A 46,097-nucleotide genomic window follows, 5' to 3' on the forward strand; every position below is an offset into this window, starting at 1 on the left:
ATATTCGGTCCGGTAATCCTAGGCCGGGTCTATGCTAGAGAGGCAAAGAACGGGTACGTGTCGATAAAAGTGTTACCTATGTAAAGGTACTTTTTTGTAACCCATGTGGTTGTCCCGTACATACCCCCACCACTCGGTGCCTCGCTTAGGCTCGGCATGCCCGTACTCCGACATTGATTTGGGGGGCCGCCGCAATGGGCCGTCCCTGGCCCAGTGCGGCTAAACCGGCGTCCTGCCGGTTTACCCCCCAAATCAATATCGGACTCCGGCCAGCGTGGTTAACGGGGCGCCCCAGGATCAAAAACAAAGCGAGGCGGCCTGAAAGCCGACCTGATCGCTAGGGCATGCGCGGTGTAGCTTCTACTTCGTAAGACGCTGACGAAGTCAGCCATCTTTTGATCTGGCTCTGGCTTTTGCTTTGGTTCTGGCTTTTGATCCTGGGCGCCCCGTTAACCACGCTGGCCGAACGCAGGCTTGAAGCCGTGGGTAACCCGGCAGGACGCCGGGTTAGCCGCCCCGCGCCATGGATGGCGCGTGGCGGCGGCCCACGGATTCAAGCCGGAGTGAGGGCACACCGAGCCCAAGCGAGGTGCCAAGTGGTGGGGAAAGAGCGTTTTGCTTACTTTTGCGCTTCTCAAAAGTGAGCCGCCGTCAGGCGGAACCATAGGAAGCCGTTACCGCAGAAATGGATATGTACTCTGCCTAATCCAATACCCCAGAGGCCGCCACGGTAGCAAGCCCGCTCCCACAGGAGAAATTCGGACACCAGCAAAGATAGCGCAGTGCCAGGCTGCACTGGTGTTCGCTGTGCGGGCCCTATCGCGAGCAGGCTCGCGCCCACACATCAGGCGGGATACCCGGTGATCTGCCGAATACTCTGGTACAGCGGTTTGAGCTGACGGTACATGCGCAGGTAAACCTCCTTGTACAACCGCTCATACATCTGCTGCGCCTCGGGCTGTGGATAGAACACCGTACCAACCCGGGTCATGGACGCGATTGCCGAGGGGAAATCGGCATGCAGGCCAAGCCCCACCGCACAGCAAATGGCCGCCCCCAGCCCAGAAGCTTCATAGACATGCGGGCGCTCCGCCGGCAGGCCGAAAATGTCCGCCGTGAGCTGCATCGCCGCATCGCTCTGCGACCCGCCACCGGCCACCCGCAAACGCTGGATCGGCTGTTTGGAACGCCGCTCGAGATTCTCCTTGCCCTGGCGCAAGGCATAGGCCAGGCCTTCGAGGATCGCCCGGTAGATATGCGCCCGGGTGTGCACGTCGCCAAAGCCGATCATCGCGCCCTTGGCCTCCACCCCCGGCTCGCGGATGCCCGGCGACCAGTAGGGTTGCAGCATCAGCCCCATGGAGCCAGGCGGCACCGCGTTGACCAAGGCGTCGAACAGTTGCTCCGGCTCCAGCCCCTGCTCCTTGGCCTGCTGCATTTCCCGCAGGCCGAACTCATTCTTGAACCAGCTGACCATCCAGTAGCCACGGTAGATCATCACCTCGCAGTTGTACTGGTCCGGCACCGCGGCGGGGTACGGCGGAATCAACGGGACGATTTCCAGGTAGCGCGAGCGGGTCGTGGTGATGGTGGCCGTGGTCCCGTAGGACAGGCACACCGTGGCGGGGTCGACCACGCCGGCGCCCAGCACTTCACAGGCTTTGTCGGCTCCGGCGGCGATCAGCGGCACGCCCTCGGGAATACCGGTGTGCCGGCTGGCCTCGGCACTGATGTGGCCCAGGGTTTCCCCAGGCTTGAGCAGGCTCGGCAACTGCTCCGGACGGACCGCCAGCGCCTGCCATTTCCAGTCGGCAGGCGCGGCCCAACGCAGGCGCTTGAAGTCAAACGGCAGGTAACCGACGCAGCAGCCCACCGAGTCGACGAACCGCCCGCACAGGCGATGGGTGAGAAACCCCGAGAGCAGCAGGAACTTGTCGGTCGCCGCCCACACCTGGGGTTGATGCCGGGCGATCCAGTTGGCTTCGGCCTGGGCGCGAAAGTAGTCCACGGTGGCCTGGGCGCCGACCAGTTTGAACAGCCAGCCCCAGGGCCCCTTGATCCCGCCTTCGACTTCGGTCTGGCGCTGGTCGAGCCACAGGATCGCCGGGCGCAGGGCCTGGCCCTGGGCATCGACGTTGATCAGGGTGCCACGCTGGGTGGTCAGCGACACCCCGGCAATCTGCGAGCGGTCGACGCCGGTCTGCTGCCACAACAACTGGCAGGCCTCGCCCAGTTTGGCCCAGTAGTAGTCCGGATCCTGCTCGGCCCAGCCGGGCTGGCTGGAGTAGTAGGCCTGCAGCTCGACCTTGCCCTTGCCCAACAGATTGCCCTGCAGGTCGAACAGCAACGCGCGCACGCTCTGGGTGCCATTGTCGATTGCCAGCAGGTAGCGCTTATTCTTGTCGTTATCCATGGAGCTCTCTTGAATGGGCACTGATATCTACACATCGTTGGCAACTGACGCCCCGTAACAGCCTTGACGGGAGATTCATGGCAAACCGTGATGGCGTTGCCACAAGTCCCGATAACGCTGCTCTTCCGCCTGCCAACGGGCATCGTCCCAGCCCAGGCGGGGCTGGCACAGACGGCGAATGGCTGGCAGATAATCTGCCGCCCCTTGGGCCAGCAACAGGCCAATCCGGGTGCGGCGCAGCAGCAGGTCGTCCAAGTGCAGGATCAGTTCGGCGTCGCAGGCGAATGCCAGTTCCGCCCACAGGGTGTCGCTCGCGCCGACGCTGGCGCAGCCCAGTTGCTCGAGCAACCGCGCCAGGCGCGGCAAGTCGCGGCCATGGCGTCCGGCCAGGCGCCGCCACTGGCTGGCGCTGAGTCCGGGGATGGACAATGTCGGCACGCTGGCAAACACCGGCGCGCCGTCATCGCTGACCTCGCGCCCGAGCATCTGCCCACAGGCCTTTAGCACTTCCAGGGCCTGCGGGCGGAACGTGGTCAGCTTGCCGCCAGCCAGGGTCACGCAGCCGGGTTCGAGCCACAACACGTGCTCGCGGGTTTCATTGGACGGCTTGCCCGCTTGCTCGCCACGGGCGCTGCCCACCACCGGACGCACCCCCGACCAGGTCGACAGCACATCGTCTGCCACCACCTCGGCCTGGGGAAACTGCTGGGCACAGGCGGCCAGCAGGTACTCGAGTTCTTCGCTGCTGATGCTCGCGCTCTGGTCCAGATCATCCTGGTGATCGAGGTCCGTGGTGCCCACCACCGTGGCGCCCTCCCACGGAAATACAAACACCGGCCGCCGATCCCGCGCATGCAGGAAGGTCAAGGCCTGGGCCACCGGCAGGCGCCAGCCCGGCAGCAACAGATGACTGCCGCGCAGTGGGCGCAACTGCGCCGGGGCATCATTGGGCCGCAGGCGCTCGGCCCAGGCCCCGGTGGCCACCGCCAACGTGCGACAGCGCAACTGCAACGGCTCGCCGCCCTCGCTGTCCGCGACCTGCACCCCGCAGACCCGACCGTCTTCGCGCAGCAATTGCTCGACCCGCACGCCATTGAGCGCCAGAGCGCCATCCGCCCGCGCTTCCGCCAGCACCCGCATCACCAGGCGCGCATCGTCAGTCAGCGCATCGACAAAACAGGTGCCGCCCAGTAACTGGTCCTCCTTGAGCCCAGGGGCCAGGTAGCGCAGTTGCTGGGCGTCATGAAAGCGATGGTTACGCCGCCCGGCCAGGGCGTCGTACACCGTCAACAGCCCGCCGAACAGCCGCGGCCCGGGAAACCCGCCACGGTAGTGCGGCATCATGAAACTCATGGGCTCCACCAACCCCGGCGCTTCGTCGAGCAGGCGCTGGCGCTCGTGGACCGAGTCGCGGGTCAGGCGCCACTGGCCCTTGGCGATGTAGCGCAAGCCGCCATGGACCATCTTCGAGGAGCGGCTGGAAGTGCCCCAGGCAAAGTCGCGCTGCTCCAGCAACAGGCAGCGCCAACCGCGACGGGCCGCTTCGCGCAGGATCCCGGCGCCGCTGATGCCACCGCCGATGACGATCAGGTCCCAGCTCTGCTGCGCCAGGGTCGGCAAGACCTGCTGGCGCCACGCGGCATTCCAGTCCTGGCTCATGCCCTCACTCCTGCAGCAGGGTGCCGGGGTTCAGACGCCCGGCCGGATCGAAGTGTTGGCTCAGCGCCTGCAGGGTGTCCATGGCCAGCGCGCCCTTCTCGCGCAACAGGTAGGGGGCGTGATCCTTGCCCACGCCGTGCTGGTGGCTGATGGTGCCGTGGTGTTCGACAATGGTCTGGCTGGCCGCGTGCTTGAGCGCCTGCCAGCGCGCCAGGGTGGCTGGGTAAGTCGCCGCCGGGCGGAACACGTAGGTGGTGTAGATGCTCGAGCCTTCGCCATAGACATGGGACAGGTGGGTAAACACATGCACCTGCTCGCCTTCGGCCGCCAGACCGTCGCGCAGGCTGGTTTCGATGCGATTGAGCAGGTTGTCGACATTGCTCCAGTCAGTGGCGGTTTCCAGGGTGTCCACCACGTAGCCGGCGTTCCACAGGTTCTCGCGCAAGTAGGGAAAACGGAAACGGTTCTGGGCCCACTTCTTGCCCAGCAAGGTCCCGGTGAACACCCCGCCAAAGGCTTTCAAGTGCTGGCGGGCCTGGCTCAGGGACAGGGCATTCTGCCGCCGATTGCCGGTCACGCCGAAGGTCAGCAGGCATTTGCCGGCACCCGCCCCGCGCAGGGAAAGGTACTTCTCCAGCCAGGCGATCTGTTGCGGATGGCCAGCCAGGGCCAACTGGGTTTCGGTTTCCACGGCATTGGACAGGCGCAGCATCGACAGGGGCACGCGGGCCTGGGTCAACTGGCGGATGGCTTGCAGGGCCTGGCTCCAGTTCGGCAGGAACACTCCATAAAAACGTTCGTCGGCCGGCAGCGGGCTGATCCGCACCTTGACCTCGGAAATGATTCCGAACCGCCCTTCACACCCCAACACCACCTCACGCAGGTCGGGGCCCGCGGCCGAGGCCGGAAAGGTCGCGATCTGCAGCGGCCCGGCGAAGGTTTCCAGGGTGCCGCCGGCGAACAATTGCTCGATCCGCCCATAACGCAGCGACTGCTGCCCGCTGGACCGACTCGCCACCCAGCCGCCGAGGGTCGACAGCTCCCACGACTGCGGGAAATGCCCAAGCGTGTAACCCCGGGCACGCAACTGGCTTTCCACTTGTGGCCCGCTGGCGCCGGGGCCGAAGGTGGCCAGCAGGCTCTGCTCGTCGAGGTCGAGCAAACGGTTCATGTGGGCCAGGGACACCGTCAGCACCGGGCGGGTGGAGGCCGGGGGATTGATGTGCCCGGCCACCGAAGTCCCGCCACCGTAGGGAATCAGGCACAGGTCGCGCTCCTGGGCCAGCGCCAGCAACTCGCGGATCTGCTCGGCACTCTGCGGGAAGGCCACCCCGTCGGGGTAGACACCCAGCGCGCCCTCACGCAGTGCCAGCCAGTCCGGCAGGCTCTGGCCACGGGCATGCATCAGCCGGTCATGGGCCTGCACGCTATACAGCGGGTGCTCCGCCAGGCGCGAAGCCGGAACCCGGGCCAGGGCTGTTTCCAGTGTGGCGTCGGGCAATGCCCGTCCGGTGCCCACCCGTGCGGCGAGAAACCCCGCGCCCTGGGCCGGCAATTCGACCACCGTGGTTGCATCCCCCCAGCCGTTCCAGCGTCGCATGCGTGTGTCCTTTTGCGGTTCTTATAATTGACATTTCAGGCGCCTATACTAGCCAGCCCCCCGCGCCTGTCACGGTCGCATCCGGCCAGCGCGAGTAGCCAATTGAGCCAACACGCGAACCCGGCTCCAGGCATTTACTTTAGCTGTGCTTTCAAACTACCTTTCAGGGTCTTGACCCGCGCCAGTCTGCCTCGATCAAAGGACCCCGATCATGCAATCCCTCGGCTACACCTCGCTCCCCCCGCTGCTCAAGTACGTGCGCCATGCCGAACAGCTGGGTCTGGCCATCGAACCGGCGCTGGCGGCGGCCGGGTTGCAGGTCGAGCAATTGAGCGACAACAGCCTGCGCTTGCCGGGCGAGGCCCATGAACGCCTGCTGGATTATTTCTGCGAACACTCCGGCGACCCGTTGTTCGGCCTCAATTCCGCGCGCTTCGTGTTGCCCAACTCCTGGAGCGTGCTGGGCTACATCACCATGAACTGCGCGACCCTGGGCGACGCCATGAATCGCATCATGCCGTTCGAGAAACTGGTAGGCGACATGGGCGTCAGCCGCGCCGAGCTGCAGGGCGAGCACGTGCACCTGATCTGGAACTGCCGCCACCAGCGCCCGCGCATCCGCCGCCACCTGGTGGAAAACGTGCTGGGTTCGTGGCTGCAATATGCACGCTGGATCGCCGACACCCACCTCTCGCCCGCCGCGGTGTGGTTCGAACATGCGCTGCCGAGCGACACCGATCCGGCGTCCTACCAGCAATTCTTCGACTGCCCGGTACTGTTCGGCCAGCCCTATTCAGCACTGGTCGTGCCCCTGCCGTACCTGCAACTGCCACTGCGCCAGGCCGACGCACAATTACTGCGCACCCTGGAAGAACACGCCCTGGGCCTGATGGCCACACTGGAAGACGCCTCGCTGGAACAACGGGTGAAAAACATCCTGCGCCAACTGCTCAAGGAAGGCCTGCCGCGCAAGGAACAGGTGGCGGAACAGTTCGCCATCTCGGTACGAACCCTGCAGCGCCAACTGCACCAGGCCGGCACCTCGTACCAGCAGATCCTCGATGACCTGCGCCAGGAACTGGCCGAGCACTACCTGCTGCACAGCACCCTGCCGATCCAGGACATCGCCCAGTACCTGGGCTTCACCGAACCACGCTCCTTCCACCGCACCTTCAAAAGCCGCCGCGGCATGCCCCCCGGCGAATTCCGCCAGATGCACCGCGAGGCCGATGGAGACTGAGTCGAAGGCGGCGAGGACTGCGTCCTCGCGGGCTCGGCAGCTGCTACAGGGGATTGGGGTATTGCCGAGATATGCGGTGTGGCGCAGATCGTCATCGCGGGCAAGCCCGCTCCCACAAGGGAACGCGACACCAGGGCAAACAGGTCGGCCGGCAGGCCGCCTCGCCCGCTCTTACCACTCAGGCCGACTGCCAGGTCGCCGTGCTCTTGCTTTTGATCTTGATCCACCCGCCCCTTCGGCAGGCTGAGCGAAGGTGTCCATCAGGGGGCAGGCGCGTAGCGCCGTGCGGCGAAGCCGCATGCATCGAGAGGAGGTGCAGCGAAGCAAACCGTAGGCGATGCCCCCTGATGGATACCGTAGCGAAGGTACCCCGAGCCTTAGCGAGGGGCCGAACGCTGGGGCAAGACTTTTTGGGTACTTTTGTGTCGTCTGACAAAAGTGCCTCGCCGTAAGGGCGAAACCCTAAGCCGCCATTACCGCAGCAACGGATATGCCCCAAAAAACCCTAACTCACCGACACCCCAAACCCACCCCGCAAATCCCCCTCACGCGCCAGAAACCGCCCCTCCCGCCGCCCATTCGCCCGCCCATCCACATAACTGCGAACCCCATTGACCCACACCCCATCAATCCCCACCGCCGACCGCTGCGGATCACTGAAATCCGCCACATCGCGCACCAACAACGGATCAAACAACACCAGGTCAGCCCAATATCCCTGGCGAATCTCCCCCCGCGCCTGCAAGCCAAAGCGCGCCGCCGACAACCCCGTCATCTTGTGCACCGCAGTGTGCAATGGAAACAACCCGACATCCCGGCTGAAATGCCCCAGCACCCGAGGAAACGCCCCCCACAACCGCGGATGCGGAAACGGATCCTCAGGCAAACCATCGGAACCGATCATCGACAACGGATGAGCCAGGATCCGCCGCACATCCGCCTCATCCATGCCGTAGTAAACCGCGCCCGCCGGTTGCAGGCGGCGCGCCGCCTCCAGCAGCGGCACGTGCCACTCGCCAGCAATATCCAGCAGATCACGCCCACTGACCTGCGGGTGCGGCGTCGACCAGGTGATAGTGATGCGATGGGCATCAGTGACCTGCTTGAGATCCAGGGTCGAGGAACTGGCCGCATAGGGATAACAATCACACCCCACCGGATGGGTTTTCGCCGCCTGCTCCAACGCCGCCAGCAGTTGCGGACTGCGCCCCCAATTGCCAGCCCCGGCGCACTTGAGGTGGGAAATGATCACCGGGCTGCGTGCATGCCGACCGATCTGGAACGCCTCGTCCATGGCCTCCAGCACCGGTTCGAACTCACTGCGCAAATGGGTGGTGTAGACCGCACCGCACGCGCCCAGCTCCTCGGCCAGTTGCTGCACTTCGTCGGTAGACGCACTGAACGCACTGGCATACGCCAGTCCCGTGGAAAGGCCCAGCGCACCGTCCTCCAGGCTTTCGCGCAATTGCCCGCGCATGGCGCTGATCTCCTGCGCCGTGGCGGTGCGCAACAGGTCGTCGAGGTGGTTGCTGCGCAGCGCCGTATGGCCTACCAGCGCCGCCACGTTGACGCTCGGGTGCGCCGCTTCGACGGCCGCGCGGTAGTCGCGAAAACGCGGATAGACGAAGGCGGCCGCGGTGCCCAGCAGGTTCATCGGGTCCGGCGGATCGCCGCGCAGGCTCACCGGCGACGCGCTGATCCCGCAGTTGCCGACGATCACCGTGGTCACTCCCTGACTGAGCTTGGGCAACATCTGCGGCTGGCGGATGACCACCGTGTCGTCATGGGTGTGCACATCGATGAACCCTGGCGCCAGCACCCGTCCGGCCGCGTCGATGACCTCATCGGCATGGGCATCGCGCAAGTCGCCGATGGCTTCGATCCGGCCGTTGAAAATGGCCACGTCCGCCGGGTACGCGGGGCGGTTGCTGCCATCGATGATCGAGGCGTTGCGGATCAGCGTGTGGTACTGCATGTCAGTCTCCCAGCGGCAGATGGTCATCGCCGCCACGATAGTCGTCGAGGGCGAGCTTGATTCGCCGCAGACGCTCTTGATTGTCTTCAGGTTGCGCCAGTGCCAGCTCGGTGGCGAGCACGTCGATTGCCAGCAACAGCCCATAACGGGCGGCGGTCGGCTTGTAGATGAAAGAGGTTTCTGCCCCCTGCAACGGCAGCAGCACATCGGCCAGCGCGGCCAGCGGCGAGTCGCCCAGGGTGATCGCCAGCACCCGCGTGCCGTAGCTGCGCGCCAGCTCCACGGCTTCCAGCAGTTCCGGGGTGATGCCGGTCAGCGAGCAGGCGAGCAGTACGTGCTCCGGGCCCAGGGACGCGGCCGTTACGCGCATCATCACCGGGTCGTGGCAGGCGGCAATCGGGTAGCCGAGGCGCACCAGGCGCACTTGCAGTTCGGCGCTGCACTGCGCCGACCAGCCACCCATGCCAAAGGCATGAATCATCCGCGCCTGGCCCAGCAGTTTCACCGCATCGGCAAACCGCGACTCATCGAAACCCGACAGGTGTTGGCGCAGGGTGGTCTCGATGTCGCCGACAATCTGCCGGTAGAACGCCGACTGCGCCGGCCGCCCCGCCGGGTCGAGGAAGCGACTGCCGACACCACTGGCCTGGGCCAGTTGCAGGCGCAGGTCACGCAGGTCGCGACAACCGACACTGCGGGCAAACCGCGACAGCGTGGCACTGCTGACGTCGGCGCGCCGGGCCAGTTCGTCGAGGCTGGCCGAGGCGGCAAACCCGACGTCTTCGAGCATCAGTCGCGCGATGCGTCCTTCGCCGGCACTGAAAGAGTCCTGGCGGGCGCGGATCTGATAAAGGATGTCCATTTAGCGCACCTGTTCAAAGCACATAGGAAAGACCCAGGGTCAGGCCGAACGCGACCACCGAGATCAAGGTTTCCAGGACCGTCCAGGTCTTGAAGGTCTGGGCCACGGTCATGTTGAAGTATTCCTTGATCAACCAGAAGCCGCCGTCATTGACGTGGGAAAAGATAACCGAGCCTGCGCCGGTCGCCAGCACCAACAACTCCGGGTGCGGATACCCCAGACCAATGGCCACCGGCGCCACCACGCCGGACGCGGTGGTCATGGCCACCGTCGCCGAGCCCGTGGCGATGCGCATCAACGCGGCAAACAACCAGCCCATAAGCAGTGGCGACAGATGAAATTCATGGGCCAGGCTGACGATCTGATCAGTGACCCCGGCCTCCACCAGGATTCGGTTCAGGCCACCACCCGCCCCCACCAGCAAGGTAATGCTGGCGGTCGGCGCCAGGCATTCGTTGGTGAACTTGAGGATCGACTCGCGGCTGAAACCCTGGGCCAGGCCCAGGGTCCAGAAGCTCAGCAACGTCGCCAGCAACAGCGCGATCACCGAGTTGCCGATGAACAACAGGAACTGATTGAAGCCGCTGCCCGGCGTGGAAATCAGATTGGCCCAGCCACCGATCAGCATCAACACCACCGGCAACAGGATCGTCGCCATAGTGATGCCAAAGCCTGGCAGGCTGTCCCGTGGCTCGCGGTCGAGAAACTGCAGCTCCAATGGATTCTCCGCCGGCAATTGAATGCGCGGTACGATGAACTTGGCGTACAGCGGGCCGGCGATGATCGCGGTCGGGATACCCACCAGGATCGCATACAGCAAGGTCTGCCCCACCGACGCCTGATAGACCTGCACCGCCAGCATGGCCGCCGGATGGGGCGGCACCAGCGCATGCACCACCGACAAGCCGGCGACCATGGGCAGACCCACCATCAGAATCGACACCCCGACCCGCCGTGCGACGGTGAAGGCAATCGGCACCAGCAACACAAAACCGACCTCGAAGAACAGCGGCAAGCCCACCAGAAAGGCAATGCAGACCATCGCCCAGTGCGCGTTCTTTTCACCGAACCGATCGATCAGGGTACGCGCCATCTGCTCGGCGCCTCCGGACTCGGCCATCATCTTGCCGAGCATCGTGCCCAGCGCCACCACCAGCGCAATATGCCCCAGGGTCTTGCCCACTCCCGCCTCGTACGCCCCCACCACACCCGACGGCGGCATCCCGGCCACCAGGGCCAGGCCAATGGAAATCAGGGTAATGACGATGAACGGATTGAGCCGATAACGGGCGATCAGAACGATCAGTGCAATGATGGCCACGGCGGCATACACCAGCAGCCAATAGCCGAAAGACAGTGCCATGCGGTACTCCTCGAAAAGGGTCACGTCGATGTGTTGTGAAACTCATAAATCATTTCGAGAAGGTGTTTTCAAACGCAATGAAACTAACTTTCGCGCACAGACAAGAAGTGTCGCTAATGGATATGTCGTGTCGTGATTAATGAAAATGCGCAGGCGGGATTTTCATGCCCGACAAGGGCGACGCAGGACTAGAGGCCATCTGCGTGCGCGGGAGCCGACTTGCCGGCGAAGGCATTGGTAAGCGCGCCGCAGGGCAAGAGGGTCTGTTGCTGCGAGGCGCTGGCCCGATAAGCCCGCTCCTGAACCGAAGGCCGTGACACGGACCTTCGACAGGAGCGGGCTTCAGGTTATTTCACGACAGTGCCAACCCCACGCCCCCGTGGGTCGGAGGCGGTTTCCAGTTGGTTGCCGTTGATACGAATGGCCTGGATGTCGCCCATCTCCCAGCCCTGGTCTTCCAGGGTGTAGCCCATGGCTTTCAACTCGTCGGCGACCTTGCCGGTGAGTGGCGCGTAGGCGTCGTAGTAGATAGTGTCCTTGGGCAGCAACTGATGGTGGACGCGTTGCGCGGCCACGGCTTTTTCCAGCGGCAGGTTGTAGTCATAGAGGTTGTTCAGCACCTGGAAGATCGAGGTGAAGATCCGCGAGCCGCCCGGGGTCCCCAGGACCAGGGTGACCTTGCCATCGCGGGTCACCAGGCTCGGGCTCATCGACGACAGCATGCGCTTGCCCGGGGCGATGGCATTGGCGTCGCCGCCGACCACACCAAAGGCGTTGGCCACGCCGGGCTTGGAGCTGAAGTCGTCCATTTCATCGTTGAGCAGGAAGCCTGCGCCCTTGACCACTACACCGCTGCCGTAGTCCCAGTTGAGGGTGTAGGTGTTGCTCACCGCGTTGCCGTCGGCATCGACGATGGAGAAGTGCGTGGTCTGGTGGGGCTCCAGGCCTGGACGGACTTTTTCGGTTGGCGAGATGGCCGTAGGGTTGACCTCGGCCGCGCGTTTTTTCAGGTAGGCCGGATCAGTCAGCTGCTTGACCGGCACATCGGAAAACGCCGGATCACCCAGGTAGTCGGCGCGATCGGCGAACACCCGTTTTTCGATTTCGGCGAGCAGGTGAATGTACTTCGCCGAGTTCAGCTCGACGCCCTTGAAGTCCGCGGCGCGGTCTTCCTTGATGGCGATCAGTTGCGCCAGGGCGATCCCGCCGGAACTCGGTGGCGGCGCGGTGTACAGGGTATTGCCACGCCAGTTGACGGTCAGCGGCTCGCGCCAGTTGACCTTGTAGTCGTGCAGGTCTTGCTTGGTGATCAAGCCCTTGTCGGCCTTCATCTGGGCGATCAGCAGGTCCGCGGTCTGGCCTTGATAGAACTCGTTGGCGCCCTTGTCGGCGATGCGCTCCAGGGTCGCGGCCAGCTCCGGCTGGCGGAAGGTCTCGCCGGGTTTCATGCTGCCGAAGTAGTCGGCGAAGTTGGTGGTGCCGTTGAACAGCTTCAGCGCATCTTCGCGGTACTGGTACTGCTTGTCGGCGACCTTGAAGCCAGTCTTGGCGTAACCAATGGCCGGGGTGATCAGCTCGCTCCAGGGCAACTTGCCGAACTTCTGGTGCGCTTCCCACAGCCCCATCACCGTGCCCGGCACGCCGGCTGCGCGGGATCCTACCAGGCTGAGGTTCTCGATGACCTCGCCCTTGTCGTCCAGGTACATGTCACGGGTCGCCGCCTTCGGGGCGGTTTCGCGGTAGTCGAGGAAGTACGGCTTGCCGTCGATGAACATCGTCATGAAGCCGCCACCGCCGATGTTGCCGGCTTCCGGGTAAGTCACCGCCAGGGTAAAGGCGGTTGCTACCGCAGCGTCGACCGCGTTGCCGCCCTTCTTCAGGATCTGTGCGGCGACGTCGGCGCCATACTGGTTCGGCGCCGCCACGGCGCCCCCTTCGAGCAGCGCCGCGAATGATGACGAGCTGGCCGCAATCGCCACGGCGACCGTCAGGGTCTTGAACAAAACATAACGCATGAGATCCATCCTTTTCTTGTTATTGAGGCAGGTGGAACCATAGGCCCTGGCGTGGGTGTTGAGCAATCCAAAAACGCCAACGGCCACCCGCAGGTAGCCGTTTTGTGATGCGTTGCACTGACCGTGCCCTGGGGGTGAATCAGCCGTCGAACACCTCGTTGGCGTAGCCCGCCAGCTTGCCCTGGATAAAGTCCAGGAAGCACTGGATGCGCAAGGCCAGTTGCGAGTTGCGGTAGTACACCGCGTTGATCGGCTGACGGTAGCCGCTGTTGGCTTCGGCCAGCAGCAGCTTGAGGCGGCCGGCCTTGAGGTCGGCGATGGTCATGAAGTGCGAGAGGCAGGCGATGCCCTGCCCTTCGAGCGCCAGGTGACGCAGGGTTTCGCCGCTGGAGGCGCTGATGCTCGGTTCGATCTGCCAGCGGTCGCCGTGCACATGGCGCAGCGGCCAGTGGTTGAGGGTTTCGGTCTGGGTGAACCCCAACAGCGTATGCCCGGCCAGTTCGGCCACGGTGGTCGGGGTGCCGTGTCGTTCCAGGTAGGCGGGGCTGGCGAGGATGTGCAGCGGACTGCAGCCCAGCGAACGCGCGTGCAGGGTCGAGTCGGCCAGGGCACCGATGCGGATGGCAATGTCGGTGCTCTGCTCCAACAGGTCGATGATCAGGTCGTTGCTGTTGAGCTCCAGCTGGATGTCCGGGTACAGCCGGCGGAACTCATCGATGTAGGGCACGATGGCGTGCAGCATGAAGGGTGACGCCGCGTTGATCCGCAGACGCCCGGACGGCGTGCTGTGGCGTGACGACAAGCGTTCTTCCAGTTCCTCCATCTGATCGAGGATGCGCTTGGCCTGCTCGAAGAAATACTTGCCCTCTTCAGTCAGGTCCATGCGCCGCGTGGTGCGATTGATCAGCGTGGTGTCGAGCTTGGCCTCCAGGCGCGACAGCGTGCGACTGACCGCCGACGGCGTTTGCCCGACCTGCTCGGCCGCCGCGGATATCGAACCGCACTCGATCACGCAGACAAAAATCTGCAACTCATCGGATCTGGCTTTCACGTGTGTCCTCGTTCTCGGCAGCGCTTCTGGCTGCCGATACTAGCTCATGCAGCGGCCGGCAAGTTGAACACGGACTGCAGGTGCTGGGTGTAGCGGGCCACGTCGGCTTCGATGTTCGGACGTTTCATCACGTCGACGCAGAGGAAGGTCGGCAAGCCGCTCATCCCGAGGAACTGATTGGCCTTGTGGAACGGGAAATACACCGCGTCCACGCCCTTGGCTTCGAAGAAGTCAGTGGGGTCGTCGAACGCTTGTTGCGGAGCGTTCCAGGTCAGCGACAGCATGTACTGCTTGCCGTGGATCAGGCCGCCACTACCGTATTTCTGCGAGGCGTCGGAGCGGGTGCGACCGTCACTGGCGTAGAGGCTGCCATGGCCTTCGGTGAAGACTTCGTCGATGTACTTTTTCACGGTCCAGGGGGCACCCATCCACCAGCCCGGCATCTGGTAGATGATCACATCGGCCCAGAGGAACTTCGCGACTTCTTCAGCGATGTCGTACCCCTCGTCGATGTGGGTCACCTTGATGTCGATACCGCCCCGATCCAGCACGCTGATTGCGGCTTCATGCAGGGTGGTGTTGTAGCGACCGTCGGAGTGGGCGAATTGCTTGCCACCGTTGAGCAACAGAACTTTTTTCATGCAAGCCTCGTCATCTGGGTTTGATCCACCGCTGCCTGGAACAGGTGGCGGGGTCAGTAAGGTTTGATTCGATGACGGCAGGTTATAGATCGCCCCCCTGCTGAATAAGCCCTGTTGCGGCAAAATACATTTGACCTATACGCACGAATTAGCCACTGATTGTTGCCGTAAAATTCTCCTCATCCACTCAAGAGGAGTTCTCCATGAACCAGCAACAAGGCTTTATCCTGCACGCCAAAACCCGCCCGGAGCAGGCCGAGGCCTTTGCCGCGCTGTTCCACGCCTACGTCGAACCGAGTCGCGCGGAGCCGGGCTGCATCGAGTACCACATGCTGCGCGACCAGCAGGACTCGACACTGTTCATCTTCTACGAAATCTGGGCGTCCCAGGCTGATCTGGACCGGCACTCGAACCTGCCGCACATGCAGGCATTCTTTGCCAAGCGCATGGATTACCTGGAGCGCGATTTCGAGATCCGCCAGATCGACATGCTCAGCCCGTCATCCGCTAGCCGTTGACCAGCAGGTGAGCGCCAAGCAAGCCCAGTCCGATGAAAAACACCCGTTTGAACAGCACGGCGCTGATCCGCTGGCGCAACCATTGCCCCAGCCACATGCCGAGCACCGCGGGAATCAGCGCCAGCAGCGACGCACTCAGCTCTCCGCCGCCGAGTGCGCCGCGCCACAGCAGTGCGGCGGCCAGGGCCAGGGTCGAGACGCTGAATGACAGGCCCAGCGCCTGCACCAATTGATCCTTGCCCAACCCCAGCGCTTGCAGGTACGGCACCGCCGGAATCACAAAGACCCCGGTGGCCGCCGTGATGACCCCGGTCAGCACGCCACACAACGGTCCCAGCCAACGCTCGTGGCCGGCACCGACTCGCAAGGCGGGCAACAGCAAGCCGCTCAGGGCGTAGAGCAACAACGCGCCGCCCAACGCCCGCACCACCCACTGCCCGCCGTCGATCCCCAGCCACAGGGTGCCTGCGCCGGTGCCGAGAAAAATTGCCAACAGCATCGGCCACAACCGCCGCACCAGCGCGCGCAAGTGTCCGCCGAACGCCAGTTGCCAGAGGTTGGTCAGGGTCGCCGGGATAATCAGCAACGCCGCAGCCTGCGCCGGCGCCATAGCCAGGCCCAACAAGCCCATGGCGATGGTCGGCAGGCCAAGGCCGATCACCCCCTTGATCATGCCGGCCATCAGGAAGGTCACGATCACCAGCAATGAAAGGGCCAGACCGAGGTTTTGGTAAAACGCTAGAAGTGTGTTCATGGGCTTATCGTGGCGTGTTCGCGGGCTTGTGAAAATCTGCCATATACTGAGGCTGCCTCTTGCTTTAACAGAGTCAGAGATTTCATCGCGGCTGATGCCGTCATCGCGAGCAGGCTCGCTCCTACAGTATCGTGGGTGTGCCCATTGTCATTTTGTAGGAGCGGGCACCCGCTTGCGGCACCCGCTTGCGGCGCCCGCTTGCGGCCTGCTTGCGGCCTGCTCGCGAAAAACCTGAGAGCGCCGCGATTATTCAGGAAACACGCGTTATCGTTGACGTCCATCGCGAGCAAGCCGCAAGCGGGCGCTCGCTCCTACAGGGTGTCCCACCCATGCATTTCGATCTGGTTGATCTGCGGCTGTACTTGAACATCCTCGAAGCCGGCAACATCACCGCCGGTGCCGCGAGCAGTCATTTGTCACTGGCGGCGGCGAGTGCGCGGATCCGCGGGATGGAAGCTTCGGCGGGCACCGCGTTTTTCCAGCGCGGGCGCCGCGGTGTCAGCCCGACGCCCGCTGGCAAGGCACTGGCGCAACATGCGCGGCTGATGCTGCAACAGGCCGCACACCTGCAACAGGACCTCGCGGAATACGCCAAGGGCGTCAAAGGCCAGGTGCGCTTGCTGTGCAACACCACGGCGATTACCGAGTACTTGCCCGAGTTACTGGCGGATTTTCTGCGCGCTCACCCCAACCTCGACATCGACCTGCAAGAGCTGCCGAGCCTGCGCATCACCCACGCCCTGCATCAAGGCACGGTCGAGTTGGGCATTGTGTCCGATGCGGTGGACACTTCGGGCCTGGACACCCGGCCGTTTCGCGACGATCCGCTGGTGCTGGTCATGCCCCACGACCACCCTCTCGCCAGCGTTCCAGCACCGACTTTCAGCCAGACCCTGGCCCATGAGTACGTTGGGCTCAATGCCCACAACGCGCTGGCGATCTATCTGGAAGAGCAGGCCTTGCACAGCGGGCAACGCATGTCGATGCGCATCCGGGCCGAGGGGTTTGACGGGGTGATGCGCATGGTCGCCCATGGCGCAGGACTGGCGATTGTGCCGCAGGCGGCGGTGCAGCGCTTTGCCGCCGGGCAGGGTTTGAAATGCTGCGCCCTGGATGAGCCCTGGGCGCAGCGCAAGTTGCTGCTGTGCGCCCGCTCGTTCGAGGCCTTGCCGCGTTATGCCAGCGCCTTGCTCGATGCGCTATCCACGGATTGATGATGTAGGAGCACGGGGGTTAGGCGTTTTCGAGATTGGCGGTGGCCGGCTTGGGCTTTCTGAAGAACAGCCCATACACCGCCGATAGGATCAGCAGGAACGGCACGCCGAACACCAGGGTCATCTTGAATGCGTCGGTGAAGTAGGTGGTGATCATTACCGCGGCCATCAACACCAGTCCCAGCAGGGTGCTGTAGGGAAAAAAGCGCATGCGAAAGGACAGCTTTTTCTCACCGTGACGCTGGTGATAACGACGGAAACAGTAGTGGGTGAGGAAGATCATGAACCAGGTGAAAATCGCCCCGAACATCGAGATCGCCATCATCAGGGTGAACGAACTTTCTGGGTACAACAGGTTCAGCAGCGTCGCCAGGGCGATTCCCGAGCTCGACAGCAACAGGGCGTTGAGCGGGATCCCGCTCTTGCTCAGCGCGCCCATTGCCTTGGGTGCGTAGCCACCACGGGACAGGCTGAACATCATTCGCGTGGTGATGTACAACTGGCTGTTCATCGCCGACAACGCGGCAATCAGGATCACGAAGTTCATCACCCCGGTCGCCCCGGGAATGCCGATGGTCTGCATCACGGTAACGAACGGGCTCTGCGCCTGCCCGGCCTGGACCCACGGCACGATCGCCAGCATCAGGGCCAGGGTCAGCAGGTAGAACACCACCAGGCGCACGATGGTCGCGCGAAAGGCTTTTTTCACCGCACGCTCCGGGTCCTCGGCCTCGCCGGCCGCCACCGCGATCATTTCCACGCTCAGGTAGCTGAAGATCGACACGATCACCGCCACCCACATGCCCTGCAGGCCATTGGGGAAAAAGCCGCCATGGGCAGTGTAATGCTGCACCCCGTACTCCGGGTTGCCAGAGCCGAACACCACGTACACCGCAAGGATGATGAAGCCGACGATCGCGCCGATCTTGATGGTCGAGAACCAGTACTCGAAGGTGCCGAAGGTCTTCACGCTGATCGCGTTGAGCACGATCAGCACGCTGGAAAACGAGACGATCCAGATCCACTCCGGCACGTTGGCGAACCAGTACTTCATGTACATCGCCACCGCCGTTACTTCCGTGCCGACCGCCAGCACAATCGCCGCCCAATAGGCGTACCGCACCAGGAACCCGGCCAGCGGGCTGACGTAGAACTCGGCGTAGGCGCCGAATGAACCGGAGGTGGAATGGGCCACGGTCATTTCCGCCAGGCAGCCCATCAACAGCAAGGTAATGATTGCGCCGATCGCGTAGCTCAGCAGCACGCTGGGCCCCGCATAGCCGATGGCGTAGGCGCTGCCCATGAACAACCCGGTACCGATTGCTCCGCCAATGGCGATCATGCTCATCTGCCCCGAGGTCAACTGCCGCCGCAGGCCCTGCTCGCGCTTGGAAATCGTGTCAAAGCCACCGGCTTCGCTCATGTATCTGTCCTCTGGATATTATTTTTTTAGAGCACATCGTCGATCAGACACCGGGGCCCTGTAGGAGCGAGCTTGCTCGCGATGGACGTCAACGATGACGCGTGAATCTGCTTCAACGTGTCGTGCTTACGTTCATCGCGAGCAGGCTCGCTCCTACAGGGATCCGGTGAATCTATGAGTCAGGTCACGCTATGGCGCACCTGGAACTGCGCCTGGGCCCAGGTTTCCTGGTCGAGGATCTCGCCGAGGATCTGCACCGCATCGAACACTTCAGTGAAGCTGGTGTACAGCGGGGTGAAGCCGAACCGCATGATCCGCGGCTCACGGTAGTCGCCGATCACGCCCCGGGCGATCAGTGCCTGAATCACCGCGTAGCCTTGCGGGTGTTCGAAACTGACGTGGCTGCCACGCTTGGCGTGTTCACGCGGGGTGATCAGCGTCAGGTCGTAGGCCGCGCAGCGCTCCTCGACCAACTGGATGAACAGGTCGGTCAGGGCCAGGGACTTGCGGCGCAGGCTGCGCATGTCGGTCTGGGCGAAGATGTCCAGACCGCACTCGACCATGGCCAGCGAGGTGATCGGTTGGGTGCCGCACAGGTAGCGCGCAATGCCTTTGCTCGGCTCGTAGCCGGACTCCATGTCGAACTGGCGGACGTGGCCGAACCAGCCCGACAACGGTTGCGCAACCAGGTCGCAGAGCTTCGGGGAGACCCAGGCAAACGCCTGCGAACCCGGGCCGCCATTGAGGTATTTGTAGGTGCAACCGATGGCGTAGTCGGCATCGGCCTGGCGCAGGTCCACCGGCACCGCACCCGCCGAGTGAGCCAGGTCCCAGATGGCCAGCGCGCCACATTCGTGGATCAGCGCGGTCATGGCTGCCATGTCGTGCATGTAGCCGGTCTTGTAGTTGACGTGGGTCAGCAGCACCACCGCGACGTCCTGGTCGATGGCCTGCGCCAGCGCCTCGGGGGTGTCCACCAAGCGCAGGCTGTAGCCTTGTTGCAGCAGGTCCATCAGGCCCTGGGCAATGTACAGGTCGGTGGGGAAGTTGCTCGACTCGCTGACGATCACCTTGCGCTCCGGTGCTCGACCGGCCTGCACTTTCAGCGCTGCACCGAGCACCTTGAACAGGTTGATCGAGGTGGTGTCGGTGACCACCACTTCATCGTCGCCCGCGCCGATCAGGCTCGCCAGGCGATTGCCCAGGCGTTGTGGCAGGTCACGCCAGCCGGCGCTGTTCCAGCTGCGGATCAAGCCGTCACCCCACTCCTGGGCGATCACTGCCTGGGCACGCTCCAGAGCGGCGACCGGGCGGGCACCCAGGGAGTTGCCGTCGAGGTAGATCACCCCGGCTGGCAGGGCAAACTGTTCACGCAAAGGGGCCAGGGAGTCCTCGGCATCGAGCGCCAGGCAAGCGTTTCTTGTGGTCATTGTCGGTCCTGTTCTTTAAGTGGCATGCGGCCGGCGAGCACCGATTTCCGGAGGTTTTCGCACTTGCACGATGAGCAAATAATGAACGAAGGCTTGCAGAATTTTCGTGCAAAGTGCGAGGTCATATAGTAGTTATCTCGAAGATTATTCGAATCCAACCGATAAAAACGCGGATTTATTCAAACCATGAATCTCGACTCCACAGACCTGCGGATCCTCCATCACCTGCAGCAGGATGGGCGCATCAGCAACCAGGAACTGGCGGAAAAGGTCTCGCTGTCACCCTCGGCCTGCCTGCGTCGTTTACGCCTGCTGGAGAGCGAGGGAATCATCACCGGGTATCGCGCCGAACTGAGCGCCGAGCGCCTGGGGGTGGAGCTTGAGGCCATTGTCCATGTGTCCCTGCGCCAGGACACGGAGGACTGGCACGAGACCTTTATCAAGAAGGTCCAGTCGTGGCCGGAAGTGGCCACCGCCTACGTGATCACCGGCGCCAGCAACTACGTGCTGCGGGTGCAGGCGCGCAACCTCAAGCACTTCTCGGATTTCATCGTCAACAAGCTCAACCGCACGGCGGGGGTCACCGATATCCGCTCGGAAATCGTCCTGCAGAAGATCAAGGAGCGCGACGACCTGCTCGACCTGGTCGCGCGCAAGTAGCCCGGCAACAGCTCACAGCCCGCGCATGCGCCGGGCTTCGTTGCGCTGCACGGTCGCGCTGGGGGACTCGTCGAACAGCTTGCGGTACTCGGCGGAAAAACGCCCCATGTGGGTAAAGCCCCAGGCCATGGCAACCTCGGAGATATTGCGCGCCTGACCATGTTCGAGCAGGTCCTGGCGCACTGCATTCAAGCGGTGTTTTTTCAGGTAGGCCATGGGCGACAGAGCGAAGTATTTGCGAAACGCCTCGAACAGCTTGAACCGCGACACCCCCGCCGCGGCCTCGATGTCCTCCAGGTGCAAGGCTTCGCGGGCGTTGTCGTGGATGTACTGCTTGGCCCGCACCAGGTAGTGCGGCACCTTCACCCCCAGCACCCCGCGCAGCTCCTCGGAGTAGTTATTGGGCTGGGCGAGGATCAGGCCCTTGATCAACGAGCTTTCGATGTCGCGGGTGAAGGTCACCTGGTCAAACAGCGAGCTGCTGCGCTCAAGCTCCGCAATGAAATAGCGCGCCATGCGCCACCACGCGGCCGATGCGCCATCCACCGCATCCATCAACGGTTCAAAGCGCAGCGGTGCGTCGAGCGGACGTTGCAGGATGCCTTCCAGGGACTCGCTCATGGCCGCCCGGGTGATCACCACCTGGACCTTGCGGCAGTCGCCGGAAATCGCCAGCACCTGGTTTTCGTTCGGTGAAATGATCACCCCCTGGTCACGATCCGAGCGCAGCAGGCTGCCGTTCTTGCGCAGTTCCTGCTCACCCACCAGCGGCAGGCTGAGGCTGTAGCTGCTGAAGTGCTCGGCGTCTTCGATATCCACCGTCACGTCGGTGCCGTACTCGATGGTACCGAGGGTGGTGGCCATCGACTTGAAGACATTGGCACTGTGGTGAAAACGGATCCGCTCGGGGGTGGCGGTTTCCAGGCGATGAGGGCCACAGATACCGGACATCCAGGTCCTGGCCCCTTCAAGGTCATAGTGATCGATACGAATATCGCGACTCTGCGGATCGGCTTTGCTACTCATCACGGCACACCCACGGCAATATTTTTTCAGTGCACTCTGACGGCGCACCTCTGGTTTGGACGGAGCAAGTTCCAGACCACTCGACCCGCTCCCTGAGTCGATGGATAGCAATCGCCGAATAAGCGGATAACCCGGCGCAGCAGAGCAGGATAGTCGCCCTGGCACAGTCCTCCAAACTGGGCAAAACAGTACCTCAATGCTGCCGGTTGAGGCAGCCGTTCATCGTTTGGGGCGCAGCGATGGGTATTCGCTGCCCAGGTGTTACCCGCACCCACTGCCCGTTGTCGGCCCCAGCGGATTTTGTGGATTGCCTTCGTCGAGTAACCGGATAGACCCTGCCCCGCCCCGCTCTCTCTAATGTGCGCACCGATTAGCTTGAATAAAAAAAGGCGCAGACCCATGAGTGGCGAGAAAAACCTCGAGCAGTGGAAAACGTTTATCGAAGGTTGTCTGGACTTCCGTCCGGTGGAGGGCGTGTTTCGCATTGCCCGGGAGATGTTCACCGAACCGCAGCTGTTCGACCTGGAAATGGAGCTGATCTTCGAGAAGAACTGGATCTACGCCTGCCACGAAAGCGAGCTGGCCAATAACCACGACTTCGTCACCATGCGTGCCGGACGCCAGCCGATGATCATCACTCGCGACGGTGACGGCCAGCTCAATGCACTGATCAACGCTTGCCAGCATCGCGGCACCACCCTGACCCGGGTCGGCAAGGGCAACCAGTCGACCTTCACCTGCCCATTCCATGCCTGGTGCTACAAAAGCGACGGTCGCCTGGTCAAGGTCAAGGCCCCGGGCGAGTACCCGGAAGGCTTCGACAAGGCCACTCGCGGCCTGAAGAAGGCGCGCATCCAGAGCTACAAGGGGTTTGTGTTCATCAGCCTCGATGTGCAGGGCAGCGACAGCCTGGAAGACTTCCTGGGTGACGCCCGGGTGTTCTTCGACATGATGGTCGCGCAGTCGCCCACCGGCGAACTGGAGGTGCTGCCCGGCAAGTCGGCCTACACCTACGATGGCAACTGGAAACTGCAGAACGAGAATGGCCTGGATGGCTACCACGTCAGCACGGTTCACTATAACTACGTGGCCACGGTGCAGCATCGCCAGCAGGTCAACAGCGAAAACGGCAGCGCCGGCGGCAGCACCCTGGACTACAGCAAGCTCGGTGCCGGCGATGCCAACACCGATGACGGCTGGTTCGCCTTCAACAACGGGCACAGCGTGTTGTTCAGTGACATGCCCAACCCCTCGGTACGCTCCGGCTACGCGACCATCATGCCGCGCCTGATCGAAGAACACGGCCAGCAAAAGGCCGAATGGATGATGCATCGCCTGCGCAACCTGAATGTCTACCCGAGCCTGTTTTTCCTCGACCAGATCAGCTCGCAGTTGCGCATCATCCGCCCGGTGGCGTGGAACAAGACCGAGATCATCAGCCAGTGCCTGGGGGTGAAAAACGAGTCGGACGCCGACCGCGAAAACCGCATTCGCCAGTTCGAGGACTTCTTCAACGTCTCCGGCCTTGGCACTCCAGACGACCTGGTGGAGTTCCGTGAAGCCCAGCGCGGTTTCCAGGCACGCCTGGAGCGCTGGAGCGATATCTCCCGCGGCAGCCATCGCTGGGCCACAGGCGCCACGCCCAACAGCGAGGCCATCGGCATCTCTCCAGCCATGACCGGCACCGAGTTCACCCACGAAGGGCTTTACGTCAACCAGCATGCCAACTGGCAGAAGTTCCTGCTCGACGGCCTGGACAAACAATCCCTGAAGCTGCGTGAGGTGTGACCATGAATGCGCAATTGCAGTATCAGATCGAGCAGTTTTTCTACCGCAAGTCCGAGTTGTGCGACGCCAAGGACTGGGACGCCTACCTCCAGCTGTTCGCTGAGCAGAGCGAGTTCCACCTGCCGCAATGGGACTCCGAGCACGTCTACACCCAGGACCCCAAGCGCGAGATGTCGCTGATCTACTACGCCAACCGTTCTGGCCTGGAAGACCGGGTGTTTCGCCTGCGCACCGGCAAGGCCGCCTCGGCCACGCCCATGCCGCGCACCCTGCACCTGATCAATAACGTGCGGATCAGTGAGCTGCCCCAGGGCGAACTGGAGGTGCGCCTGAACTGGCACACCCTGTTCTACCGCCTGGCCACTTCCGAGCAGTTTTATGGCAATGCCACCTATCGCCTGACGCCGCACAACGACAGCTGGCTGATCACCCGCAAGCACGTGCTGCTGCTCAACGACGCCATCAACTCGGTGCTCGACTTCTACCACTTGTGACCTGTAGCAGCTGCCGAGCCCACGAGGCGCGCCAATCCCCAAGGGCGGTCCTGCGGACACGCAACGCAGCCTCGCGGGCTCGACAGCTGCTACGGCTTTTTTGGAGTTGTGAATGAACCATAAGGTCGCGTTCAGCTTTGCCGACGGCAAGACCCTGTTCTTTCCCGTGCAGGCCAACGAAATACTGCTCGATGCCGCGCTGCGCAATGGCATCAAGATTCCCCTGGATTGCCGCGAAGGGGTCTGTGGCACGTGCCAGGGTCGCTGTGAATCCGGCGATTACAGCCAGGACTATGTGGATGAGGAAGCCCTCTCCAGCCTGGACCTGCAACAGCGCAAGATGCTCACCTGCCAGACCCGGGTGAAGTCCGATGCCGCCTTCTACTTCGACTTCGCGTCCAGCCTGTGCAACGCCGCCGGGCCGGGCCAGCTCAGCGGCACCGTCAGCCAGGTCACCCAGGTCTCGGCCAGCACCGCGATCCTGCACCTGGCGCTGGAGCCCGGCGCACCGCTGCTGGACTTCCTCCCGGGGCAATACGCACGGCTGCTGATTCCCGGCACCAGCAGCAAACGTTCCTACTCGTTCGCCAACCGCCCCGACGCCAGCAATCAGCTGCAGTTCCTGATTCGCCTGCTGCCGGACGGCGCCATGAGCAACTACATCCGCCAGCGTTGCCAGGTCGGCGATCGCATCGAACTGGAAGCGCCACTGGGGGCGTTTTACCTGCGCCACATCACCCGGCCACTGGTGCTGGTGGCCGGCGGCACCGGTTTGTCGGCGCTGTTGGGGATGCTCGACGAAATGGCCGCACGCGGTTGTGATCAGCCGGTGCACCTGTACTACGGGGTGCGCGATGCAGCCGACCTGTGCGAGTCCGCGCGCATCCGGGCCTACGCCCAGCACCTGCCGGGATTTCGCTACACCGAGGTGGTCAGCGAACCCACGCCAGCCTGGACCGGCAAGCGCGGCTACATCGCCGAGCACTTCGATGCCAGCCAATGGCGCGACAGCGCCGCCGACATGTACGTCTGTGGACCACCGCCGATGGTCGAGTCGATCAAGACCTGGCTGGCGGCGCAAAGCCTGGAAAAGGTGCAGCTTTATTACGAAAAGTTCACCGAAAGCAACGTCTGACGCTCACAAACGGGCGGTAATTGAATAAGCTGTCGGGGTGCAACACAGCCGGACCAAAACAACTAGAAGGTAACCAGATGGCGGATGAAATACAGCAACAGGGCACACTCAAGCGAGGGCTGAAGAACAGACATATCCAGCTGATCGCCTTGGGTGGTGCCATTGGCACAGGGTTGTTCCTCGGCTCCGCAGGTGTACTCAAGTCAGCGGGCCCCTCGATGATTCTCGGCTATGCGATTGCCGGGTTCATCGCTTTCCTGATCATGCGCCAGCTCGGCGAAATGATTGTCGAGGAACCGGTCGCCGGTTCTTTCAGCCACTTCGCCCACAATTACTGGGGCGGGTTTGCCGGTTTCCTGTCCGGCTGGAACTACTGGGTGCTGTACGTGCTGGTGGGCATGGCGGAGCTGACCGCCGTCGGCAAGTACATCCAGTTCTGGTGGCCGGAGGTGCCGACCTGGGTCAGCGCGGCGGTGTTCTTTGTGCTGGTCAACCTGATCAACACCATGAACGTCAAAGTGTTCGGCGAGATGGAGTTCTGGTTCGCGATCATCAAGGTCGTGGCCATCATCGGCATGATCGCCCTCGGTTGCTACATGCTGTTCAGTGGTACCGGCGGCCCGCAGGCCTCGGTGAGCAACCTGTGGGAACACGGCGGGTTCTTCCCCAATGGCACCACCGGCCTGCTGATGGCGATGGCGTTCATCATGTTCTCCTTCGGTGGCCTGGAGCTGGTGGGCATCACCGCTGCCGAGGCCAGCGAGCCGCGCAAAGTGATTCCCAAGGCGATCAACCAGGTGGTTTACCGGGTGCTGATCTTCTACGTCGGCGCACTCACCGTGCTGCTCTCGCTGTACCCTTGGGACCAACTGTTGCAGACCCTCGGCGCTTCCGGCGATGCCTACAGCGGCAGCCCGTTCGTGCAGATCTTTGCCTTGATCGGCAGCGACACGGCGGCGCAGATCCTCAACTTCGTGGTCCTGACCGCGGCGCTCTCGGTGTATAACAGCGGCGTCTACTGCAACAGCCGCATGCTCTACGGCCTGGCCGAACAGGGCGATGCACCCAAGCAGTTGATGAAGCTGACCAAGCAAGGCGTGCCACTGCTGGCGTTGAGCGTTTCGGCGCTGGTCACCCTGCTGTGCGTGGTGGTCAACTACGTGGCACCCCACGGTGCGCTGGAGCTGTTGATGGCCCTGGTAGTTGCTTCGCTGATGATCAACTGGGCGCTGATCAGCCTGACGCACTTGAAGTTCCGCAAGGCCATGCACCTCAAAGGCATCGTCCCGGGCTTCAAGGCATTCTGGTCGCCCTACACCAACTATCTGTGCCTGGCCTTCATGCTCATGATCGTCTGCGTGATGCTGGCGATCCCGGGCATACGGGCGTCGGTGTTCGCGATTCCGGTCTGGGTCGCGATCCTGTACGTGGCCTACCGCATGCGGGTTGCCCGCACACGAGCGCTGTCGGTCGCGCGATAACCGTCAGCCAATAAAAAGCCCCGGCATTCGCTGAATGCCGGGGCTTTTTACTGTCTGCGTAAACCACAATCCCTGTGTTCAGAGGGTGGAGCGCACGCGCCACAGTTCAGGGAACAGCACGGTGTCGAGCATCTTGCGCAGGTAACCCACGCCTTCGGTGCCGCCGGTGCCTGGCTGGAAGCCGATGATCCGCTCGACCGTGGTCACATGGCGGAAGCGCCACTGGCGGAACGAGTCTTCGAGGTCGATGAACTTCTCGGCCAACTGGTACAGGTCCCAGTATTGCGTAGGGTTCTTGTAGACCACTCGCCAGGCGGCTTCGACCGAGGCGTCATGGGCGGTTGGCTGGGTCGGGTCGCAGGTCAGGCGCTGCGGGTCGATCGCCAGGCCGGCGCTGACCATCAGGCGAATCGCCTCGTCGTACAGCGATGGCGTGGCCAGCGACTGCTGCAGTTCGGCCAGAAGTTCCGGACGGTGGGCATGGGGGCGCAACAGGGTGGCGCTCTTGTTGCCAAGGATGAATTCGATCTCGCGGTACTGGAACGACTGGAAGCCCGACGACTGCCCGAGAAATGGCCGGATCGCGTGGTATTCGGTGGGGGTCATGGTCGCCAGCACGGTCCAGGCATGCACCAGTTGGTCGAAGATCCGCGACACCCGCGCCAGCATCTTGAACGCTGGCGGCAGCTCGCCCAGGCGCACGTGTTCACGGGCCGCCTTGAGTTCGTGCAGCATCAGTTTCATCCACAGCTCGGATGTCTGGTGCTGGATGATGAACAGCATTTCGTTATGGTCCGGCGACAACGGGTGCTGGGCGCTGAGAATCCGCCCCAGGTCCAGGTAGTCGCCGTAGCTCATGGAGTCGGAGAAATTCAGCTCGGCGTTATGCCATTCGTCTGTCTGGTTGCCCGGGGAATAGGGACATTGGCTCATTGCGCAGGCTCCTCAAGTGGCGATGTATTCAGCGGACGCAAAATCGCCCGGACCGGGCTGGCGTCAAGATTGGCAAAGCGCAGCGGCAAGGCGATCAGTTCGTAGTCACCTTCCGGCACGTCATCGAGGACGATCCCTTCGAGGATCGCCATGCCATGGCGAGCGACGGCGTTGTGCGCGTCCATGGTCTTGGATTGTTGCGGGTCGAGGGACGGTGTATCGATACCGATCAGGCGCACGCCGAGGCTGGCCAGCAGGTCCACGGTGTCCTTGGCCACGGCAGTGAAGTCCGGGTCCCAGGCGGCCAGCGGTACCTGGCGGTAGGTGCGCAACAGCACCCGCTCCGGCAACTGTTGCAGACGCCCGGCAAGCTGCTCGGGCTGCACCAGGGCGCCGCTGTCCAGGCAATGCAGGACGCGGCACGGGCCCATGTAGACCTCCAGCGACACCTCGCCGATGGGCGCACCGTCCGGGCTGTAATGCAGGGGCGCGTCGACGTGGGCGCCGGTGTGCGGCGACAGGGTAATGCGCCCGACGTTGACCGGGCACTCGGGACCGAACGTCCAGACCCGCTCTTCCTGGAAGGGTGTATCACCCGGCCAGGTGGGTGTCGCGGTGCTCAAGGGTGGGCTGATGTCCCACCAGGATGGTGTTTTTTTCATTGTTCAAATCTCGGCTTGCTCACGCGTGAATGATACGAGCGAAACCCCTGAACTTTCTTGCGAAAAACTTCGGCATTCAGCAAATGTTTCGCACTTAATGCTAAAAAACTGCCGTTTTTCCGATAGAAATTTCACGCCGTGCCACCCCTATTCAACGCTGCCCTTGACTCTCCCCCGTGGGGTCGACTTTATCCTCGCGCCTCGACTATCGCGGGGTAAGCACATGAGCAAACGGATACTGGTGATTCTCGGCCATCCTTCGAGCCAGAGTTTCTGCGGCGCCCTCGCCGATCACTACGTGCAGGCGGCCCGGGAGGCCGGGCATCAAGTGCGCGAGCTGCGCCTGGGTACCTTGAGTTTCGACCCGATCCTGCGCGAAGGCTACCAGCAGGTCCAGCCACTGGAAGCCGACCTGCTCAAGGCCCAGGAGGACATCACCTGGGCCGAGCACCTGACACTGGTCTACCCGATCTGGTGGGGGGCCATTCCCGCGTTGCTCAAGGGCTTTTTCGACCGGGTGCTGCTTCCCGGCTTTGCCTTCAAGTACCGCCCGGGCAAAGCCTTTCCGCAAAAGCTGCTGCAGGGGCGCACCGCCGATCTGTTGGTGACCATGGACACCCCGCCCTGGTACTACCGCTGGGTGTATCGCATGCCCGGGTTGCACCAGGTGCGCAAGACCACCCTGGCGTTCTGCGGCATCCGCCCGCGCACCACCCTGACCTTCGGCCCGCTGCTGAACTCGACCGCACGTCAGCGCCAGACCTGGCTGGCACGCGCCAAGGCTATCGCTCAGGGGTAAGTCTCAGGGATAATCCGCCGCGTTATCCGGGACATCCACGAAAAAGGGACTTTTCATGTACATCGGTAAAGCGGCGAAACTGTCCGGCACCACCATCAAGAGCATTCGTCACTACGAAGACATCGGCCTGTTGCCGCCTGCCCAGCGCCAGGGCAAGTACCGCATCTACGACCAGCAGAGCGTCGAGTTGCTGAGTTTCATCAAGTGCGCCCAGCAACTGGGTTTCAAGCTCAAGGAAATGCAGGCGATGTTCGAGCCGCACCGTGGCCAGACTCCGCCCTGGAACCTGGCGCACCAGGCGATCACCGACAAGAAGCGGCAACTGACCGACACCATCAAGCAACTGACCCGCCAACACCAGCAATTGAGCGCGTTGCAGGCCAGCCTGGCCCAGGTGCAGGACCAGTGCACACTGGAGCGGGTCTGAGGCGCAGCGCGTTTCTGGGCAGCTGAGTGTCGAGCACAGACAACTGAGCCTGCGCCGGGCGCTATAGGGTGGGACTTCATTCCTGCCCAACGCCCGGAGTCAGCATGTCCCAACCCATTACCGTCCTTCGTGATACCCACCCGTTACCAGTGCTCGACGCCTGCAAATGGGAAAAGCTCGAAGGCGACCCGCACACCGTCAACCTCAACGCCTACACCAGCGAGGATGGCAGCAAGATCATGGGCACCTGGATCTGCACGCCAGGCAAATGGCGAGTCGACTATGTGAAGTGGGAGTACTGCCATTTCCAGGAAGGCTACTGCGTGATCACCCCGGACGGCATGGCGCCGATCCATCTGCGTGCGGGTGACATCTTTGTGGTCGAGCCGGGGATGAAAGGCACCTGGGAAGTGGTGGAGACCGTGCGCAAGTACTTTGTGTTTGCTTGAGCATTGCATCCGGTAATGGGTGCAAAACCACTGTGAGAGCGGGCTTGCCCGCGAATGCGCCAGCACCGTCAACGTTGATATTGACTGTGCCGGCCTCTTCGCGGGCAAGCCCGCTCCCACAGGTTTTTATGCGTATGCGGGATCTGTGTGTACCACAGATCCAATGTGGGAGCGGGCTTGCCCGCGATGGGGCCGGCACAGCCAGCATTTACGGCCACTGACACACCACCATCCCTGGCAAGCCCGGACCCACAGGCTTTTGTGTGTGTGTGGCGGTGCCTGTTTTACTGCGGCTTGCGGTAGCTGTTGATGATGGCCGAGAAATCCTGGCCACCTTCACCGCGCAGGCTCATGGCCTGGTACAGCTGCTGGGCCACCGCGCCCATTACCACAGGCTGATGCGCCTGGCGTGCTGCCTCGGTGGCCAGGCCGAGGTCCTTGAGCATCAGTTCGGCACCAAAACCACCGGTGTAGCCGCGCGAAGCTGGCGCGGTTTCCACCACCCCAGGCCAGGGGTTGTACATCTCCGAACTCCAGCAACGGCCGGTCGAGCTATTGATGATCCCCGCCAGCACGCCGGTGTCGATCCCCAGCGCGTCGCCCAGGGCCATGGCTTCACTGACGCCAACCATGGAAATGCCCAGCAGCAGGTTGTTGCAGATCTTGGCGATCTGCCCGGTGCCGACTTCACCGCAGTGCACGATGTTGCGGCCCATCTGCGCCAGCACCGGTTGCAGGGTGGCGAACAGCTCCACCGTGGCGCCGACCATGAAGGTCAGGGTGCCGGCCGCCGCACCACCGGTGCCGCCGGACACCGGTGCGTCAGCCATGGTTACGCCCTGCTTGGCTGCCGCTGCGGCGACATCGCGGGCGGTCTGCGGGTCGATGGTGCTGCAGTCCACCGCCGGGACCCCTTTGCCGATCCCCGCCAGTACGCCGTCTTCACCCAGCCAGACGCTGCGCACATGCACCGCGGCCGGCAGCATGGTGATCACCAGTTCGGCACCCTGCGCGGCTTCACGGGCCGTGGCGCTGATGTGCCCGCCCAGTTGCTCCAGCTCGGCCAGCACCGCCTTGTTCAGGTCGACCAGGTTCAACGAATGGCCGGCCTTGATCAGGTTGCGCGCCATCGGCGCGCCCATGTTGCCCAGACCAATAAACGCAATCTTCATGATGTCGGGCTCCTTAGCGCAGGTTGATCGTGGTGTTCACACCGTCGTTGACGCTGTTGTCATCAAACCAGCGGCTGGTGACGGTCTTGGTCTGAGTGTAGAACTGCACCACTTGCTTGCCATACGGGCCCAGGTCGCCGAGCTTGGAGCCACGGGAACCGGTGAAGCTGAAAAACGGCACTGGCACCGGGATCGGGATGTTGATACCCACCTGGCCGACGTCGATTTCGCTCTGGAACTTGCGCGCCGCCGCCCCGCTCTGGGTGAACAGGCCGGTACCGTTGCCGAACGGGTTGGCGTTGACCATGGCGATCGCCTGGTCAAGGGTGTCGACTTCGAGCACCACCAGCACCGGGCCGAAGATTTCCTGGGTGTAGATCTGCATGTCGGTGGTCACCCCGGAGAACAGGGTCGGGCCGACGAAGTTGCCTTGCTCGAAGCCCGGGACGCTAATCTCGCGACCATCGAGTTCCAGCTTGGCGCCTTCCTTGATACCGCTTTCGATCAGGTCGAGGATCCGTGCCTTGGCGCGCTTGGAGATCACCGGGCCGACATCGGTGCCTGGCTCACTGCCGGCATTGACCTTGAGTTTTTGCGCCAGCGCCTTAAGGTCCGGCAGCCATTGCTTGGCCGCACCTACCAGGACCACTACCGAGGTGGCCATGCAGCGTTGCCCGGCCGCACCGAAACCGGCACCGACCAGGGCGTTGAGGGTTTGCTCGCGGTTGGCATCCGGCAGTACCACGGCGTGGTTCTTGGCGCCCATCATCGATTGCACGCGTTTGCCGTGCTTGCCGGCCAGGTCGTAGACGTGGGTGCCAACCGCGGTCGAACCGACGAAGGACACCGCCTTGATGTCCTTGTGGGTGCACAGCGCATCCACCACGTCCTTACCGCCGTGCACCACGTTGAGCACACCGGCCGGTACGCCGGCTTCGATCGCCAGTTCCACCAGCAGCAAGGTCGACAGCGGGTCCTGTTCGGACGGCTTGAGCACGAAGGTGTTGCCGCAGGCGATGGCCATCGGGAACATCCACAGTGGGATCATCGCCGGGAAGTTGAATGGGGTGATGCCAGCGCACACACCGATAGGCTGGCGCAGGGTATAGGTGTCAACGCCGCCGGCGACGTTCTCGGCAAACTCGCCCATTTGCAGGGTGCCGATGGAACAGGCGTGCTCGACCACTTCCAGGCCACGGAAAATGTCGCCTTCAGCGTCGGCGATGGTTTTGCCCTGCTCGGCACTGAGGACCACGGCGATGCGCTTGGAGTGCTCGCGAATCAAGGCCTGGAGCTTGAGCATGATGCGCATCCGCGCGCCGATCGGGGTCAGCTTCCAGGTCTGGAACGCACGATGGGCGGCGTCGATGGCAGCGTTGACTTCTTCAGCGGTGGCAAACGGCACCTTGGCCAGCACTTGCTGGGTCGCCGGATTGACGATGTCGTGCCATTCGGTGGTCTTGGACTCGACCCATTGACCGTCGATCAACAGCTTGGCCGTTTGCACGGTGGTTTCGTTGGGCGTGAGGGATGCGTTCATGCTGGTCTCCGGGACTTATAGTTATGCTGGGAGCCAAGGCGAACAAGCCGCCTTGAGATGAGGCGTGGACCGCGACGTGGTGGGCGGACTGTTTTTGGAGTATAGATGTGCAAACTTCTAATAAGAACGCACATAAAAGCCGGTCCAACATGCAAAAAAACATCACATCGCTGGGCTCCCTGAACTGGGATGACTTGAAGTTTTTCCTCGAGGTGGCCCGTACCCGCAAGGCCAGCACGGCCGCCAAACGCCTGGCCGTGGATTACACCACGGTGTCGCGGCGCATCAGTTCGCTGGAAGGCGCCCTGGGCACCCTGCTGTTCGAGAAGTCGCGGACCAACGGCTTTGTCCTCACCGCCGAGGGCCAGCGCCTGCTGGGCTATGCCGAGTCGATAGAAAGCACCCTGCACATGGCGTGCGAGCAGGTGTCAGGTTCGGGGGTGGCGTTGTCCGGGCATGTGCGCATGGGCTGTACCGAAGGCTTCGGCAGCTTTTTCATCACGCCGCAGTTGAGCCACTTCGTCGATGCCTACCCGGCGATCTCGGTGGACATCCTGCCGCTGCCGCACTTCATTAGCCTGTCCAAGCGCGAAGCGGACATCGTCATTGCTCTTGAGCGTCCGGAACACGGGCCGTATGTCTGCTGCAAACTCTGCGACTACCGCCTGCAGCTGTACGCGACCCAGGACTACCTCGACCAACACCCGCCCATCCGTCGCCCGGCGGACCTGGCCCAGCATCAGTTCATCAGTTATGTCGACGACCTGGCCTTCAGCTCGGAGCTGCTGTACCTGGCCAACGTCCTGCCCGGCGCCAGCGCCAACCTGCGCAGCACCAGCGTGATCGCCCAATTCGTCGCCGCCCAGCAAGGCCGCTCGCTGGCGATCCTGCCGTGCTTCCTGGCAGCCCAGGATGCACGGCTGCTGCCGGTGCTACCGGCAGAAATCAACATCACCCGACAGTTCTGGATGTACTGCCGCGAGGACCTGCGCAAGCTCAAGCGGATCACCCTGCTCTGGGATTACATCCGTAACGTGACCGAGCAGAACCAGGGGTTGTTGATGGGTGAGACCCGCCAGATACACTTTGCCGATTAGTCGGCGCTGACCACGATGGCCACGCGGCGGTTTTCGGTGCGGCCGCTGGCGGTTTTGTTCGAGGCTACCGGTACGCTGCTGCCGAGGCCGCGCAGTTGGACGTTTTCTTCACGCATGCCGACGCGGGTCAGTACGTTGCGCACGCTCTTGGCGCGGCGCATGGACAGTTGCTGGTTGTAGGCTTCCTTGCCGGAGGCGTCGGTGTGGCCGTCGACTCGCACGCGGTCGATGCCAACTCCCAGTAGCGCCTTGCCGATGCGCTCGACAATTTCCGTGCTCTGCGCGTTGAGGCTTTCCACGTCGCTGCCGAACAGCACCTTGCCCGACAGGCCAAACGCCCAGCCTTCGTCAGTCAGTTCGAACCCCTGCTGTTTGAGCACGGCGATCTGCGCGGGGGTCAGGCCCTTTTGCGGCGCCGTCTGGCACCCGGTCAAGGCCAGCAGGGCCATGAACAGGGTCAGGGTGAAGAATCGAAGGGAACGCTGGGTAACTGAGAACACGAGGTTAGCTCCTGGTTTTAAGATTGGCGGCAAGGTGCTCCGACCGTGCCGTGTATTGCCCGCCTCGGGAGAGGCGTTTGGCCTGGTACATCGCCGCGTCGGCGGAATGTAACAAGGTGCCAGGGGTGGCACCATGATCCGGGTAAAGCGCGATCCCGACACTCAGCGAGGTCTGGACCGAGGAGCCATCAGGCAACTGCACCGGCAGTGCCATGCTGGCGATGATCTTGCCGGCAATGCGCTCGGCATCTTCGATCTTGTGCAGAGGGGTCAGCAGCACGGCAAACTCATCGCCACCGAGCCGCGCCACCAGGTCTTCTTCGCGCAATTGCGCACGTACCCGGGTGGCCACCGCTACCAGCACCGCATCGCCGGCCGCGTGCCCGTAGTTGTCGTTGATGCCCTTGAACCGATCGCTGTCGAGAAACAGCACGGCCACTCGTTCGTTGTACTTGCTGGCACTGCGCACGGCCCGCGCCAGCCGCCCTTCGAAGAAGGCCCGGTTGGGCAACCCGGTGAGGCTGTCGTGATTGGCCTGGTGCGCCAGGCTTTCGTTTTCGCTCTGCAGGTGGGTCTGCCAGGACTCCAGTTCGTCGAGCAAGGCATTGAAGTCGTTGCCCAGGCTGTCCAGCTCGGCGATGCGCGCCGGCGGCACGCGCTGGTCAAAGGCGCGTTCGCTGCGGGCCGCGTGCGCCACTCGCGCCAGGCTGCGCAGCGGCCCGGTGATGCCCTTGAGTTGGCGCCGCGCGAGGAACAACGCAACCCAGGCGCTGAGGGCGCTGCACAGGATAATCCCCGCCAGGCCGCTGAGCAGGAAGCGCATCAGGCTGCCGCCATGGCCGATGATCAGGATGCTGCCGACTTCCCGGTCCTGATGGACGATGGGCATGCGGATCGGTTCTTCCAGCACGCGGCGGGCGATCTGCACTTCCAATGCCGAGACCAGCCCGTGTTCCCCACGCTGCCAGCGGGCCAACAACTGGCCCTGGGCATCGAACACCTGCGCGTCGGCCACTTCTTCGGTGGAGGCGATCAAGGCCAGCGCTTCGTTGGCGGCGGCCTTGTCGTTGAACACCACCGCCGCTTCCACGGTGTAATTGATGGAACGGGCGATCAGGTGCAGGTTGTGATCGGCATACACCCGCAACGCCAGCACACCGAGCACTGTCAGGGACAAGCTGGTCATGGCCACCCCGACCAGCGCCACGATCAGGTTGCCACGGCCAATGACTGAACGCAGGGTCGGACGCCCGTCTCGGTTGAACAGGTTCATGGCGCTACCGACTTGCGACGCGAGAGTTGCAATACGCTGGGGTGAATGCGCACGCCGCTGCGCGCCACCGAGTCGAGGTTGACCTCGAACGACACTTGCTGGTCGCTGACTCGCAAGCAAAACAGGCTGCCCACCGCGCAATGCTCGTCGGCCTCGCTGATGCTGAGCACCGGGTGCCCGATCAACGAGGTGAACAAGCCACTGCGTTCCTCGGCGCTCAGTTCGCCGATATAGACCGCATCACATTCAGTGGCGATAGCCGGGTAGCTCGCCAACAGTCGGCGCACCAACACCGGACGGCCGGTGGCCTGGGTGGTGCCCTTGACCAGGTCGTCGGTGTATTGGGTAGGGCCGAGGAGGCACAGGCGCAATTTTTCGGGTTCGACCGGCCAGCGGGCGTAGCTGAGAATCCCCAGCACCACCTGGGTCACCGAGCGGGCGCGCTGGTCGGCCATGCTGGCCGGCAATCGGCTCTCGGCGAACAGTTGCACGCTGAACAGACAGAGAATCCCAGCCAGCACCAAGCGCTTGCAGCTCATCATGGATTCTGTCGTCCAGACAGCCAGCTTCATGCGGGGATTCTCGTTGATTTCGACAAAATGATGCCGCAACGATAGCACAGCGCCGATACCCCGGCGAGGACGCCCCGCCTGCCAGCCCGCGGGGCTATGCCGTTTGTTGCAGCACTGGCGAGACGCTGAGGAAGCTGACCGATCGGTCACCTATCGCTGGCGTCCGCCAATTCCAGCATCAGCCCGCTCAAGCGCTTGACCTTGCGCTTGACCGCCTCTTCAAACACCCCGCTGCGCGACTCGATCAGGCTGAACCAATCCTTGGCCCGGGTGATGCCGGTGTAGATCAGTTCCTTGGTCAGCACCGGGTTGAGGGCGTCCGGCAGAATCAGCGCGGTGTGGGCGAATTCCGAGCCCTGGGATTTGTGCACGGTCATGGCGTAGACGGTCTCTACATCGTTGAGCCGACTGGGCAACACGAACCGTACCCCGCCCCGCCCGTCGTTGCGGGCAAAGGCCACGCGCAGCACCTGCTTGCCGCCAGGCAGGGCATCGCGCTCAGGTAATTTGAGGGCGATGCCGATGTCGCCGTTCATCAAGCCCAGGCCGTAGTCGTTGCGGGTCATCAGCACCGGACGACCTTCGTACCACTGCTGGTCGCTGTCGATCAGCCGGGCCTTGAGCAGCGCCGCGGTGATGCGCTGATTGAGTCCTTCGACGCCCCAGGGTCCCTTGCGCACCGCGCACAGCAGCTGGAACGCATCGAAGGCCTGCAACACCTGCCGCGCCCAATCCGTCCACACCTGATCCTCAGGCACGGCGTCCGGGCTGGGGCGCTGGTTGCGCAACAGGCTCAGGTAATGCCGGTAACCCTGCGGCCCGTCACCGTGACCTTCCAGCAACAGGCGCTCCAGGGCCCGGTCCTGCTCGCCCTTGAGCGCCAGGACAAACAGGTCGGCGTGACTGCGGGCCGCCAGCAACTTGCGCGCCTCCTCAGCCTGCTGCTGGTTGACCCAGCGCGCCAACTGGCCGATGCCACTGCCTTCGCCAAAGCGCCGCGAGTGACGCAACATCACCACTTGTTGCGCCAGCGGGTGGCTGGCGTCGAGGTCTTCCTGCAGGCCGCTGCTGCCCAGGTCCTCAACGCTGACCGTCTCCAGCCAGGCCCGGGTCTGCGGGCTGTACCAGCCAGCTTCGGCATCCCGGCACAGGTCGCCCAGCACGGCACCGGCTTCCACCGACGCCAGTTGGTCCTTGTCGCCCAGCAGCACCAGGCGGGCATGGAGCGGCAAGGCGTCGAGCAGATTGGCCATCATTTCCAGATCGATCATCGACGCCTCATCCACCACCAGCACGTCCAGCGGCAGGCGATTGCCAGCGTGATGGCGAAAGTGCCGAGTGCCGGGACGGCTGCCCAGCAGGCGGTGGACCGTGGTTACGTCAGCGGGGATCTTGTCCCGCACCGCGTCGGCGACCTGCAGGCTGCGTACCTGTTGGCTGATGGACTCGGTGAGGCGCGCGGCTGCCTTGCCCGTCGGAGCCGCAAGGCGAATGCGCAGCGGCTTGCCCGCCTCCACGGCAGGCGCCTGGAGCAACGCCAGCAAGCGCACCACGGTGGTGGTCTTGCCGGTGCCCGGTCCGCCGGTAATGATGCTGAAGGCACTGCGGGTGGCCAGGGCACAGGCGAGCTTCTGCCAGTCGATCGGCGCACCGGCGCGCGCCTGGCCGAACAGCCCGCCCAGGCGCTCGGGCAGGTCGACCGGGGTCGGTTCGGCGGCGACCAGGCGCTGGCGCAGCGCCTGGTCGATGCGCCGTTCGTAGGCCCAGTAGCGGCGCAGGTACAGGCGTTTGCCGGACAGCACCAACGGGCGCTGCAGGGTTTCTTCACGTCCATCGGCGGCCAGCGCCACCAACGGGCTGGAGGCCAGCACCTTGCACCAGTGCGCGCCGTCCAGGCCTTCGAGCAATTGCGAGGGCAACAACTGGGCGCCAGTCTGCACGTCGCCTTCCGGTGGCAAGGACAGGGCGAAGTCCGGCGCTTTGAGGGTCTCGAACAGGTCGAGGCAGACGTGACCATGCCCCAGTTGGTGACTGGTCAAGGTCGCCGCCAGCAGCACCAGTGGATCGTCTTGCGGCGCCCGCTCGTGGAGGAAGGCGACGAAGGCTTTGTCCAGCGCGCGCAACCAGCCGCGCTCGACCCAACGCTCCAGCAGCAGCAACAAATCGCCGGCGCTGCTCAGGGGCTGGAGTTGCGCCAGGCTCTCGGCCGTCAGCGGCGTGGGTAACAGGTCGGCAAAGGAACGGTTCATAGCAATACACCCTGCTCCCAGGCCGGTTCAGGCTTGGCTTCTGGTTTGCCCTGGAACAAGCGGTCCAGGCGTTCGATCAGCTCGCGCGGCGGGCGGGCGAAATAGGCGCCCTGGCTCGCCGCCCGGGTACCGCGCAAAAACAGGTACAGGGCGCCGCCCATGTGCCGGTCGTAGTCGTAGTCGGCGAGGCGCGCCTTGAGTTGGCGATGCAGGGCCAGCAGGTACAGCACGTATTGCAGGTCGTAGCGATGGTCGAGAATCGACTGCTCCATTGCCTGCTCGGTGTAGGCCGAATCGTCGCTGCCCAGCCAGTTGGATTTATAGTCGGCCACGTAGTAGCGCCCGGCGTGCTCGAAGGTCAGGTCGATAAAGCCCTTGAACATGCCGTTGAGCAGCATCGACTCGGCACCCACCCGGGCGACGCCGCCGTGGGTGTATTGGCGCACCAGTTCGTCGAGCTTGAGCACATCGACTTTATGGCTGGCGAACCAGAACTCCATCTCGACCCGGTATTCGCGCAGGTTTCCGAGGACCACCGGCGGTTGCTCGGCGCCCAGGCGCAGTGGGACCTGCAGCAAGTGCTGCAGCCAGTCGCTCAGCGTGACGATCCAGCCCTGCCAGCCGCGACGGTTGCAGCGCCGGGCAATGGCGTCGTCGATCGCCTGCGGGTCGGCACTGAATCCCTCGTCACCGGCCCACTCCAGCAGGCCGTGGAGGAAGGTGCCCGGGTTGGGCCCACGCGGGAAGCGATGGATATCGCCGCCACTGGCCTGCACTTCACGGGGGGCATCGGGGTCGAGGCGTTCGTCATCGAACAGTTTTTGCGCCTGGGCACTTTCCGGGGCTTCCTCGCTGGCGGCAGCAAGGCTGTCGCCAATGCGCAGCCCACTGTAGGAGGCGATCCACCAGTTTTCCGCGGCCTTGCGCTTGGGACTCAGCGCTGCCAGCAACCGTGCGGCGTTGCGCGGCGGCTGGTACTGCTCGTCGCTGGCGGCGGGCATCGGCTGATGCTGCAACGCCGCACAACCTTGCTCCAGCGCATGTAGCCAGGCGGACAGGCCACTGGACTGCGCCAGCGCAGCACCGCCGCCGAGCACATAGCCCAGGGCCGACAGGTGCAATACCGAGCTGTTGCTGTTGCCACGCTTGAGGTCGGCGACACCCAGCCAGCACGCATGCTGGGCGCGGGTCAGGGCCACATAGAGCAGGCGCAGGTCTTCGGCCAGGCGTTCATGGTCGGCCAGGGCGATCAGCTCGGGCGTCGGGTTCAGGGTGACCTGGGGTTTGCCGCGCTCATCGTGGTAGTGCAACGGCAAGCGACTGCCATCCACCGGCTTGGCCGAGCAGATAAAGGGCAGGAACACCAGCGGGTATTCCAGGCCCTTGGATTTGTGGATGGTCACCACCTTGACCAGTTGCTCGTCGCTTTCCAGGCGCAGAATCTGTTCCTCACCCGCCTGCCCGGACAACGCCAGGTGCTCGGACAGGTGACGGATCAGTGCCTGCTCGCCGTCGAGTTCGGCGGCGGCCTGTTGCAACAGTTCCGAAAGGTGCAGCAGGTTGGTCAGCACCCGCTCGCCATCACTGCGGGCGATCAGCACTTGCGGCAACTGGAAGTCGTGGAGCAGGCGCCGTAGCATCGGCAACACGCCCTGCTTGCGCCAGACCTCGCGATACTGGCGGAACTGCATGACCCGCGTTTCCCAGGCCAGCTCATCCTGGTTCAGGCGCTCCAGTTCGCTCAGCGGCAGGTTCAAGGTGGTGCTGCCCAGGGCCGCCCGCAGCGGGCGCTCGACATCCGGTTCGGCGCACGCCTTGAGCCAGCTCAGCAGGTCATGGGCCTCCTGGGCGGCGAACACCGAGTCCTTGTCCGAGAGATAGACGCTGCGCACACCGCGGGCCGACAACTCATGGCGCACCGCTTGGGCTTCCTTGCCGTCGCGCACCAGGATCGCGATGTCGGCCGGCAACAAGCCCCTGAAGGCCTGGCTGTCGCGGACAAAACCCGCCCGCCCCTGCTGGCCGCCATTGAGCAACGCGGTGATTTGACTGGCGCAGGCCGCGGCCAGTTGCTGGCGATAGACCACCCCGGAAAGTGCCTGCTCGCTGGGCAGATGCCAGAGGTTCAGCGCCGGCACGGCCTGGCCGTCGATCTGCAACGACTCCTTGCGCCCCTGGGATTCGACCGGGGCAAAGGGCACCGGGTTGTCACCGTTGGGCTCGCGGAACAGAAACGCGCCCCGGCCCTGCTCCCGCAGTTCGGCAGTCTGGAACACGTGGTTCACCGCCGCGACCATGCCGTGGCTGGAGCGAAAGTTGGTACCCAGGGTGTGCAGGCGGCCGGTGGTGGCCTGGCGCGCTCGCAGGTAGGTGTAGATGTCGGCGCCACGGAAGGCGTAAATCGCCTGCTTCGGGTCACCGATCAGAAACAGCCCGCACTCCGGGTCGTTGTCTTCGATGCGGTAGATGCGCTCGAAGATGCGGTACTGCACCGGGTCGGTGTCCTGGAATTCATCGATCAAGGCAACCGGGAACTGCTCACGGATCAAGGTCGCCAGGCGCTCGCCGCCATCGGCCTGCAACGCTGCGCGCAGGCGCAGCAGCATGTCGTCGAAGCCCATTTCGGCACGCCGGCGTTTCTCTTCCTCAAAACGCCCGCCCACCCACTGCGCCGCATGCTTCAACACGGCGGCGTCCGGGGTCGGCAGCGCATCGAGCCGGGCCTTCAGGCCGGCCATGGCGTCCAGCCCGGGATGGTCCGGCGCCTGGCCTTTCCAGGCTTCGGCCATGCCCTCGGGTGTCAGGCGGATGAAGCCGGTGCCAATGTCCAGTTGCTCGAGGGCTGGATCTTCGGCCCAGGCGCTGATTTTCTCGAACCAGGGCTCGAAGTAGCGCGCTTGCATCTTGCGCCCGTCGACCGCCTTGCTGGCGACGCCTTGCAGGCAGATGTCCCGCAGCTCCTGCGCCCAGACCAGCCAGGGCGCCTTGAGCGTCACCAGGGCCTCGCGCCGCTGTTCAAGACAGGCGGCGATCAACTGCTGCGGCGACTCGCCTTCGATGCTGTCGCGCTCACTGTCGAACAGGCCGCGCACTCGCGCGAGCAATGCGGCAGGTCCGCCCCAGTTGGCACGGACCCAGTTCAGCGCATCGCCCTGCATGGGATAGCAATACAGGCGCCAGTAATCACGCACCACTTCGCCGAGCAGATCGCTGTGGTCGGTTTCCAGGGATTGGGTAAACAGGCTGCCGCTGTCGAAAGCATGTTCGCGCAGCATGCGCTGGCACCAGCTGTGGATGGTCGAGACGGCTGCCTCGTCCATCCACTGCGCGGCGATGTCCAGGCGGTTGGCACAGGCGGGCCATTGCTCGGCGCGGTATTCGGCGCGCAGGTCGGCAATCAGGCTGTCGGGGGCCGGGGTCTCGTCGCGGAAAAACCGTGCGGCTTCGGCCAGGCGCGTGCGGATTCGCTCGCGCAGTTCCTTGGTGGCCGCGTCGGTGAAGGTCACGACGAGGATCTGCGGCGGCAACAATTCGCGGCCAAAGCCGCTGGTGGCGTCACCGTGGCCAAGCACCAGGCGCAGGTACAGCGCGGAGATGGTGAAGGTCTTGCCAGTGCCGGCGCTGGCTTCGATCAATTGGCTGCCGCGCAGGGGAAACGCCAGGGCCAGGGGCAATGTCGCGGTCATCAATTTGACTCCTCGCCGGTCAGTGAGCGCCAGGGTGCCACGAGCAATGGCCGGTAGAGCGCGTCGCACCAGCCGTCAAAGGTCTCGTCGGCCAACAGGGCGTTGTAGTCGGGGAACTGGCGCGCCAGGGCCGGGCTTTCGCGGCGCTCACCCTCGGAAGTCTGGCCATCGCCTTCGTAGGCCTTGCGGGCAGCGGCATCCGCCTTGAGCGGGTCGGTCTGGCCGAGCCAGGCGAAGGCGGTCTTGACCGCGATGGGCAGGGGCTGGCGCATGCCCGCTTGCCAGGCTTGCATCAGTTCACCGAGGAGCTGCTCGGCATGGGGCTGATCCAACGGGTCCAGCAGCAGGCTGTCATCACTGGCGACCAACCCGGTGGTCATCGACAGGCCGCTGGCACAGGCCACCAGGTGATTGACCCAGGGCCGGATCAGGCGATGCCACTTACGCGTCTTGGGCGATCCGATGCTGTTGGGAATGCTGGTGACTGTCAGCAACCCACCATCGCTGCGCTGATGCAGGCCACCCAGCCAACCTTCCAGGCTCACGCCCTGCAGGTTGAGCGATACGGGCAAGGCGCTGGTCAGTGGCGTAGGCCACAACTGCAGCAGGTGTTGATAACGCTGCAACAGGTCCGGCAGTGGCTCGATCAATTCACGCTGCAGGCACTCGCCAAAACCGGCCATGGGCAGCAAGCCGCTGTCCTGCAGGCGCTTGGCCTGGGCCAGCAACGCGGGCTCGGGTTGATCCAGATGACCGAGGGCGGCGGTCAGCAGACTGTCGCTCAGGCTGTAGCGCTGCAAGGCATCGAGGACGAAAGGTTCTTCGTCGGCCAGCGGCGCTTCGGCGGCTTCGAAAAATACTTTCAAGCGCTGGCTGAAAAAGTGCCGGACCGGGTTGCGCAGGAAATCCTGGAGCTGGCCCAGGGACAACGGCTCTTCTTGCACGTAGGGGTCCAGCAGTGTCGACGCTGGTTGGGCCGCGTGCTGCTCGTGCAGCAGCTGCCATTCCCGGGCATAGCTGAAGAGCCCATCGCCTTCATGGAAATAACGGGCGCTGAAGGGTTGCAACGGGTGTTCCTGGGTCAGCGCTTCGAGCAGTGCATCTGGCTCGCCGGCGAGCTTCCAGCCATTGGCCAGGTGGTCACGCAACTGTCCGATCAGCACCGAGGCCGGACGCTCGCTGTTGTCGCGGATGCTGCGCCCGACCCAACTGATGTAGAGCTGGTCCCGCGCCGAGAGCAAGGCCTCGAGCAGCAGGTAACGGTCATCCTCGCGCCGTGAACGATCGCCGGGGCGGTAGTCGCTGCCCATCAGGTCGAAGTCCAGCGGTGGTTGGGCGCGCGGGTAGTCGCCGTCGTTCATGCCCAGCAGGCACACCAACTTGAAGGGGATGGCGCGCATCGGCATCAGGGTGCAGAAATTCACCGCGCCGGCGAGGAAGCGTTGGGACAGGCGGCCCTGATCGAGGCCGGCCAACCAGGCTTCGCGCACCACCGTCAGGGGCAGCGGATCGTGCAAGCCAACTGACTCACAGGTCTCCAGCCAGGTTTCACGCAGCAATTGGAGCTGGGCCAGCAGGTAGTCATCGTGTTCGTTGCTGGCCAGGAAAAACAGCTGCATCAGCGCTTGCAACCGGCTACCCCATTGTTCGGGGGAAGCGGCCTGGCTGAGTTCATCGTGGGCGATCTGCAAGGCATCGAGCAAGGCCACCAGGGGCCCGATCAAGGCCGCATCCAGGCCACCGATTTCATCGTAGGGTTCGATGCCGTCGCAGGCCTGGCCACTGCCCACCGCGTAGCCGAGCAGCATGCGCCGTAAGCCGAAGCGCCAACTGTTCTGCTCCAGTGCGTCGGGCAGGCCGAGGCCGGCGCGTTGCTCGGCGCTCATGCCCCAGCGGATCCCGGCGCCTTCGATCCAGCGATGCAGGGTCGGCAGGTCGCGCTCCTGTACCCCGAATCGCGCGCGCAAGGCGGGCACGTCCAGCAGGTCGAGGATTTCGCTGACCGGGAAACGGCTGTCGGGCAACTTCAGCAGGTGCTCCACGGCAATCAGCAGCGGATCACGGCCGCGCTGGCCCTGGTCGGTGAGGGTAAACGGAATGAAGCGCGGATCAGTGCGCTCCAGCTGCCCGAATACCGCGCTGATGTGCGGCGCATAGCTGTCGACATCCGGCACCATCACGATCACATCCCGCGGGCGCAACTGGGGGTCGGCACTGAAGCGCGCGAGCAACTGGTCATGGAGGATCTCGACTTCCCGTTGCGCGCTGTGGGCTATGTGAAAACGGATCGACTCATCCTGCGCCAGATCCACGACTGGCCATAGTTCGCGGGTTTCGCTCAGCGGACGCAATTCGAGGATGTCGTCCTGCAGTTGGTTGAGCAGCGTCAGTGGCTGGCTTTCGCTGAACAGGTCGATACGTCCGTCGCGAAAGGCCGAGCGATAGCTGTTGGGATCGTCATAGCTGTCGAGCAGGTTGATGTAGTCGCGGCCTTGCTTGCCCCACGCCGCCAGCAGCGGGTGCGCGTGCTGATGCAGGGTTTGCGGATCGAGCACCACCGGCATCCCGGCCTTGCGCGCCTGACGCTTGTATTGGTGCCTTAACAGGTCTTTATCGGCGACGATGTCCGCCCAATGGTGTCGACAAGGGTTATGTACGCAGAGCAGCACCTGGCTGAAACGGGCCAGCCCGGCCAGTGCTTCCAGGGCCTGGGCCGGCAGCGAGGAAATACCAAAAACGATCACCCTGGACGGCAGGCCGGCAGGCGCGGTGTCGAGCCGGGTGATGGTCTCAATGAAACGTTGGTGAACCCCGGCGCGGCTCTGCGCCATGCCTTGCGCTCCGACGTCGAGCAATAGCGCACGCCACAACTCCGCCTGCCAGCAGTTGGCGGGGGTCAGCGGCTTGCTCTCGCCTCTGCCGTTGCGTAATTGATGGCGCCCGGCGGCCCAGTCTTCCAGCCAGTCGGCTCGGTACACCTGGTACTGGTCGAACAGATCGGCGAGGCGCTCAGCCAGCTGGTAGCGTTTACGCAGGTCGTTGTCGTGGGTCAGGAAGCGCTGCAGCGGTTCGAAATGTGGCTGATCGATCAGTTCGGGCAGCAAGCGCATCAGGCGCCAGGTCAGCGGGGCCTTGTCCAGCAAGGACTTGGCGGGAATCTCGGCACGCCCCAGGACCAGGCGGTACAACTGCCACATGAAGCTGCCGGGCAATTGCACATCAATGGCTGCGGCAATGCCACAACCGCCCATGTCGTCTTCTTCCGGGTCTTCGGCCAATGCCAGCTTCAGCCATTGGGCAATACCGTTGCTCTGCACCAGGGCGATTTCGTTTTCCAGGGGCGCCAGCGGATAACGCCGCATCCAACTGACCACCAGGCTACGCAGTTCATCCAGGCGGTTGCCGTGAACCACCATAAAACCAGTACTGAGTAGCGAGCCGTCCGCCATGAATGCTTCCTTGGATAAGTGCCTGAGCCAGGGCCGAACCTTAGCATTTTGTGGCAGCCTGGTGCCGCCCGAAACAGGCACAGTAGGGTGCGCACTTTCTCGCGGACAAAAACAAAACCCCTACCTGCATACGCAGATAGGGGTTTCGGAATTTAATCTTGACGATGACCTACTCTCACATGGGGAAACCCCACACTACCATCGGCGATGCATCGTTTCACTGCTGAGTTCGGGATGGGATCAGGTGGTTCCAATGCTCTATGGTCGTCAAGAAATTCGGGTACTGAATCGTGGCCAGATGACCTCGCTTCAGCAAATTGGGTATGTGATAGCTTTCGGTGTTGTGCGTTGCTTTGAGCAGATTCGAACTTTCGGTTCGTTTCGTCTTCACACACCGCAATCTGATGCTCTTTCGAGTAATCAAATTGCTTGGGTGTTATATGGTCAAGCCTCACGGGCAATTAGTATTGGTTAGCTCAACGCCTCACAGCGCTTACACACCCAACCTATCAACGTCGTAGTCTTCGACGGCCCTTCAGGGGACTCA

At 63.4% G+C, this 46,097-nt stretch carries 35 protein-coding genes and 2 rRNA genes; 12 read left to right on the forward strand and 25 right to left on the reverse strand.

The genetic code is table 11. From position 1 onward, the window contains the following. Positions 1 to 844: 844 nt before the first annotated feature. From CKW24_RS25120 to CKW24_RS25130, 3 genes are all read right to left on the reverse strand, one after another. Entirely contained in the window at positions 845 to 2,413 is a 1,569-nt protein-coding gene (locus CKW24_RS25120) for an FGGY-family carbohydrate kinase (protein WP_095171246.1), read from the reverse strand. Positions 2,414 to 2,488: 75 nt separating this feature from the next. Then, entirely contained in the window at positions 2,489 to 4,072 is a 1,584-nt protein-coding gene (locus tag CKW24_RS25125) for a glycerol-3-phosphate dehydrogenase/oxidase (protein ID WP_095171248.1), read from the reverse strand. Positions 4,073 to 4,076: 4 nt separating this feature from the next. Continuing rightward, on the reverse strand, positions 4,077 to 5,672 hold the full coding sequence (locus tag CKW24_RS25130; protein WP_095171250.1) for an FAD-binding oxidoreductase: 1,596 nt from the start codon (positions 5,670 to 5,672) through the stop codon (positions 4,077 to 4,079). 211 nt (positions 5,673 to 5,883) lie between these two features. On the opposite strand from CKW24_RS25130, the gene CKW24_RS25135 reads away from it, so the two are divergent. Beyond that, on the forward strand, positions 5,884 to 6,912 hold the full coding sequence (locus CKW24_RS25135) for an AraC family transcriptional regulator (RefSeq protein ID WP_095171252.1): 1,029 nt from the start codon (positions 5,884 to 5,886) through the stop codon (positions 6,910 to 6,912). A gap of 505 nt (positions 6,913 to 7,417) precedes the next feature. Here CKW24_RS25135 and CKW24_RS25140 read toward each other — a convergent pair. The 6 genes from CKW24_RS25140 to CKW24_RS25165 form a co-directional block, all read right to left on the reverse strand. After that, on the reverse strand, positions 7,418 to 8,887 hold the full coding sequence (locus CKW24_RS25140) for an amidohydrolase family protein (protein WP_095171254.1): 1,470 nt from the start codon (positions 8,885 to 8,887) through the stop codon (positions 7,418 to 7,420). A 1-nt stretch (position 8,888) separates the two neighbouring features. After that, positions 8,889 to 9,749, reverse strand: a complete 861-nt coding sequence (locus CKW24_RS25145) for a MurR/RpiR family transcriptional regulator (protein ID WP_095171256.1) — start codon at positions 9,747 to 9,749, stop codon at positions 8,889 to 8,891. A 13-nt stretch (positions 9,750 to 9,762) separates the two neighbouring features. Beyond that, positions 9,763 to 11,112, reverse strand: coding sequence for a GntP family permease (locus tag CKW24_RS25150; protein WP_095171258.1), 1,350 nt, complete (start codon positions 11,110 to 11,112; stop codon positions 9,763 to 9,765). 347 nt (positions 11,113 to 11,459) lie between these two features. Then, on the reverse strand, positions 11,460 to 13,127 hold the full coding sequence (gene ggt, locus CKW24_RS25155; RefSeq protein ID WP_095171260.1) for a gamma-glutamyltransferase: 1,668 nt from the start codon (positions 13,125 to 13,127) through the stop codon (positions 11,460 to 11,462). 139 nt (positions 13,128 to 13,266) lie between these two features. Further along, complete coding sequence (locus CKW24_RS25160) at positions 13,267 to 14,178, reverse strand: LysR family transcriptional regulator (RefSeq protein WP_095171262.1); 912 nt, start codon at positions 14,176 to 14,178, stop codon at positions 13,267 to 13,269. 44 nt (positions 14,179 to 14,222) lie between these two features. Then, complete coding sequence (locus CKW24_RS25165) at positions 14,223 to 14,819, reverse strand: NAD(P)H-dependent oxidoreductase (protein WP_095171264.1); 597 nt, start codon at positions 14,817 to 14,819, stop codon at positions 14,223 to 14,225. A gap of 203 nt (positions 14,820 to 15,022) precedes the next feature. Here CKW24_RS25165 and CKW24_RS25170 point away from each other — a divergent pair, with 203 nt between their 5' ends. Next, on the forward strand, positions 15,023 to 15,337 hold the full coding sequence (locus CKW24_RS25170) for a putative quinol monooxygenase (protein WP_095171266.1): 315 nt from the start codon (positions 15,023 to 15,025) through the stop codon (positions 15,335 to 15,337). Here the strand turns inward: CKW24_RS25170 and CKW24_RS25175 are convergent. Next, positions 15,327 to 16,091: a sulfite exporter TauE/SafE family protein gene (locus tag CKW24_RS25175; protein WP_095171267.1), complete on the reverse strand. Its 765-nt coding sequence runs from the start codon at positions 16,089 to 16,091 to the stop codon at positions 15,327 to 15,329. The genes CKW24_RS25170 and CKW24_RS25175 overlap by 11 nt on opposite strands. A 329-nt stretch (positions 16,092 to 16,420) precedes the next feature. Here CKW24_RS25175 and CKW24_RS25180 point away from each other — a divergent pair, with 329 nt between their 5' ends. Beyond that, positions 16,421 to 17,305: a LysR substrate-binding domain-containing protein gene (locus CKW24_RS25180; protein ID WP_095171269.1), complete on the forward strand. Its 885-nt coding sequence runs from the start codon at positions 16,421 to 16,423 to the stop codon at positions 17,303 to 17,305. Between the two features lie 19 nt (positions 17,306 to 17,324). Here the strand turns inward: CKW24_RS25180 and CKW24_RS25185 are convergent, their stop codons facing one another. Further along, positions 17,325 to 18,728, reverse strand: a complete 1,404-nt coding sequence (locus CKW24_RS25185; RefSeq protein ID WP_095171271.1) for an amino acid permease — start codon at positions 18,726 to 18,728, stop codon at positions 17,325 to 17,327. Positions 18,729 to 18,907: 179 nt separating this feature from the next. Then, entirely contained in the window at positions 18,908 to 20,158 is a 1,251-nt protein-coding gene (kynU, locus tag CKW24_RS25190) for a kynureninase (protein WP_095171273.1), read from the reverse strand. A 186-nt stretch (positions 20,159 to 20,344) separates the two neighbouring features. Here kynU and CKW24_RS25195 point away from each other — a divergent pair, with 186 nt between their 5' ends. Continuing rightward, on the forward strand, positions 20,345 to 20,818 hold the full coding sequence (locus CKW24_RS25195) for an Lrp/AsnC family transcriptional regulator (protein WP_095171274.1): 474 nt from the start codon (positions 20,345 to 20,347) through the stop codon (positions 20,816 to 20,818). 12 nt (positions 20,819 to 20,830) lie between these two features. On the opposite strand, the gene CKW24_RS25200 is transcribed toward CKW24_RS25195, so the two are convergent. Further along, positions 20,831 to 21,844 (reverse strand): AraC family transcriptional regulator, encoded by a 1,014-nt coding sequence (locus CKW24_RS25200; RefSeq protein ID WP_095171276.1) that lies wholly within the window; start codon positions 21,842 to 21,844, stop codon positions 20,831 to 20,833. Between the two features lie 399 nt (positions 21,845 to 22,243). Between CKW24_RS25200 and antA the strand changes: the two genes are divergently transcribed. The 4 genes from antA to CKW24_RS25220 all read left to right on the forward strand — a co-directional run bounded on the left by antA (position 22,244) and on the right by CKW24_RS25220 (position 26,742). Further along, positions 22,244 to 23,632 (forward strand): anthranilate 1,2-dioxygenase large subunit, encoded by a 1,389-nt coding sequence (antA, locus tag CKW24_RS25205; RefSeq protein WP_095171278.1) that lies wholly within the window; start codon positions 22,244 to 22,246, stop codon positions 23,630 to 23,632. Positions 23,633 to 23,634: 2 nt separating this feature from the next. Next, the gene (gene antB / locus CKW24_RS25210) at positions 23,635 to 24,126 is read left to right on the forward strand and encodes an anthranilate 1,2-dioxygenase small subunit (protein WP_095171280.1); all 492 of its coding nucleotides are present in this window, start codon (positions 23,635 to 23,637) and stop codon (positions 24,124 to 24,126) included. Between the two features lie 112 nt (positions 24,127 to 24,238). Then, complete coding sequence (gene antC, locus CKW24_RS25215) at positions 24,239 to 25,261, forward strand: anthranilate 1,2-dioxygenase electron transfer component AntC (protein ID WP_095171281.1); 1,023 nt, start codon at positions 24,239 to 24,241, stop codon at positions 25,259 to 25,261. A gap of 77 nt (positions 25,262 to 25,338) precedes the next feature. After that, complete coding sequence (locus CKW24_RS25220; RefSeq protein WP_095171283.1) at positions 25,339 to 26,742, forward strand: amino acid permease; 1,404 nt, start codon at positions 25,339 to 25,341, stop codon at positions 26,740 to 26,742. Between the two features lie 78 nt (positions 26,743 to 26,820). On the opposite strand, the gene kynA is transcribed toward CKW24_RS25220, so the two are convergent. Further along, positions 26,821 to 27,675: a tryptophan 2,3-dioxygenase gene (gene kynA / locus CKW24_RS25225; RefSeq protein ID WP_095171285.1), complete on the reverse strand. Its 855-nt coding sequence runs from the start codon at positions 27,673 to 27,675 to the stop codon at positions 26,821 to 26,823. After that, a complete protein-coding gene (kynB, locus tag CKW24_RS25230; RefSeq protein WP_095171286.1) occupies positions 27,672 to 28,337 on the reverse strand; it encodes an arylformamidase in 666 nt (221 codons plus the stop codon). Before kynB ends, kynA begins: the two co-directional genes overlap by 4 nt. Positions 28,338 to 28,560: 223 nt before the next feature. On the opposite strand from kynB, the gene CKW24_RS25235 reads away from it, so the two are divergent. The 3 genes from CKW24_RS25235 (at position 28,561) to CKW24_RS25245 (ending at position 30,012) form a co-directional block, all read left to right on the forward strand. Then, complete coding sequence (locus CKW24_RS25235) at positions 28,561 to 29,136, forward strand: NAD(P)H-dependent oxidoreductase (protein ID WP_095171288.1); 576 nt, start codon at positions 28,561 to 28,563, stop codon at positions 29,134 to 29,136. A gap of 55 nt (positions 29,137 to 29,191) precedes the next feature. After that, positions 29,192 to 29,563 carry a MerR family transcriptional regulator gene (locus CKW24_RS25240; protein ID WP_095171290.1) on the forward strand — a complete coding sequence of 124 codons (372 nt, stop codon included), beginning with the start codon at positions 29,192 to 29,194 and terminating at the stop codon, positions 29,561 to 29,563. A gap of 104 nt (positions 29,564 to 29,667) precedes the next feature. Further along, positions 29,668 to 30,012: a cupin domain-containing protein gene (locus tag CKW24_RS25245; protein ID WP_095171292.1), complete on the forward strand. Its 345-nt coding sequence runs from the start codon at positions 29,668 to 29,670 to the stop codon at positions 30,010 to 30,012. Positions 30,013 to 30,296: 284 nt separating this feature from the next. Here CKW24_RS25245 and mmsB read toward each other — a convergent pair whose 3' ends face one another. Further along, the gene (mmsB, locus tag CKW24_RS25250) at positions 30,297 to 31,184 is read right to left on the reverse strand and encodes a 3-hydroxyisobutyrate dehydrogenase (protein WP_095171294.1); all 888 of its coding nucleotides are present in this window, start codon (positions 31,182 to 31,184) and stop codon (positions 30,297 to 30,299) included. A gap of 13 nt (positions 31,185 to 31,197) precedes the next feature. Then, entirely contained in the window at positions 31,198 to 32,724 is a 1,527-nt protein-coding gene (locus tag CKW24_RS25255; protein WP_095171296.1) for a CoA-acylating methylmalonate-semialdehyde dehydrogenase, read from the reverse strand. 149 nt (positions 32,725 to 32,873) lie between these two features. Between CKW24_RS25255 and CKW24_RS25260 the strand changes: the two genes are divergently transcribed. Next, on the forward strand, positions 32,874 to 33,821 hold the full coding sequence (locus tag CKW24_RS25260; protein WP_095171298.1) for a LysR family transcriptional regulator: 948 nt from the start codon (positions 32,874 to 32,876) through the stop codon (positions 33,819 to 33,821). Here CKW24_RS25260 and CKW24_RS25265 read toward each other — a convergent pair. From CKW24_RS25265 to CKW24_RS25300, 8 genes are all read right to left on the reverse strand, one after another. Next, positions 33,818 to 34,321 (reverse strand): OmpA family protein, encoded by a 504-nt coding sequence (locus CKW24_RS25265; protein ID WP_095171300.1) that lies wholly within the window; start codon positions 34,319 to 34,321, stop codon positions 33,818 to 33,820. The genes CKW24_RS25260 and CKW24_RS25265 overlap by 4 nt on opposite strands. Positions 34,322 to 34,325: 4 nt before the next feature. Continuing rightward, entirely contained in the window at positions 34,326 to 35,594 is a 1,269-nt protein-coding gene (locus tag CKW24_RS25270) for a diguanylate cyclase domain-containing protein (RefSeq protein WP_095171302.1), read from the reverse strand. Further along, the gene (locus CKW24_RS25275) at positions 35,591 to 36,166 is read right to left on the reverse strand and encodes a YfiR family protein (RefSeq protein WP_095171304.1); all 576 of its coding nucleotides are present in this window, start codon (positions 36,164 to 36,166) and stop codon (positions 35,591 to 35,593) included. The genes CKW24_RS25270 and CKW24_RS25275 overlap by 4 nt, the downstream gene beginning before the upstream one ends. Positions 36,167 to 36,312: 146 nt before the next feature. After that, positions 36,313 to 38,415, reverse strand: a complete 2,103-nt coding sequence (gene recD / locus CKW24_RS25280; protein ID WP_095171306.1) for an exodeoxyribonuclease V subunit alpha — start codon at positions 38,413 to 38,415, stop codon at positions 36,313 to 36,315. Further along, positions 38,412 to 42,101, reverse strand: a complete 3,690-nt coding sequence (recB, locus tag CKW24_RS25285) for an exodeoxyribonuclease V subunit beta (RefSeq protein WP_095171307.1) — start codon at positions 42,099 to 42,101, stop codon at positions 38,412 to 38,414. Before recB ends, recD begins: the two co-directional genes overlap by 4 nt. After that, positions 42,101 to 45,550, reverse strand: coding sequence for an exodeoxyribonuclease V subunit gamma (gene recC, locus CKW24_RS25290; protein WP_095171317.1), 3,450 nt, complete (start codon positions 45,548 to 45,550; stop codon positions 42,101 to 42,103). The genes recB and recC overlap by 1 nt, the downstream gene beginning before the upstream one ends. A gap of 156 nt (positions 45,551 to 45,706) precedes the next feature. Beyond that, positions 45,707 to 45,822: ribosomal RNA gene (gene rrf / locus CKW24_RS25295) — 5S ribosomal RNA — on the reverse strand. Positions 45,823 to 45,990: 168 nt separating this feature from the next. Then, positions 45,991 to 46,097 (reverse strand): 23S ribosomal RNA (locus tag CKW24_RS25300); the annotation flags it as partial.

It is taken from the genome of Pseudomonas sp. Irchel 3H3 (assembly GCF_900187635.1).
GTDB lineage: Bacteria > Pseudomonadota > Gammaproteobacteria > Pseudomonadales > Pseudomonadaceae > Aquipseudomonas.

Excerpts from the sequence above, each read along its gene's own strand:
- CKW24_RS25120 (WP_095171246.1), bottom strand. The coding sequence starts at position 2,413 with ATGGATAACGACAAGAATAAGCGCTACCTGCTGGCAATCGACAATGGC.
- CKW24_RS25125 (WP_095171248.1), bottom strand. The coding sequence starts at position 4,072 with ATGAGCCAGGACTGGAATGCCGCGTGGCGCCAGCAGGTCTTGCCGACC.
- CKW24_RS25130 (WP_095171250.1), bottom strand. The coding sequence starts at position 5,672 with ATGCGACGCTGGAACGGCTGGGGGGATGCAACCACGGTGGTCGAATTG.
- CKW24_RS25135 (WP_095171252.1), top strand. The coding sequence starts at position 5,884 with ATGCAATCCCTCGGCTACACCTCGCTCCCCCCGCTGCTCAAGTACGTG.
- CKW24_RS25140 (WP_095171254.1), bottom strand. The coding sequence starts at position 8,887 with ATGCAGTACCACACGCTGATCCGCAACGCCTCGATCATCGATGGCAGC.
- CKW24_RS25145 (WP_095171256.1), bottom strand. The coding sequence starts at position 9,749 with ATGGACATCCTTTATCAGATCCGCGCCCGCCAGGACTCTTTCAGTGCC.
- CKW24_RS25150 (WP_095171258.1), bottom strand. The coding sequence starts at position 11,112 with ATGGCACTGTCTTTCGGCTATTGGCTGCTGGTGTATGCCGCCGTGGCC.
- ggt (WP_095171260.1), bottom strand. The coding sequence starts at position 13,127 with ATGCGTTATGTTTTGTTCAAGACCCTGACGGTCGCCGTGGCGATTGCG.
- CKW24_RS25165 (WP_095171264.1), bottom strand. The coding sequence starts at position 14,819 with ATGAAAAAAGTTCTGTTGCTCAACGGTGGCAAGCAATTCGCCCACTCC.
- CKW24_RS25170 (WP_095171266.1), top strand. The coding sequence starts at position 15,023 with ATGAACCAGCAACAAGGCTTTATCCTGCACGCCAAAACCCGCCCGGAG.
- CKW24_RS25175 (WP_095171267.1), bottom strand. The coding sequence starts at position 16,091 with ATGAACACACTTCTAGCGTTTTACCAAAACCTCGGTCTGGCCCTTTCA.
- CKW24_RS25180 (WP_095171269.1), top strand. The coding sequence starts at position 16,421 with ATGCATTTCGATCTGGTTGATCTGCGGCTGTACTTGAACATCCTCGAA.
- CKW24_RS25185 (WP_095171271.1), bottom strand. The coding sequence starts at position 18,728 with ATGAGCGAAGCCGGTGGCTTTGACACGATTTCCAAGCGCGAGCAGGGC.
- kynU (WP_095171273.1), bottom strand. The coding sequence starts at position 20,158 with ATGACCACAAGAAACGCTTGCCTGGCGCTCGATGCCGAGGACTCCCTG.
- CKW24_RS25195 (WP_095171274.1), top strand. The coding sequence starts at position 20,345 with ATGAATCTCGACTCCACAGACCTGCGGATCCTCCATCACCTGCAGCAG.
- CKW24_RS25200 (WP_095171276.1), bottom strand. The coding sequence starts at position 21,844 with ATGAGTAGCAAAGCCGATCCGCAGAGTCGCGATATTCGTATCGATCAC.
- antA (WP_095171278.1), top strand. The coding sequence starts at position 22,244 with ATGAGTGGCGAGAAAAACCTCGAGCAGTGGAAAACGTTTATCGAAGGT.
- antB (WP_095171280.1), top strand. The coding sequence starts at position 23,635 with ATGAATGCGCAATTGCAGTATCAGATCGAGCAGTTTTTCTACCGCAAG.
- antC (WP_095171281.1), top strand. The coding sequence starts at position 24,239 with ATGAACCATAAGGTCGCGTTCAGCTTTGCCGACGGCAAGACCCTGTTC.
- CKW24_RS25220 (WP_095171283.1), top strand. The coding sequence starts at position 25,339 with ATGGCGGATGAAATACAGCAACAGGGCACACTCAAGCGAGGGCTGAAG.
- kynA (WP_095171285.1), bottom strand. The coding sequence starts at position 27,675 with ATGAGCCAATGTCCCTATTCCCCGGGCAACCAGACAGACGAATGGCAT.
- kynB (WP_095171286.1), bottom strand. The coding sequence starts at position 28,337 with ATGAAAAAAACACCATCCTGGTGGGACATCAGCCCACCCTTGAGCACC.
- CKW24_RS25235 (WP_095171288.1), top strand. The coding sequence starts at position 28,561 with ATGAGCAAACGGATACTGGTGATTCTCGGCCATCCTTCGAGCCAGAGT.
- CKW24_RS25240 (WP_095171290.1), top strand. The coding sequence starts at position 29,192 with ATGTACATCGGTAAAGCGGCGAAACTGTCCGGCACCACCATCAAGAGC.
- CKW24_RS25245 (WP_095171292.1), top strand. The coding sequence starts at position 29,668 with ATGTCCCAACCCATTACCGTCCTTCGTGATACCCACCCGTTACCAGTG.
- mmsB (WP_095171294.1), bottom strand. The coding sequence starts at position 31,184 with ATGAAGATTGCGTTTATTGGTCTGGGCAACATGGGCGCGCCGATGGCG.
- CKW24_RS25255 (WP_095171296.1), bottom strand. The coding sequence starts at position 32,724 with ATGAACGCATCCCTCACGCCCAACGAAACCACCGTGCAAACGGCCAAG.
- CKW24_RS25260 (WP_095171298.1), top strand. The coding sequence starts at position 32,874 with ATGCAAAAAAACATCACATCGCTGGGCTCCCTGAACTGGGATGACTTG.
- CKW24_RS25270 (WP_095171302.1), bottom strand. The coding sequence starts at position 35,594 with ATGAACCTGTTCAACCGAGACGGGCGTCCGACCCTGCGTTCAGTCATT.
- CKW24_RS25275 (WP_095171304.1), bottom strand. The coding sequence starts at position 36,166 with ATGAAGCTGGCTGTCTGGACGACAGAATCCATGATGAGCTGCAAGCGC.
- recD (WP_095171306.1), bottom strand. The coding sequence starts at position 38,415 with ATGAACCGTTCCTTTGCCGACCTGTTACCCACGCCGCTGACGGCCGAG.
- recB (WP_095171307.1), bottom strand. The coding sequence starts at position 42,101 with ATGACCGCGACATTGCCCCTGGCCCTGGCGTTTCCCCTGCGCGGCAGC.
- recC (WP_095171317.1), bottom strand. The coding sequence starts at position 45,550 with ATGGCGGACGGCTCGCTACTCAGTACTGGTTTTATGGTGGTTCACGGC.